The sequence below is a fragment of the Photorhabdus thracensis genome, from assembly GCF_001010285.1.
GTDB lineage: Bacteria > Pseudomonadota > Gammaproteobacteria > Enterobacterales > Enterobacteriaceae > Photorhabdus > Photorhabdus temperata.
The window spans coordinates 2,822,098-2,879,309 of record NZ_CP011104.1; the positions used below are offsets into that span (position 1 = coordinate 2,822,098).

Below are 57,212 nucleotides of genomic sequence, written 5' to 3' on the forward strand. Positions count from 1 at the left end.
AATACTGGCATTAAGCAATTTATTTGCAAGATAATCTAATGTGTTTAGTGATTTATTGGCTTCTCCTTCTGGGATTGACCAGATCCAAACCGGCACCTTTGTTTTTAGTGTTAGCCGTTGTGCGAAAGGTGTAGCATGAAGCTGGTTGACGGTATCGTCAGTAATGATATGCAGAGAAGATGCCTCCATTTCAGCTAAATGTGCTGAAATTTCCTCTGTGCAGTGACTCCCTATCCAGAAAGGATAGGCAGAATCTTCAAAGCGCAATTCAATTTTACTCATAGAATGCGCATCATCTTGAGATGAACAGGATAATATATTGCTTTTGTCATTTGGCTTATGAGTATTAATGGATATTGCAATGCAATTTTTTTCATTATTTATCATTTTATTATTACCTGCGATTAAATTGATAATGGCATTGACTCATCAGATGATTGTGCATTAAGTTTCTTGTTTATTATTTCCACGAAGTTATTAATCTCCACAGATAGAGGCTCGTATTTCGACCAGCTCAAAGTACAGTCAAGAAGTGCTTCCAGACGTACCATAAATTCAATGGCATCACGTGCAGGGATCTCCAACCGTCCTCGCTCGATTAATCCTTCTGCGTCATCTCCCGTTGTTTCACAGGCGATTTTTATAATTAATTGACGAATATAACTTACTGATATTGACATGATTTCTCCCAAAATCTTTCTGCATGGTGAACGGTTTTCCCTGTATGGAAACACGTCTGTGCCAGACGTTGTGCATGAGCAATAATTGCATTAATCGTTTCCTGATCGGTTTGGCTGGCATAATGAGATAGTGCTGCGTATTTATCCGCTAATGTTTGATCAATACCGATAGCTTCTAGTACTCTGAATTTTCGCTCTGTCAGCTGCTTTTCCAAAATATCCAGTGTAAACTCAGCTGCATAGGGTAGATCTTCGTAAAAAGCGAGTTGCCATTGATGATTCTGTAATGAACAAATGGCGTGATGGACAATCTGATGGTCTATATGGTGACCAATGGCAGCTGGCGCAATCACAATATCGGGGTTAGACTCCGCTAAGACTTGATGTAGCTTCTCCAATACAATTGAAGTTCGTATGTCATCAGTAAGTTGTTTCTGATTAAATTGCAATTGGCGCTCATTTCCATCGTCATAGCCGGACAAGCTGGAATCTGATAGACCAAGAGGATATAACTTCATCTTAAAATTTTGACAAAAAGTCTGCTCTTCTTTTACCCGTACTTCACTGATAATGGCGGCTCCCGAATTGCGCAGGGATTTAGGAAGCGCCCACCGACTTTGGGTAAATACAGTCACAACCTCTAATGTAGATACAGCCGCAAGTTGTGAGACGAAGCCTCCTATCGAATAAGCAATATCATCGGGATGTGGAGCAATTAGGGTCAGGCGTTTACCATACCAGTCTTTTATTCTGCTCATATTGCATACCTTTGTAACCAATGGATAGCATCGGCAGCAGGCATAACATCACTGGCACCATCGATCATATTGAATGCAGCTTCCATTTGCCGTTCAATAGAGACATGGATTTGGTGCTGCGTAGAAAAGTGCTGAGCAAGTTCTGAAAATACCTGCTTGAAGCGTATCTCCAATTCCGTTAAAACGACTTCAGTTGCTAGTGAGATAGCCTGATTATCAAACTTATACAGTAACAGGCAGTGTTTAGCGCAAGTCGTATAGAAAGCCTCATCCAATTCTGGCGTTGCACAAATAAATTGTAGTAATGGCCCATCTCCCATCACTTTTATTGGCAATTCTGTCTGTGCAATCAGTATGCGTAATGTGTTTGCCAGCATTGACCCACACGTAGCCAGGCGTTCGTAGCCTCGTTCGTTATGCATATATTTCAATGTGGCTAAAGCCGCAACAATAGGCACTGTGTCAAAGTAGGCGGTATAGGTCATGTGCTTAGCTTTTTGCATCATGTCAGCAGGCCCGACGAGGCAGGATAAACGTTGTCCATTGCATAGACCTTTGGCAAAGGTATAAAAATCAGCCTGTTCGCCAAGAACCTGTGGTAACGCAGAACCCGCCACTGAACGATAACCATTTTTGACTTCATCACTGCAAAATAGAACGCCATATTCACGGGCAAGATAGGCTATTTTTTTAATGTTTCTGGTTTGATATGCACATAATCAGGAGAAATCATCACCATTGCGACTTCGCCATTGTGGTCTTCTAACACCTCAGCCAATAATTCGGGTATGAAGTAGAAATCGATAATGCCGCTTTCATTTGGTTGCAAAAAATGGGAAGACGAAGCCCATAAATCCCCCCAACCGTGGTAACCTGCACTGGCGATGATTTTTTTTCCTGTTATCTTCCTAGCACACTGGACAACGGCACGGCAGGCTTCAGTTCCTGAGCTGAAAAAGGCAACTTGCCCATTGGGTATACCACTGTCAGCAACAATAATCTCTGCAAGAGCCTCAAAAGGTTCTGACCAGCAGGTGGAAGATCCCAATTTATTATTTAAACTATCGATGACTGCTTCTGTGACTGCCGGATGATGGTGTCCCAACGTGATGCTACCTTTGCCATTCATTAGGTCAATATAGTCTCTTCCATCACTAAGTCTGACGGTAGCACCACTTGCGGATAAAGCATGTAAGTTTGGTGCTGGAACGACAACAGTAGAAGCGATTTTTTCAGATTTACTCATAGGCACTCCTCAATATTTCAGTCGATTGCATACTTTCGATAATCAAGTCGTGGTACTGGGTCAAAGTTTGAAATAACAAGGTGAGATCTTCACATAAACGCATCTTACCTATAGGGCTAAATTGACGTACATCCCGGCGGAAACCGTCGAGTAGTAAAAGCAGTGCAACAGGTAAGGAGGTGTATATCACGGGTGAATTATCATTCTCTGCCTTGTTAGCGTTGTACATCAACTGTAGCGTGGCGGGCGGCAGATGATATACCAATAGAAAAACTGCTATCTCCAATTCTGACCAGCTTATGCCTCCCCAATTAGCTTCCTGCTGAAAACGGTAGAGATGCCCGTCATTGCCAATTTGCCAGTGCCAATCACCAAAGGCATGACTAAGGGAAGAACGTATTGGTCTTGTACTTCCCGCAAAAGGAGGAATATTGAGCGAATTGAGCCAGATAGGTAAGTCAGGTAATTTGTGTTCACCCATTTTGTATTGCAAGCGTCCCCATGCATGACGAATAGCTGCTCCTATTGGAATTTGAGGTAGCTGGCCGGAAATAGCCATCAATGATGATTGGCTAGTAGATTGAATAACCGTGTTGCACTGTGTAAGCCAAACCTGCTGATTTTCATGAGGAGTTTCAGCTATAAGATCGCGTAATGGACGTAACCCCGGAAGATGTTGAGATATATGATAACCGTCAAGAAACCACGCCTCAGGGTGGGCAGTATTGGTTTGCTTCATTCGATTGAATTCGGTCAGTCCATAGGTACTTTCTCCTATAAACCTCAAGTGCAATAAGGGTTTTTCATGTCTATCCATAACTAACAAGGGAGTTTTTTTGGGGTTAATCAGCCTTCTTGCATATTTTTCCATTGCTGGCGAATTCCAGGGCAACCAAGCCTCACCCAAGCCATATCTCTTTTCCATTGTTGGGCAATGGATAAATATCTGTGTATCCGCGTCATTTATTACTGTCGAATTTAATAAATCAGACGCGGGTATCGTAGACACCAGCGCAGAAAGAAAATGGCAGTGATCATTTTTTAACAAAAGTTGCCAGAGTGGACGTCGTTCACGTACCATCAGCGGTGATCGCGAAAAGACGGTTGACCATGAAGCGGATTTTGTGATTTTTCTCACTTGCCCAATGCTAGCAAACCAGATGTTTTTTACTTTAAAGGCTAACGATTGCGCAAGTATTTTAACAGTACTGCCGGTATCGGGCTGATCATCAACAATCACGACGTCTGAACGTTCTGATTGCGTGTCAATAAGACGAAATAGAGAATCTAGCTCCGAAGGGTGATATTGGCAATAAGCATCAATATTCCTTAAAGGGCGTAGTGTTATCCATGCAGGGGGCACACCATTAATCTGCGTTAATCCTGCAACCCAACGTGGAGTAAGAAAACTCCCACCACTACGGAGACCGATAACTACGATGGGACGCCCAGAGGCAAATTGGCGGGCGAAACGGATTGCATCATCCACACAAACTTCGGTATCCCCTAAATCATAGCCATAACACTCTGGCAAGGGGAGTGCTAGAATACGTGTCAGTAAGTCCATCCAAGGAGAAAACTGACCTTGCAATACAAGGCTTATTTGTTGGGAATACTTCATTTCTGCCGTGATCTTGTGACCACAAGCTATAGACAAAGCTGCCTGCTGTGCATGTGTAGCAGAAAATTTGGCCTGATGGCGGATTGATAACGGCTGTTGACTCACTTCAGTAAGAAGACTCAGATCACTCCATACCTGTCCCAGAGCACAGGCTGATACATAACCATTACCATTTTGAGCATATTCGGTGGCGAATAACTTCTTCACTAACTCTGAGGGCGTAATCTGTATTCTGGCGACATTGTTAGGATGTTTGGTCATTCTATCCTCATTTTGTGCGTATAGCGCTAATAATCGCAATCGGATCAACTTCAGACAATTTAAAACGACCTTTCTCCTCCACAGCGATATGAGCCAAAGCTTGTTGAATACACATCTCAATTTCTTCTGTTATGCCATAGGGAACAAGGCTGAGTTGTCTGACAAACTGCTGACACTGGCTCTCAGGAAGTACATTCGCATGATAGGCAAGTAAATATTCCTTGCAGCGTTTAAACTGACTTTGCCAGATAGCGATTTCATCTGCGATAGCAGCGGCAGAGTTAGCATTTACTGCAATATCAGGAACATGGTGCAGGACTAAATTACGCAATCCCGTATTTTCTGGTACGGTAATTAACTGTTGTAATGTGATCACCAAATCACGACGATGTAACAGGCTGACAGCGATGCGTTCAGCAGCAATAGAAGACAAGGGTTCCTGTACCATCCGCATAAGGGTCTGTTTTGGCCATTTTGCTGAAAGGAGTAATCCCATTTGTCCGGCGGAGGTATGAAGACACTCCCACTGTTCCTGATCATCTTCTGTTTTTTCCAACTTCTCAATAATACGGTGAAAAGCCTCCCAGGCACGGTCAAAACCAGCAAGGTAGGCGTGGGTAACCTCATCACGAACGAATTCATTCAGGCAAAGTGCAGCGAGCGTTGACGCAAAGGGTAATGAATAGACCGTGATACGTTGGACAGAGAAATCAATCACAGATCGATAATCGACATAAGCCTGGAACAATTCACGCCAGGGAGAATGGCCTAGCATTTCATGAACATGTAAAACTTCATCGTTAGGTACATAGGAGAAGTCATAAGCGGTATCGAACAGTACTCGCAACCAAAGCACCAGCTGTTCCAGATCGCTGTCCTGCCAATGCAAGCCATCAAAACGCTTTACACGCAGGAAAAGTGTCCAGGTGCCGAACTGACAGACCCGATTTGATGATATCTGCCATTGGGAATTCCATTCTGCGATGCGCGACGCTAAAGCATCGAAGACATGTAAACGACCAATATCCTCTTCCGGGGCATTTGGCAGTTCACAAAATTCCACAACCAATTCTTTCTCATTAAAGAGGAAGCCGGCTTTGTGTACGACAAAAGGGAGCGAAATCTCAAAGAGATTATTGGATAACCTTAACAGGCAAGAACGAGCATCCCCAAAACCATCCGCGATACTGATCAATTTGCGCAAGCGGGTAGGTAACTCAGGCCCTGATTTAGCCCGGAAACGAACCAGCATCCATTGATGTAATAAATTATGTAACTGGTGCGCATTTTCTATCGGTAGCTGTTCTGGTGTCAGATTACCTGCAATGGGTATTAAGGACTGCCAACGTAAGAAGTCATCCCCCAAAAGCTCCACAATATCTTCTTTTAATTCAAGAAAAAAAGTGTCCGGCATAGGGGAGTGACGCACATGTTCTATCCATTTCTGAAAAGAATAGAGTGCTGCTTTTTCAGTGATAGAAAGTGTTGATAGTTGGGCAAATGCCATCCAACCACTGAGTAGATCCAGATAATTTTGATACGTTATCACATCGCGTCTATCAACCAAATCCGCTAATACTGCCTTAAGTACCTGATCATAAGTATCCACTAAGTCTATACGGCAAAGTGCTCTCAAAGTGGGTAATTTCGCTTGATGTAGCGCTTTCATCATGCGGTCAGTGGATAGTAGTAAGTCGGCAGCTTCACTTGCTCCGGCCAGTACAGCAGCGGCTTTAAAACGTCTAAGTGGTGCCAGAAAAACAATATAATCAGCAAATGCTTTGGGGGCACAGACCAAATTAGCCAGTGCGGTGGGGGGGAGCTGACAATGATGAATGACTTCAAGCAGTTCGTGAACAGAAAGTGTGGAACCCACTTTATTGGCTAACTTGTGTAAAATGTTTATCCGGTCAATATCTTCATAAATGGGAAGAACTTCTGTATCTGCGAGTACATGAAGCATACATTCCAGTAATAGATGTCCATCCCCATTTGAGGATGTTATTGCCGCATCAACCCATTGTGCCAATGGTAGAACTGGTATTTTCTCAATCCATTCTTCGGCTTTGATGAATAACATAAGCAGGCGCAGGTCATTCAGTTGATTAACCTTCTCTGCCAACACAGGGATCGCCTTGCATAAATGCGGTAATATCGATTGAGGAGCTATTTTGGCTCTGAAAGCACAGAGATAATAGGTCGTTTCTTCCGTCGCTGACCAATGAGAAGGGTAAAGCGCCATCATTTCCTCGCCCGTCTGCGCGAGCAGCCAACCCGTTAAACTTGGGCTGCGGACAGTATCACCATAATGTATCCAAGTGTCCGTTGGGAAAAGGCTACGTTGCCTGAGTTCGATACCCACTTTTTCCTCTAGGATTGGCAATCCCGCCAACGCATTTTGTAAAACGTCAGAAAGATATTGAGAAGTCAGCTCTGTGATAGGTAAGGACTTACTATCGTCAAATATATGCTGCACAGAAGCAGGCAAATTAACCGCTTCAGTGCGTTCTGTTTCCAATTCGATAAGCGGTTTTTGTGTACTGAAGTAGGCCTGCTCTCCCACACTATCAATGACAACCCATGGAACCGCTGGGATATTGGCTAACTGGGTAAGAAAAACCGGTAATTTTTGCTGGCGGAACATGATACCAGCATGTTCACTGGCAACACCGGATTCAACGAAGACAGCAACAAGCGTGGATTGTACTGACGGTGAAAGACGCAGGTAACGCGACCATGCATCGTCTAATGTTGATGTTGAAAGGAAAGCACCCAAAGCGGGCTTGGTGGGATGCAGTAATGCTGCTACAGGAAATACCTGCATACAGCGTGCCAGATCAGTTTTTACTTCAGAGGTTAATTGTTCAACCTGACGTTCTAGTGCATATCCCGGTGCAGGGCGAGCCTGCACTAACCAAATCTTATCCACATGAACCCTGCGTAATTGCTTGCCATACCACAGGGGGGAAGTTAAAGTCGGCCAATGATAGGCAACAGAGTTCGCCCTTGAGCCAGGAGATTGTGCAGACGCAAAACCAAAACCGAAGGCCAATTCTCCCCTGACTCCTTCAGTGCCATTTAACGTCAATCCGGTCACGGATACCAGACCATGATCCGTTTCCAATACCCACTCAGTATCTAGTGCTGCTTCAGAGAAATATTGATGTAATTGTTCGATAATTTTACATAAATTATGGCATGTGTTAGTTATCAGATAAGGAGACTGCAAGGAATTCACAATAGGTGGAATACCTTCCGATGGTGCATCTTCAATCAATTTTTGGACGAAACAACAGATAGGCTGTGGTTGATAATCAGGATCACTTAATCTCTGCTGTTCAATGGATTGAGGTTCAAATCCACTAAAAGCGACCGCAGAAAGCGTATCACTAAAATCAGCTGAGCAATGACAGATGATACTGGCATAACCTCCGGCATTGACGAAAGTATTACCATCTTCTAGACCAGCACTGCGAATAATCCAAGGGGGAGGACCACAAACTTCCTCTACCTGTTTAATCCAGTCAAGGTGTTCAGCGATGTACTGACTGTAGAGGGCAGGGCGCGAGCATACTTTTTTACCCCCCCCCTTGAATGAACCGTAATTATATGATCTCATTCTCCTTATTTTTCTTTTTAATACTGGCCCATGAATCCGAACCAGACCCTGATTGAACATTTAACCGTTGTGAAAGAAACTCGTTCTGACATCAATCGTCAATACGAGCTGATTGATGTTATTTTTCTTGTCATCAGCGCCATTCTCGCTGGCGCTGAAGGTTGGCAAGATATTGAAACTTATGGTCGGGCCAAAATTACGTGGCTGAAAAAATATCGCCCCTTTCTCAGTGGAATACCATGCCGACACACGGTTGCCAGAATTGTGCGCGCTATTGAACTTGATTCGCTGTTGGAGGCTTTGCTCAACTGGATCAATGAACAACGTGAACAGGCAGGGAAACCGGTCATTGCCTTCGATGGAAAAGTTCTGCGACGCGCCTACCGTAATGAAAAGCAAAACGCCGTCCAACTGGTCACGGCATATGATACGGAACAAGGATTAGTCCTGAGCCAGAAAGCCACTGCCACGAAAAACGGGGAAATCAGTATCGTGCGGCAGATGTTGGATATCCTTGACCTGAAAGGCAGCATCGTCACGCTGGATGCTTTGCATTGTCAGCGCCAAACGCTGGAAAAAATCAGCGAAAAGAAAGCCCATGTCGTGGTTCAGGTGAAAAAAAATCAACCCCATCTGTGGGAAGCCGTCCAATCGCAATTTCAGGCGGTGTTTGATGCCGGTAAAGAAAAAATTATCACGGAAGTTAAGCAAGAAGCCCATGGCCGGCGTGAAGAGCGTTATGTGTTTCAGTTAAAGCCCCAATTTACGGCAGAATTAATCGAGAAATGGCCGACCATTCGTAGCATTATCGCCGTAGAACGTCACCGGACACAAAATGGCAAAGGAACGGTGGACACGTCTTATTATGTGAGTTCCCTTTCGCCCAAGCATAAATCACTGGGATATTATATTCGCCAGCATTGGCGGATTGAAAATACCCAGCACTATATTCTTGATGTGGTCTTTAAAGAAGATGATTCACGAATTGTTCTGGAGGGTGCAGTTGAGAATCTGGCCTTATTCCGTCGTATCGTCCTGAATCTGGTCAAACAATGCGATTGCGGGGCACCGAGCCAAAGGAACAAGCTTAAAAAAGCGGGTTGGTGCGATGATTATCGGGCAAGAGTTTTCTTTGGATGAATAGCAGTCAAAGTATGCTCGTGCCCTGCTGTAGAGGGTGCGTAACAACATGTTATCAGCATGTGGGTGACTTTCTACAATGGCAAGCGCTTTATCAGCTGTAAATCCCACTAAAGGGGGAACAAGTGTTAAAAAATCAGGGTGCTGGGAAAGTTGTTGTAATCGTTCAAATTTAGCCGTCATACGTTTATCTTTTTACCCTTAAAGCCATAATCTCAAATGATTTTTCGCGTTAGTAAGTACGATCCGCGATTTTCCACCTATCTCTTCATTCTCTATAATATGCAAGGCACTATTACTGATACGTATACGCCATTGGTGTAGCAAAGAGACATCCAATCCCAGCAACACAAAAATTGCCAGTTCTATAGTGAATGCATGGGAAACGATCACAGTGACTTTTTCCTTGCCGCGCTCTTGGTGTCGTTGACATAAAAAATCAGTCACCCGTGCTCTCTGTGCAGCAACAGTTTCTACTTCGGGTCTTACATTAATTGTGGGCTTATCTAAACGCTCTTGTAGCATTGTATCCCATTCCAACAAACTTAATGCTGGTGTCAGTGAAGGTTCTATGCGTACTTCTTCCAAACGCTCATCAGAAACCAACGGTAAATTATGCCGTGTCGTGAGGAAGTTGGCAGTTTGCATTGCTCGGATCATTGGGCTGCTAAATATTTTGTCTCCAATTAATTCTCTTGGGATATTGTTGGCCAATAATTGTGCTTGTTTCTGACCAAACGCGGTCAACGAAGAATCTGGCATTACTGAACTGATTAATACATGTTCATCTTGTAGATTACATGTTGCTTCTGCATGCCGGATGAATACAAAACGATGGCTCTTTGTTGCAATCATGTTGGTTGGTGATTCACAGTTGCTCAGCGTGGTGCATAACCTTATCCAGAGCACGTTGTACATCAAGCATGTCTGATTTTTCTGCAAGCAAAAAGCGGTGTGGTAATGTAATGTAGCTATGAGCAAATGCTTCTGCTATTGGCAAACTAAAACGCTGCGGTTGAACCGCTGATTGAAAGTCTTGGTTTAATGCGAAACGTCGTCGGCTCGAAGGTTGGTATAAAGAACATTGATTTAGTGATGCATACATTGGCTTACAAGGGAGATGAAGCTCTGCTGATAGGGCTTCTGCTAGTTTTTCCACTGAGGCTTTTGCTAAGACTGATTCAGGTAATCTAATGGCATAGTTATAATAAACACGTTCTGTAGTGCCCTGAGTGGTTTGCTGGGGAGCACAGCCAATCTGCTGCATTAATTCATCCAAATATTCGGCATTGCGGCGTCGGGTCATATTCTCTGCATCAAGCTTTTCTAACTGAGCTAGCAAAATAGCGGCATGAAATTCAGATAGACAATAGTTTGAACCCATTAGTTCGGCTGTTTCTAATAACTCCATATGATCCAATGGAGGTGGCACATTACTGAGTGTGCGTCCATCTGCACGCAGGTGGGCTAATCGTCTAGCAATTTGTTCATCATTAGTCAGTACTGCACCACCTTCGCCACTTGTCAACAGCTTGCTGTGTTGCATACTAAACGTTCCGGCTATTCCAAAAGTACCAACATGCTGACCAGCAAAACGAGCCCCATGTGCCTGAGCGCAATCCTCAATGAGTGGCAAATTATATTTCTCTGCTATATGTAACAGGGCATTTAAGTCAGCAATTGCCGAACCAAGATGCACAACAGTAATAGCACGGCAGCGGGGAGTAATAGATTTTTCAACAGCATTTGCATCTAAGCAACCTGTCAGCGGGTTCACATCAGTGAGCACGGGAATAGCATTAATACTAAGCACGGCTGATGCTGAGGCAACCCAAGATAACCCTGGCACAATGACTTCGTCACCAGCTCCAACACCAATGGCTTCTAACGCCATGACTAGACTAGCGGTTCCGCTGGAAGCCGGAATACAATAATGGGCATTAGTATAATGAGAATACGTTTTTGCAAAACGTTGCTCAAAAGAAGGTGTTCCTCGATAAGGGCCACTTATTGACCAACGTTGACTGTCTAAAACAGAAAGTAAGTTATCTACAGTTTGGGGATTGCTTGTAGGCCAACCTGGCCAGGACATTGTTCGGGTAGAAGAACCGCCATGTATTGCAAGTTGGGAAACCATAAGTAATCTCCTTTTCGAATAAGATGTGGTTAGTTATTTCGTGCTGCAAATAATTAAGGATGCTAATTAACTTCAAACGTGCTGAGGTTAAATGATTTATTCCCAATAAAATAAACTTACTGTTATGTGTGGTTATCCTACATATAAAGTTGCCATAAGCAATATGTTAATTATTCGATTTTTAATATCGTGATTTTTGTCATGAGAGTTTATGATGTTGGTTAACATAAATTATTAGATATATTAAAACCTTTTTACTTAAAATATTATTCTTGCGTTATCGTCTCAGTTAAGAATTAATTCACTGGATGGAATTGAAATAAACCAACAATCGAAAAGAATAAAAAAAGAATATTATTTACAGCAGTTTTCAGTGAAAAAATTTTTATTTACATGGTAGGTTAAAAAAATTTCTCGCTATTTATCACCATTACAATCAGAATAAATTGGTATTTCAAACTATTATGAATTTTAATTTAAGCCTTCCATTGAGCATTGCTGTGCCAGTTAGTAAGAAATTGATCACTTCTCAGATAATCGCTAATATCTTCCCGTTATCTCATGATCCCATCGCCTGCAAGGATCACCTACCGGGTGGCGAAGAAAACTCCCGTAGCCTGAAAGGGAGTGCATACAATGCAGTACATCTGCGCACTTTTGGAAGCAGATATCATCAGACACATAACCCAGTTTCGATGATGAAAGTTTCCCGGTGTTATTTCACCGGCTACCTACATAACAAGGCAGAACATGCTCAGCCTCACACTAATCGATACCGTTTTAACCGGTACAACATTCACTTACATGTTGCATTTATCACGATAAACGTCCCGAAAACGGCGCGGCGTCACTTATGTTTAAGCGCAGCGATTACCAAGTGACGTCGCCGGGCGTCAGCGTCCAGAGCTCATTCGGTCTGCCTTTACGACTGATTTGAACCCTGAATTACTCAGTGAAGCCATTCAAAACAGACTATTAACAGACATTTTGTTTGATTGACGAACGAATTCCAGATCTGGTTTTCAACCCACCGCCTTAAAACAGGCTGATGCGATAAAAAAAGGAGATATGACATACGTCAAGATAATGAGGCGTTCATCCTGAACTGATCAGGCAATGAACGGGGAGCCTTCCATCGCTGTGCTCAGCACGTCGCGAGCTCCTGCAATAACTCAACACAACCTCACTCTGCTACACATTATCTGACGCATCACGGAACGGTGAACCTGAACCGACACGCAGAGACTTGTTTAAAAAATGAATAAAAACAGAGAAAAAGTGACAGGAGAGGCGTGAATGGCGCAGAAATCGGCACGTTCAAAAATTGAGTTGTTCAGGAAAGAATTTATTACCCATGCCCGACAAGCGGGTGGGAGCTTTGCCACGGTTGCTGATCGTGAACGGATTGCCCGGCAGTTTTTTAACTTTCTCAAGGAGAAAGGCATTAAGCTCCGGCAGATGGACAGCCTTAAAGTCAAATATATTGAACGCTATATTGCAGAGCGAAAGGCCAACTCTATCAGCCACCGGACTCTGCAAAATGAAATGTCTGTACTGAGAAGCGTTTTAGCGCAGGCCGGAAAGCATAAGCTGGCTGATCCCGATAATGCCCGCCTGAGCAACCGGGCACTCGGTATTGCTGAAATCGATCGAAAAGGAACAAAAACGGCGCTGACACCGGCTGCATTCAGCGAAATATTTCAGCAGGTCGAGCAAAAAGATCGGCGCGTGGCGGCGGTGATGCAACTGGCGTATGTGCTTGGGTTGCGCACCAAAGAAGCAGTGGAAGCCTATAAGTCGTTAGCCACCTGGAAAAAAGCACTGGAAAATGGGCAGACCTCTGTGCGGGTAATATTTGGCACCAAAGGCGGACGGCCGAGGCAGACGACCATATTGGATCGGGCAGCGCTGCAACATACCATTGCTTATGCCGAGCGAGAGCAGGCAGAGCGGGGTGGAAAACTGATTGATAAACCGACGATCACGCAGGCCATAGACCGTTACCGATATATTGTCAGAAGCTCAGGACTGGCGGGTAAGAATGCCCCGCACAGTATGCGTTACCATTTTGCCCAGCAATCCGGTGAATATTACACCGCGCAGGGATTCAGTGAGCGGGAAGCGCTGGCATTGGCATCAATGGATTTAGGGCACGGTGATGGACGTGGGCGCTATATCCGGCAGGTGTATTACCAGAAAGGTGAGGCGGAATAACACTATTTTCCTGATAAAAGATAATTATCTGGATTAATCGCTACCCTGCCTGACCGTCAGCTATGAGCGAAAAGTGGACCTGTAGGGGCATCGGGTCAGGCGAACCAGACTACGTTCAGGGCTTCGAACGATGCAGGGATGTTTCGGTTTTATACATGCCTGATTTATTATGCTGCCCTTTGAGATGCATACAATTCAGTATTTAAAACATTAAGTCACCTTCTGCATCATTCTCCTGCTCTTTATCGATTAACTCATTGAATGTAATCGTTTTACTTTGGGGTTTCTGGTCGTGAGCAAGTTCCGCCACTCTCAGTTTAAGCGGCATCGGGCTGACTATACCGCTGAATATGCAGGTTCCGGTGGAGAGAGTCGGGATGGACTCCTCTGTCAACCGATCTATATAAGAAACGGATTTTTCAATTGCATAAAGATCGTTCTGGTTAATAAGGCGGTGAATAAAATAGTTGTGTGCCTGAGAAATAATAGTTGAGGAAATATCGTTCGGACGCTGGCTGGAAATAGTAACAAACACGCCAAATTTACGGCCCTCTTTGATAATTTCTTCAAAAGTCTCAAGTCTGTAATCTTTCCAGCTTTCAGTTTCCCGAAATGACGTGTTTGATAGGATATTATGCGCTTCATCAATAACGATATGAAGCGTTGAAGGCAGGGTAGACAACTTCTTCATGTTATAAGCCCATTTGGCAATCAGAAGAGGAAGCGTCTTCTTCATGGTAATGTTAACCATATTGAGGTTAATGACGGTAAAATTACCTCCATTCCAGAAGTCTTTCTGCCCCGTGGTATCAAATATTTTGGCTATATCCCCCCGGTTAGCATTCATTCTGCTTATAACAGGTAAGACGTGTTCCGGATTCGATTTATTTGAAAAAAACTCATAGATAAGCTTCAGCCACATAAAATCCAAGAGGCTCTCTATCATATCTTCTTTAAAATTGAATACACAGGCTTTTCCGTAGATATAAGATCGTTACACATCAACTTCAGAGTTGAAATAATGGCGCTCATTTCTTATTTTCCATTTAGGGCCTCCTGAGTGAAATTCAAGATCGGAAAATAACTCCGGGTCGTCACAGAAAATCGGACTTAACATCGCATTAATCGCATCACTTTTAATTTTGTCACCACTAAACAGGTTCTGTTTTATCTTTTTCTTGAGCATATTTCTCATGTACTCAAGAGCATTATCAGCCCCCATAACTTCGGCTTGGAATTCCAGAACACGTTTTAGGAACGGCTTCTGGGTCTTGTCCGTCGCGTCGGTCAGAACGGAGAGCATGTCATGTTCAAGCAGGACTTCTCTAGGGAGGGGAAGTTTATCGCCATTTGCATGGTGCGTATTCAGGTTGTAAACCGTTTTCTCATCAGTAATACAGTTTTGTGCCGTATATTCTCCGTTAAAGTCTAAGAGAATAAACCTGCATCTTTCTTTGAAGCTGTCGCCCAGCATCTGCTTTATCTGAGCAGTACCAGCTTTATAAAGTGCTGCTAGCGTGTTTGATTTTCCGCTGCCGGTGTTGCCGAAAATCGCGATATGCGAATTAATGAGGCCGTTGACCGGCAGCGCAATCTCTATATCTTCTAGGTCAGTGCGGGTGAAAGTCATCACCGTTTCGTCTGCATTCGCGATCTGATGCACCGTCTGTATCATCTCTTCGGTCACCACAAAGGCCTCGTTACCTATGAGAGGCAGTTCACGTGAACCGCCAACGAAGCTGCCCCTGCGGTCGATATATCCCGTTAGCGTGGCCGTCAGGTAGCGACGATAACGCCAGGCATCGCTGCCGCTGCCGGCAGTATGTTTTTCTTCAATGATTCTCTCCGCTTCCACTTTGCCAATCAGGCTCATGAATCCTTTCTTGATCTCAATGAAGCTACCTACGGAAACGTTTCTCAGCACCTTTCCCTGATAAAATAAGTCGCTAAGATTCTTGTTTTTATCCACGAGAATAATTACCGCTCGCCCAGATATTTCGCAGACTTCACCAACCCGTAGCACCGCTTCCTCATCCGTAAAATGCCCGCTCACCTCGCTCCTCCCAGATAACTTGTGATAATGTTATTCATTGTCGGAAAATCTATATTGCCTCCCGGGCGGTAGATTACCTCTACGTTGGAATAATTCCGGAATTTATCCATAAAGCCGTTAACGCTAGCCTCGTCGAAAGCAAATATTAGTAGTTTAAGAGTGGCATTGCGCAGGGCTTTTTTTGTCAGCGTTTCAAGATGCTCATCGGCAAATGAAAAACCAAAGACGACGAGAAGGGTAGCCTCTTTATCCAGCTCATTTGAATAGACCCGCAGCAAATCATAATAAACGTTTTGCAGAAGCGTTTCTTTGAATTTTTCCTTTCTCGGAAGAATAAGAACGTGAGCGAGAACCCACTCTTTCTTTTCATCATCCGAGTTAAACCCGAGAGGTTTCACCTCAGCGAGGTTGTAGATAATTTTCCCCATGAAATTTTTCCATGAAAGAGAACCATGGAGCTTAATAAGATTAACGGTAGGAAGTTCGACTTTATAGTTATATAGGTTGCCAGTAGCGCTTACAGAATAGTTAAAACTGCCCGCGTCAAATTCCTCATCTCCCCTGAGATTCGTCCGTTTGCTGAATCCATCATTGAAAATGACATTATTATTGCGTGTGGCTGCCTCCTCAATAAATAAATCATAATTAGTCGTGAATACGTTTATCCGCCGTGGAAGCAGACCGGTACGGCGGCGCGTAAGTATTTTTTCTAGCGAAGAGATGAAGGCATCATAGTTCTTTCTGGTGGCATCTACGTTCGAGATAACAAGGGGAGCAAACGGGGTATCGTTATTGCAGTTCAGCATGCATTCATGCGGAAGCCAGACCGCAGATAAAAACTCGGCAGCCATATCAAAATACTCCTCTTCCTTCTCATTATTAATAAGCTGCTGGAGATCGTTTTCGATTGTTCCCAGTACTCTGATAGCGGGTAGCGATGCGCCTGACCCGATGAGAAAGTTGATATTGGCCGACTGAAACACTCGCTCAAAGTAGTCTCTGTCGCCTTCGTTACCGTAATATGCTCGCTTAACTGCCATCTGATACGTCCATGAAATATTAGGATTAAACTGTATCAGATCATTTTAACGGTCGCCGCGCACTTTTACATCAATTCTTTCTGTTCTTGGCCCCTATCAACAGCAAGCTAAACGGAGTTTTAGACTTTACCTGACCTAGCTCAATTTAGTTATGTACCTTGATTTATGTTATGTCCGCTTCATGGCACTGAGCAGCCTGTCAGAGTAAGTTTCGCTCAAATTCGAGCCCATAAAAAAAGCCTGAGGCATTTATCTGGAGAAAGCCGAATAGAGTTTTCTAAGGAGACTATGAATAAGTCACTCACTTTAGTTTTTGATATGCGTGTTTAGTTTATTATTTTATCAGGAATTAAATAAAGTTCCGACACTTTTTTATGCACTACTTATAAGAGAGACAGTCATATATAATAGTGAAACACCGTTAAGTCGGGGTTATCTTCTGCTATCAGAATTTGCCATGGTTAAATATATTTTCTGATTTATCTTTTTTAATTATTAATCTACATAAAGAAATGTCTTTTATAAAGATTACTTTATTAGATAATTCATGATGTAAATTAAAAAAATCATTTAATCGTTGCTCATATTTTCTTGAAAAATGCAATAGCTCTAACGTATTTAAGATAGTTTCTTTAGGTTGTTTTCGCGTAATTTTAGCGATTAAAAAGCGTTTAATTAAACGAATAATACGTAAGTAATAGGGTACATTCACTCTAAAAATAATGGAACATTCAATGAGAAAAGGGTAAAGCCGCTTATCATAAGCCCCCTCAACAATCCATTCATCGGTACTTATAATCATATCAATTTGAGATTTAATAAATTCTTCTGGGTTTTTACTATACCCATCGTAATTGAAGATGCTTGATTTTTCATTCTTATCAGATCAAGATTGCCCCATGAAAATTACTCTGACAGATGCCCAAAAAGAAGCCCTCGAATTGATGCATGATACGACCCGTGATGGACGCGTACGTGACCGCATCAAGGCCGTGCTTTTGGCCTCAGAAGCAACTGTCTTGAACACGATTTTTATGGCGTATTCATGAAAGTACGGTGAGTCGGCATCTGAAGGATTACTTCTCTGAGGAAAAACTCGCCCCTGAAAATGGCGGCTCTGAAAGCCGTTTGTCTGCCGAACAAACAACAACATTAGTTGAGTATCTGACCGCAAATTTGATGCACACCACTGCACAAATCGTGGCTTATGTCCGGGCACGATGGCAGGTGACTTTCACTGTCGCAGGCATGACGAAATGGCTTCACCGCCAGGGTTTCAGCTACAAGAAGCCAGTGGGGGTTCCGCATAAATTTGATGCAGAGAAACAGCAACAGTTTATTGAGACTTACAACGCGCTGAAAGAAGCCTGTGGCCAGAATGAGCCTATTGTGTTTATTGATGCCGTGCATCCTACCCAGTCCACAAAATTAAGTTACGGCTGGATGAAGAGCGGGCGGAAGCACCTCAAAGTGGTTGAAACCACAGGCAGCCGTACCCGACTCAACATCATGGGCGCCCTTAATTTACAACGGATTGAAGACACCCTTATACGGGAATATCCGGCGATTAACGCGAAAAATGTCGTCCTTTTTTTCGGCGCAATCCGGGAAACCTACCCCCTTTCGCAAAAAATCCACATTGTTTTGGATGGTGCGGGTTATCACCGTTCCGAAGTCGTTCAATTTTTTGCAGAAGTGTTAAATATTGAGTTGCACTACCTACCGCCTTCAGACGTCGGCGACGGAGACAGAGGAGGTATTTCAGTTGTCATACCACACAACATCCTTGTTTGTTTTATTTAGCACTGTGCCTGACATACTTTTCAGTACTATCGGGCTGCCTGCCAAAACAACGGACACATAAATGTGACTTATTCAGGCCGTGATTAGAGTCTAATCATATGATTACCCGATACCGGGAAGAATACTGTGCAAAACCAGAAAGGATGACGATAAAAAATTCAACATGAAAAAATGAAAAAATGAAAAAATGAAAATTATCCTCCCAATAATGAAGGTCTAATATAAACCACACATATTATATATTGAAAAGATTTAAATTTAGCCAAACTAACACGCAGTGTCATTTTTTACTTGAAAAGTAACACGGCGTGTCAGTATTATGTCATCATAGACAGCATGGAGAAGTTACGATGGATTATTTGGAGTTTATCGAAACTACCGCTTTCAGTAAGGTTAGAGCAGAACTCATAAAAGATAATGAGTTTCAGGAGCTTCAAACTTACTTGTTGAAGTATCACGAACATGGCGACACGATTAGTCAAACTGGTGGGTGCAAAAAGATTCGCTGGGGTCGCAAAGGGATGGGTAAGCGCGGTGGGGTACGAGTTATTTACTATGTCAGGACGTTAAGTGGTCGATTGTATTTGTTGTTTATTTATCCGAAAAATGTACAAGAAGACCTGACACAAGCTCAGAAAGCACAATTGAAAAATGCTGTTCAATATATGAAATAAAATGCAGCCTTCGGGCGGTTAACTTCTCCAATTTTATATCTAAATTTTCAGAGAATGATCTAACGTATTGAGGATAAATTATGGAAGAAAACATGTTTAAAGAGCTTTTGAGTAGTGTAAATGAGATGGTCGCTATAGAAAACGGTGAATTTCAGCCTAAGCCTGAACATGTTCATCGTCATGCTATCCCTAATGTTAAATTAATCCGCAAAAATTTCGGTATGAAACAATCCGAGTTTGCGGAAATGGTAGGGGTGAGCATTAGACTGGTGCAAAGTTGGGAACAAAACCAGAGAATACCATCAGGGGTCGCATTGAAGATGCTATTTTTAATAGAGAAAAATCCGAATATCGTAGACACGTTAAGATCTATTTGAGCTAGAAAAGCATTGCTAATTGTCTAGAACGTTTAGGTAAAGATTGCTGTTTTTTATGCACGTTCGGAAAGTAACTGCGTTGAGCTGTTACTTTCCGATATAACGTCATACTTGCAACGTCCACAATGTGGACGTGCTGTTTCAGGACAGCAAAATCTATGGTCACCACGTCAGGCTGCCCATGCTGACGCATTGCCTTTTTAAAGAAGCGCAGTGCGGCCTTCTTATCCCGATAAGCCGTCAGCAAAAAATCAATTGTATTACCGCCCGAATCCACTGCCCGGTAAAGGTAACTCCATTGTCCTTTGATTTTGATATTGGTTTCATCCATGCGCCACCGACGCCCAACAGCGGGCTTACTACGCCGGTAGCGTTTAATCATCAACGGAACTAAACGATGAACCCAACGAGAGAGAGGGGAATGATCAATGGCAATCCCACGCTCCGCCATCATTTCTTCCAGATTACGCAGGCTCAGCGCGTAGGCCAGATACCAGCGAACACACTGAGCGATGATATCAACAGGATAGTGCCGGCGTTTGAACGCTTCTCGAATCAGGGACATCGTCAGTTCAACCAATAAAAAAATGCAATATTATCCAAACAGCGCTTAATGCGACAGCACCCACAGAAATACGACTTATTCAAGTCGTGATTAGAGTCTAATCATATGATTACCTGATACCGGGAAGCATGCTGTGCAAAACCAGAGAGGATGACGATAAAAAATTCAACATGCAAAATTGAGTTACCCCAGACATCAAATTCAAATGCAGCGCCTGTAGGCATATGAGTAACCCGATAACCCCATTATTCGTACCGAAAGATGCTACATTGACAGATTCGTAGCTTTAAAGATACAATAATTTATATGAACACGATCAAACATTATCTCACCTCCGATAACCGTGACTTGTATATGGAGTTCCTGAAAGGTATTCGTGACCCTATAGCGAAATCGAAAATCTCGTCACGGGTTAACCGAATGGCTACCGGAAATTTTGGTGATCATAAACCTTGTCGAGAGGGTGTCTGGGAGCTTCGCATAGATCAGGGGCCAGGCTACAGAGTGTATTACAGCTTAGTTGGTCGTGAAGTGGTGTTATTGTTAGTTGGGGGCGATAAACGAGCCCAAGACGCCGATATAGATCAGGCGATTGAATGTCTGAAGGACTATTTGAAGAGGTGATTATGGCTAAAGCACGTTTACATGATGATGCAATGGTGCAGCTTCTCCGTGAAGATCCTGAGTTTGCTCAGCATTATCTGCATCAGGCATTTGTTGACATGGATGAAAAAGGCGGGCAGGAAGCATTTCTTATGGCATTACGTCATGTTGTAGAAGCGCGAGGAGGAATGGCACAGATTGCAGATAAGGCAGGTGTTTCACGCGAGACTCTGTACCGAACGCTGTCGCCTAAAGGCAATCCGACTTTGAAAACTTTGCGTAACGTCGTTGCAGCAACAGGATTTCAATTCTCTCATATCGCATTAATGGCTTAATTCTGCCAGATAATTATAACCGTCAAGCCTGTGATTAACGACGGTTTTCGACCCACATCAGCCTTATATTAGGCCGAACGGGAAAAACTGTTAGTCAATGCCGCGCAAAAGCGCAGTTATGTTTATACAATTAATTTAAACAATAAATTAGCTTCTTAACGTGGTTTCTGAGACGATCCCAAAACAGAAACATATCCCCCTAACCGGGACATAAAAATCCGTGGAGCAATCGCTTAAATGCTCTCCGCATCAGAATTAATGAGCTAGCCGGAGTACGGTTGATAGTTCTGCATTAGCTATAGCAGCATAAACACCAATGTAGTGCCCCACACAATTTCATGCTCTCTAATATAAAATGTTATTTTTCCTGCTTTACCAGCACCATAACACCACAGGCAACCGTCGGAGCATAACGCCACTCATACAGTAAGTTTTGTAATGTAATCCCTGTTCACTCCCAGCGAGGGATCACCACTCTAACCATCCGGTAACGCCATGTCGGGTAACGCGCCAGAACCGAACAGGCCAGCTGTATCTGAGCAGGCCGCATCAAATGGGAACGAAACAGAATATCCCTGTCTGCCCGCAAAAGTGCCCCCTCAAGTTCGCGAACAAATGCCGCATGAAAACACCGGGTTCGGCTCCGTGTCAGACGCCCTATCCTGTCAGTCGGGGAAAGATGAATCCAACATTCCGCACCCAATTCAGGAATAAAAAGACTCGTATGGTGGCCCCAATATTTTCAGCAGGGCATTTTGGTACGGTTGCATTCCCGTCACCATCCTGTGTTCTTGAAATTCAAAGGTATTAATACCTTCGAAAGTTAAAAATACCCAACGAGCGGTGGGCGATTGCGTCTGCTGCTGCTTCATATCCGGGTAGAATGCCTTGCTTTGTTTCAGACCCGTGCGAATTTTATGTTCAGCGCCGCATACACCATTAAACTACACGTCATCACCATCAATAAGGCTTCGATGCGTTCCGGTTTTTTCAGGTACATTGATGAGGTTAAGAACTCGGGACTTTTTAGGAATCGAAAACCTCGCTCAACTTTCTGCTGGGCTTTGTAATTCGCGAGCAACGCGGCCATATCCAGCGCCTTATCGTCCGCTTCATTGGTCGCCAAAATAAACATCCCCACCTTGAGTCTGTCTCTTGATCATATTTCATAGATCAAGAGACTTGGACAGTAAATAACCTTCAAGGATGGTTTGTAACATGAACCATCCTTGCCACAGCCTTTCCCATCCCACTCGGCCATTTCGTTTTGAGTCATACCAACCCGCTAGTTTTCCCAAATTAATATAGGCCCAGTAAACACTTGGCGCTGTCTTAGGGACCTTTTTCTTTTCTTGCTTTACCCACAATAACTTCCACGCTAGCGGGCTTAATAGCGTTTCACAACTCTGTTTTTCCGCCTCTGATCTATTGAGACCCACATAGCGCAACTGATGAACACGCACGGCGATAAACGCCAGGATCACCACCATTTTTTCCAGATTTGCTTTACGTTGCATCCGCAGCGCTTCTACCTGTGTCCCGCCACTTTTCCACGCTTTGTGAAACTCTTCAATGAGCCAGCGTTTTTCATAGTAGTCCAGAATACGGTGGGCATCTTCTTTACCTTTTACCGGCTCCGATGTCAGAATGTGCCAGCTCAGCTCCTTGTCGTTATTCGTTTCCTGACAACTCACATAATACAGCGGTATCGGCTCCCCTCGTTTATTGGCCGGCATTTTGAGCGTGACAGGGGCGTAACGGACGTCGCAGAGAGCTTCACGCGCCTTACGCCCACCTCGTTGTTTAACCTGAACGGTTCTTTTATCTGCGGGCTGCAAAGATTCACTGAACAGATAAAGTTTATCTGAGCTTTGTTCAATGCAACGGCTTTGCATTGAACGCACAATAAAACGCTGCTGATGCGTGATTTTATAGGTCCGATAGTCAATAATGTCTGCCTCGCGATCACAAACTGAAATGACCTTATTCATATCACTGCCAAGACGAGTTTCTGTTGCCTGAGAGGCGCGTTCCCACTTATAACTTTCCTTGTCTTTATACGGCCGGGAAGCCCGTTGCGCTTTCTTGCCATAATGACTCAGCTCTCTCGTCCAGCGCGTTTGTTCAATCAGGCCAATGACCTGTTCTTCTCTGGGGGCAAAAAGCAAAACGGAATGGGCATGCAGGCCGGTGGCACTTTTTCGTGATGAGGTATAGCCCATTTCATCCCGAACCGTCTGATGAGTGAACTCCAGTGAGGTTGTATCTTCCAATGCCAGCAAACAGTCATAGGACTTAGCTTGTTCAGCCGTTGCTGCAAATCCGGCCTCTGCAATGGCCGTTGCGTCAATGGCCCGGTTACGCGTAAATCGATAAGCGGCTTCAATATCCGCAGGTGTTTTGAGTGATTGCACAATAGATTGCCCGATATGGTTGGCTAAAGAGGCGGTGAATTTGATAAGACGCTGGGTTCGTCGGCTATCGCCCAAATTTGCGCGAGAAAAAGTCTCATAAGCCCATTGTTCTGCGTGAGTTTGGAACATTTTACCGTACCTCAATGAAATAGTTATTACTAAGATCAGCAAAATAGAAAAAGATTCAAAAAAATCCCCCGATTTTTTATCAGGGGATTTGTGTATGAAAGACAGATCTTGCGACAGGGAATTTGGAATGATTTTATCGTCTGTAGCGGGTCGGTTTCATTTCCTCTGTCTGTTTTGGCGGTAAAATAATTCACACAGAACAGGGGATCATTCAGTTTTGCCCCAGCGGCCCGGCACGCTCCAGCAAAATCTCCAGTCGCGGATACAACCATTTCACCACCGGCACCTGGTGTTCATAATGGTTCTTACTCCCCTCGGAACAAAGAATAATCCGGCGCTCATTCAGATCAACATCCCCCAGCCGGATATGTGCCGCATCCCGGTATAACGCAACGTATCCAATACTGTCAGCCAGTACCAGGTCGGATATAATGCACAGCGGGCACGATGGTTATCCCCTGTCCGTCGCTCCCGCTCTTCAAATTGCCCCATCGTGAGATACAAGGCTGTCAGTTGTTTTTTGGTCAATGTTTTCTTTTTATTTTTGTTCGTATTGACCTTTACACCATTAAATGGGTTTTCCGTTTGGGGCAGTATTTTTTCTTCTATCGCCAAATTAAACACCGCCTGCATATGCGTAATCTTACTGTTCCAGGTCACACCTTTCAGTCCGCGTTGATGCAACACATATCTGCGCCATGCCAGGACCTGCTGTCGGGTCACTTGAGCAGGCCGATTGTTGACACCTGCAAATACCTTGAATGTATTCACCACCTTGCGATAACTTGACTCCGTATCCGGCCGCAAAATTCTGGCAAAAAAATACTCATCCAGCAGGTCATTCCAGGTCAGTCGGTTTATTTTTCATCTCCGTCTTGTTGGATAAAAACTCCGGCCCAAGAGCCGGAATTTTCTTCTTTTAGGGTAACCGGAATAAATGGTTGATACCATCCAGTTTTTAGGTTGACCCTAACCGCTCTCTCAACAGATTAACTGGTTGTTAGGAATGTGTGATGCTATCGCTCTGACAAGGCTAGGTGTATCCCGATTCATCACAATGGAAGCGCCCTATTCTGGATCACGCTCTTCATGACCAGCGTGGAAGTCAGGCGCTGCACGCCAGGCATAGCCGAGAGCCGATTGTCATAAAGCTTCTGGAAGGCCTCAAGGTCTTTTGCCACCACATTTAGCATGTAGTCAGGATCGCCGAACAGTCGTCTTGCTTCGATAACTTGGGGTATATCGATAACAGCGGCCTCGAACTTAGCCACGCTTGTCTGGTTGCCATCCCTCATCGTCACGAACACCAATGCTGAGAAATTCAACCCAAGGGCAAGCGGGTCAAGTTGAGCTCTATAATCTCGTATCGCACCTGATTGCTCTAGAGCCTTCAAGCGGCGGTGGCAGGGTGACAAGCTCAAACCAATTCTTTCGGCTAATTCTGTCACTGTTAGCCTGCCATCCAATTGGAGCTCTGCAAGAATTTTCTTATCAAAACTGTCAATTGCCATTTTCCTTCCATCTTTACTGTCTTTTTGGGTTTATTTTGGAAGCACATTTTATCAAAACAGGGATATTCTTCCCATTATATTTTAGCGGTGATGAGGGATTAAATGTGTCTCCGAGTGTTCTGGCAACGTTTTGGGCTGTGTCTTTCTTGTTTGTTATCACCCCTGGGATGGACTGGGCGTATGCCATCTCGGCGGGCATTCGCGGCAGAATGGTTATGCCAGCTGTTAGTGGCATGTTGCTTGGTCATTTGGCAGCTACCGGTTTAGTTGCTGCTGGTGTCGGCGCTTTGGTAGCGAATATGCCCCTCGCACTGACCATGCTGACCATCGTAGGCGCCGGTTACCTGCTTTGGCTTGGGGTTGGTCTAATCCGCAATCCTGCGGCACCAGCCACCGAACTTATTGACACACCAGATAACGCCGTGCAGTGGATACTGAAGGGGGTAGGCGTCAGCGGTTTAAACCCCAAAGTATTTTTATTGTTTCTGGCTCTACTGCCACAATTTTCCGACCCGGAGAGTTCATGGCCATTACCTACACAAATGCTGACCCTGGGGAGTATCCATATAGCTAGTTGTGGCGTTGTTTATTTGTTGGTTGGTTACGGTTCTCAGGTAGTTCTTAAGACGAGACCTGCTGCCGCGAAGCTGGTGAGCCGGATCTCCGGTGCAGCGATGACGGGTATTGCCCTCCTGCTTCTGGCCGAAACAGTAATTTAGAAAATATAAGGAGATTAAAATGGATGAACAGATTTCCCCGTAGGAAAAAATCCGATCAGCAACACTGGGAAGGTTCGTATCCAGCATCTTCGGGAAATGAAAGAACAAGGCCACAAATGGGCCATGCTTACCAACTACGATATGTACACTGCGGCCACCTTTGAAGAGGCTGGTATACCAGTGCTATTGGTCGGCGACTCGGCGTCCAATAACATCTTTGGATATGACACCTCATTACCAGTTACCGTCGATGACCTTATTCCCCTTGTGCGTGCCATATCTCGTTCCACCCAACGTGCACTGGTGATTGCAGATTTACCTTTTGGCTCCTTATCAGGGATCACCTGAACAATGTTTTCATACCACAGTGCTGTTCATGAAGGAAGGAGAAGCTCAAGCGGTCAAGCTGGAAGATGGGCTGGAAATGCTTCCACAGGTAGAGAAGTTGGTAAACGCCGGGATACCGGTCATGTCCCATATCGGTTTCACTCCTCAGGCAGAACATCAACTGGGAGGTTACCGGGTACAAGGTAAAGAGGACAAAGGGCAGAAACTAATTTCGCAGCTGATGTAGAAGGCGGGACCTTTCCCGGAGACGAGCATTCTTTCTGACGAATTCTTTAAGATAGCATGCCGTTCAAAAGCAAACCTAAAGCTGACATGTTCAAACTACTTTGCGAGGAACATCCATGACAAACATCAGGCAGCTCACTGCCGAAGGGCTCCGTATAGGCGATCGATTTACGATAACGCGCCGTTTCACCTCCGAGGAAATAGTATCCTTCGCGAGTCTTTCCAGAGACTACAACCCGGTACATTGCGATAGCGATTATGCGAAGCTCAAAGGTCTTCGGGCTCCTATTGCCCATGGCCTCCTCACAGCGAGTCTGATCACTGAAATCGGCGGCCAGATTGGCTGGCTTGCAGTGAGTATGTCGTTCCGATTTAAGCGACCTATCTATGCCGACGAGACCTTGACCTGTGACTGGGTCATTCTCGAAATTGACGAGAAAGGACGTGCCAAGGCGGAGGTTCGTGTCATCAATAGCGATGGCATCACCGTTCTGGAGGCAGAGACAACGGGTGTATTGCCCGATGAAAGCGAACGACAACGCCTAGTTGAGATGCTCGCCGAGGGCGATCCTACCAACGGCGTCACAAACCCTTACGCATAAAACTTCCGCCCTGATTGGCAGATTCAGCGCAAATTCATCATGGGCATGACTTCAACCAGACAAAGAAGGGGTTGCGTGACTAGCCTGCAAGACCACCTTCAGGCCCCAACTACCGGATGTGATGCTTGTAATTAAATAATATAAAATTATAGTTAGTACTTGGAGGCACTATGAATTACTACGCAGAGGATCACTTCTAGGTATCGTTAATTAATCTGGAAGTATTATGAAAAAACAGAAACAACAGTATAAGTACTCTGAGGTGTTCTCAGGCATTCGCCGTGATTGGGCTTATTACCCTCTACTGAAGAGTTGGTTACACAAACGCTTCAGTACCAAGCAGGAAAAGAGCTATTATTATTTACATCTTATTGTGTATAAAGGTTATCCACTTAAGCTGAGAGCTGCGCGTGGAAAGCTACTGGCAGATCCCTGGGATGATTATCCTTCTGATGCTTATGATGTAGCCAGAAGCTGGAAGCACAACTCCAGAAGAAAACACCAGTACTATCGCTGATGATAAGCTAATCAGTGAAACTTAACGGGCCTGGCATACAGGCCTTTTCCTTATAATTTTCAGTTGTCAAAACCGTAGCTGTATAAAACATAAGGTAAGGAAATGCCCAGAATAACGACAGTAAAGTAAAACGTGGAGATAAATGCCAGACCTGCCAGCAGGCTTTTTAACCCTTCCAAGCCAGATAATGTAAACCAATTTATCCAGCGATTGACTGAGGAACGTGAACATCGCTATTTTAGTCCCCTCCCGACTGGCCCCGGATAACCCGAGAGCATGATTACTTAACCGTTCGTGATGAGGATTAGCTAATTTAGATCTTCCAGCTATAGTCAATATTGCCCGAACAGCCGCCATCTTATTTAGATATCCTTCATATGTCCATCTTCTAACTTCACTATTCTATCTGCCACTCCGAAATAAGAGTCATCATGAGTAATAACAATAACGGTTTTGCCACGCGCCTTTAATTCAGGTAATAATTCCGTATAAAACACTCTTTTAAAAACTGGGTCTTGATCTGCTGCCCATTCATCAAAAATATAAATAGGACGATCCTCTAAATAAGCAGATACTAAAGCTAATCTTTTACGCTGACCAGTAGATATATTTATGGTAGAGAATTTTCCATCTACTACTTTTACTTTATGATCCATGCCCAATTTCTGAATGTAGTGAGTGGCTTTATCAGTAATATGTGAATCTAAAGTGAGTAGCTCTTCAAACAAATGAAAATCAGAAAAAACAGCAGAGAAGAACTGCCGAGAGCTTCTGTGATTATCTGACCTACCCGTCATTTTCTCTTATTTCACCGGATAGAATACAAAACAGCGAAGGCAAGGCGTCAGGTATTGACAGCCAGCCAAGTCAATGCCTTAGCCAACCCCTCCCCCTTATGACAAACCACCATAGACTTGCCATAAGGGCAGGGCACGAGCATACTTTGACTGCTATTCATCCAAAGAAAACTCTTGCCCGATAATCATCGCACCAACCCGCTTTTTTAAGCTTGTTCCTTTGGCTCGGTGCCCCGCAATCGCATTGTTTGACCAGATTCAGGACGATACGACGGAATAAGGCCAGATTCTCAACTGCACCCTCCAGAACAATTCGTGAATCATCTTCTTTAAAGACCACATCAAGAATATAGTGCTGGGTATTTTCAATCCGCCAATGCTGGCGAATATAATATCCCAGTGATTTATGCTTGGGCGAAAGGGAACTCACATAATAAGACGTGTCCACCGTTCCTTTGCCATTTTGTGTCCGGTGACGTTCTACGGCGATAATGCTACGAATGGTCGGCCATTTCTCGATTAATTCTGCCGTAAATTGGGGCTTTAACTGAAACACATAACGCTCTTCACGCCGGCCATGGGCTTCTTGCTTAACTTCCGTGATAATTTTTTCTTTACCGGCATCAAACACCGCCTGAAATTGCGATTGGACGGCTTCCCACAGATGGGGTTGATTTTTTTTCACCTGAACCACGACATGGGCTTTCTTTTCGCTGATTTTTTCCAGCGTTTGGCGCTGACAATGCAAAGCATCCAGCGTGACGATGCTGCCTTTCAGGTCAAGGATATCCAACATCTGCCGCACGATACTGATTTCCCCGTTTTTCGTGGCAGTGGCTTTCTGGCTCAGGACTAATCCTTGTTCCGTATCATATGCCGTGACCAGTTGGACGGCGTTTTGCTTTTCATTACGGTAGGCGCGTCGCAGAACTTTTCCATCGAAGGCAATGACCGGTTTCCCTGCCTGTTCACGTTGTTCATTGATCCAGTTGAGCAAAGCCTCCAACAGCGAATCAAGTTCAATAGCGCGCACAATTCTGGCAACCGTGTGTCGGCATGGTATTCCACTGAGAAAGGGGCGATATTTTTTCAGCCACGTAATTTTGGCCCGACCATAAGTTTCAATATCTTGCCAACCTTCAGCGCCAGCGAGAATGGCGCTGATGACAAGAAAAATAACATCAATCAGCTCGTATTGACGATTGATGTCAGAACGAGTTTCTTTCACAACGGTTAAATGTTCAATCAGGGTCTGGTTCGGATTCATGGGCGAGTATTAAAAAGAAAAATAAGGAGAATGAGATCATATAATTACGGTTCATTCAAGGGGGGGGGTAAAAAAGTATGCTCGCGCCCTGGGGCAACATATGGTATGGAGTATGATTGGAGGTCAGCTTCTTATTAAACTCATTTATGCAATTATTGGCATCGTACCTATATACATGTTCAGATATCTATTTAATAAATTTATTTACCAGAAATAAAAGGAGCTAAAATGAGCAATTCCCATTTCACTATTTCAGAATTACCACTTGGTAAAGATACAACTTATCCAGAAAAATATTCACCAGACTTACTTCATGGTGTCCCCAGATCTCTCGGCAGATCATCCTTATCAATTAAGGATACACCTGAGTATGGCGAGGATATCTGGAATCTTTATGAGCTATCCTGGTTAAATAAAAATGGTTTACCACAAGTTGCCACAGGAAGAGTGGCCATTAATGCTCACAGTAAAAATCTGATAGAGTCTAAAAGTTTCAAGCTCTATTTGAACAGCCTGAATCAGACAAATTTTGAAAACTGGGACGATGTGCATAATACCATAGTTAACGATCTCGAAAATTGCGCTTCTGGAAACGTAGCATTAGAACTCTATCCTGTTACTGACATCAGTGTTCAACAGGCTGGAAACTTTGAAGGGGTATGCATTGATAATCAGGATATAAATATCGCGGATTTTAGATTCAGTAATGCTTACCTGAACAATGCAATAGGTGATGAGTATACAGAAGAAACGCTAGTCAGCCATTTGCTGAAATCGAACTGCCTCATTACAAATCAACCTGATTGGGGATCGGTTCAGATTCATTATCAGGGTCGTCGTATCAATAGGGAAGCACTTCTTAGATATTTAGTATCATTCAGACAACACAATGAGTTCCATGAGCAATGTGTGGAACGTATTTTTAATGACCTGAACTATTTCTGTAAACCAGAATATCTTGCAGTTTATGCTCGTTACACTCGCAGAGGAGGCCTGGATATTAATCCTTGGCGTAGCAATACACCTTTCAAACCTTCCCATTTCCGACTAGCAAGGCAATAATTAATATGCTGCAATCCCTTTTACTCTTTTAAGGGATTGCAGATAAATATTAGTGGCAAATCTGGCTCAGTTCAACCTCATTTCAAGATACTGAGTGAGCTAAACTTGGGCCCATTCAATCAAAAAGAACAATCAAATTAACTTATATTGATATATTTTCCTCAATTAATAACTTCATTGATTATTTCATCTCCAATAATGGAAACAGATTCAAGAATATCTGTGTGAGAGCATTCATTCATTAATTTAATAACTAATGGATTCACTACCCATGCCGATATTATCCGGCTTGTTGAGAATGGCTGACGGCTAATTTTTAGACCCACATAATTAGCGGCATTATAAGCACTAGTACTACAGCCGTACTTACTTCTCTCAACAGAAAAGACACTCATAGAAAAGCTTAATTCATGCGGTTTCTCAGAGTTGTGAGCATCAAGGAAAATGCAACTTTCTGGTATCTACGGCTGTAGTACTAATTCAAGCTCTGGTAACACAAATATTGCCTGCTCGATAGTCAATACATGGGAAATAACAATGGCTAATTTTAAACAGTTTAGTAACTACCTGTATCGGCATTACGTGCTTTCATATAACCTGCCAGCATTTTACTGGCTGATTTTTTTCACTCAACACTGTGTATACGCCCTGTTAATCACCTTGTCTTCTCTTCTGACTGAATTTTTCCTTGAATTGAATTTCACCAACTACGAAATTACGCTGTAGTTAAATATCTTATATGAATGGTAGTCCATGATATATAAAACCATCGAATCCATGAACCACATAGCACATTTAAAAATCAATTATTATTTTGTCGGAAAACCTATCTGAAACTGATGGTTTCCTTTTCCATCTACCTTATTATGATAGTTCATCTTTCCATTACAACGTCCATATTCATGATCCCCATATAACTTCCCTAAGTTACTACTATTAGGGCCTACGGTAAAAAAACAGCGGAAACACGGATTAGCCCTTGCTAACACCGTTATTTTTGCCTGATTAATGATTAAATCTTCACAATCAAAACTACCGATAATGATTTTGATCATAAAATACACGCCAGAATCACTAACAATAGAATATTCCAACAAACCACTAGAAAAAAAGAACTAAATCGTCTGATTCATATCATTATTAATGATAAAACATTAAATTAGATAATGAATATCACTACTATCTCCCCTGTTCAAAACATTTAATCAATTGTTTAAATCTGAAAATCACATACAAACACACCAAATCAAACGATTAATTTATAATTATAACATTATGAAATAACAAGATATTTTTATAAAACAGAAAAAAAACACTCTTTTTTTATTTAAGTTGTTGAAAAAGATCATATTTTAGTTAATACTCCTCTTCATCGCATGAGAATAGCCCTAAAGGAAGATGAAAGTTCCAAATTGAAAACAAGTTAATAATATTAAGAAAAAATTGTTGCTATCGTAATCATAATCAAGATGGCAGCTTTTCTAATTGTATTAATATAGCAGTACAATGATTCGCTCAATCAGAGCATTGATGTGAGTCTCTGTATAAGATACATATGCCGAGCTTAACAGTGGTAGTTCGTTTTTCATTAACGCAGTTATTTCACTAGTGGACATCCGCTTAACAAACAATAAAGATAAATTTATCCATGTATATATCTTGCCCACAAGCGCTTTTCACTGCATAATAACAATCACCTTGTAAAAATTTCATGATTAGTATGAAAACTTATCGTATCTTGGTACTTGCGATATTTTAACAAAAATAAGAATCATTATTAATAACGTTAAGAGTTTGCAGTAATAGATGATATTCGGGAGGAAAAATTGCTCCTTGGGCTAAAATTAATATCAAAGATTATTATTAACAAACATGATGATATATTCAGAAAAAATCACAGAAATTACTGACGAACTATTTATCAGTAAAAAACGCTTAGTAGAAAATTAACAGCATATAAAAAATAGAGGTAAAAACTCAATCGAGTTATATAAATAAGATTCCAAAATAGCGCTACATCTTATACTACTCATAATTCTATATATAACAATGGGTTGAAGAAGGCCATGTGTAGCAAAATTATGAAATGTTATTTATCACTATGTAAATTAATTCAATTATATAATCAACCATTAAATTATAACTCTGGTTGGGTATATAGTTTTATTGTACAAAAAAATCACACACATCTTTATTAAGGGAAGGTATTTTTAAATGAGAAAAAATTTTATTTTGGCTTCTTTGACTATGGTCTTGGGGATTTTTACCAGTTTCAATGCGTTATCTGCTGATGGAGTAATTAAATTCAGAGGAGTGATTATTGATAGTACTTGTACCGTTGATACAGGAAAAAATGATTTTAATTTCGGTCACATACTTACATCTATATTAAATGGGAGTACAGGAAAATCATCTGACCTTAAAGAGTTTACAATTAGTTTTAAAGACTGCCCTCATGCGGTCTTAAAAAATTTTAATATTAAATTTGATGCAGGAACAACAAAAACTGATTCATCTGATAATACTACTTATTTCGCAACAACACATAAAAATATCGCAATTGCTATATATCAATCAAATGGCACAAGTATAATAAATCCAGGCACTAGTGTTAATAATATAGCAATATCTGGAGTGAATACAGAATATAAAATTAAGGCTAAATTAGTATCAACAGGGACCCCAGTCGCTGCCGGTAAGTTTGAAAGTCTTGTAAATATTACTACTTCTTATCCATAAGTTAATACATAAATATTTACCTCACATCCTGTGAGTCATTTTTAGTTTAAGGAACAAAAATGTTTCGTATTATTATTTCATTTATTCTTGCCATATTTGTATTTCAGGCACAAGCAGGAATAACTTTAGGTGGAACTCGCCTTATCTATAATGGCTCACAAAAAGAAGCCACTATTTCTATCACAAACTCGGATACAGAAAGACCTTATCTTGTTCAGTCGTGGGTAGATAATATCGATAACAGTCAAAACAAAGTACCGTTTGTTATCACTCCACCACTGTTTAAGGTGTCGAAAGAGAGCGAACATCAGATCCGTGTTTCATATATCGGTAATCATCTACCAGCAGATCGGGAATCGATATTTTTACTGAATGTCAATGCAATTCCAGCAGTGGAAAAAAATGACAACAGCAAAATGATCATCACGATAAAAAATATTATCAAACTGATTTATCGTCCAACCGGGCTATCTGATAATGAAGCTAATAATGCAATCAATCGTTTAGAAATATCACGTAATACCAATGGCATTCAGTTAACCAACCCCACGGCCTATTACGTTAATCTTAATGAGATGAAAATTGATGGGAAATTAATCGATAAACCCGGATTTATCCCGCCCTTTAGCGATAAGGTATTTCCAACCAAAAGTAGTATAAAAAGTGTGACTCTGACTGCTATTAATGACTACGGTGGTACAACAGAAGAGCGCTTGTTTAGTTTCTAATAAAATAATCTGATGAGAGTATTGTGAAAAAGATAATCAGCTTTGCGTTAATTGCTTATTGTTTATCATTACCAGTATATGCAGAGCTGTACTTTGATATCAATGCATTACAATTATCAGATGAAGACCGAGAAAATATTAACCTGGATAGCCTGGCAAAGACAGATTCTCACATTCCAGGCATCTATAAAGTGAATGTTATTGTCAACAAAAAAGATATCGGCATTAAAAATCTCTCCTTTATTGAGTGTGGAGATAAACTTTGCCCTGAGCTATCTGTCAGCTTACTAAAGGAAATCGGGGTAAAAACAGAAAGCTTTCCTGAATTAGCGTCACTTTCTGAACAAGAAATCATTTCTCAACCAGAGAAATATATCAAACAGGCATCAACAGAGCTGGATTTAAGCCAGCTTATTTTGCACCTGAATTTTCCTCAGGCGGCAATGAAATCACAAATCAGGGGCGATATCTCTCCTGATCAATGGAATGATGGTTTACCCATGTTTTTCACCAATTATCATCTGACAGGAATGCAATCCTGGAATAAAAATCAACGTGAACAGAATCAATATCTGAATTTACGCAGTGGTGTTAATTTAGGTCCGTGGCGTGTTCGCCATAGTAGTTATTACAGCCGTAATAACACAACATCTGAATGGAAATCACTTAAAGCCTACGCTGAACGGGATATTCGTCCATTAAGATCCCGTCTGGTATTGGGTGAAACATCAACCGACAGTATGGTATTCGATAGTTTTACTTTTAATGGCGTTAAATTGATGTCTGATAGCCAAATGCTGCCAGATAGCCAGCAAAGGTTTGCCCCTGTTGTTCGCGGTATTGCCATGACTCACGCCAGGATAGAAGTCCATCAGAAAGATAATCTTATTTATCAAACTTTTGTTCCACCGGGCGCCTTTGAAATTACCGATATTTATCCCAGCAACCTTAATGGCGATCTGGAAGTATCCATTTATGAAGAAAATGGCAAAGTCAGGAAATTTACTCAGCCCTTTTCTAATTCACCGTTGATGATCCGTGAAGGTCAAATGAAATACCTGGTTAATCTCGGTAAATTCAGTGGCGGCAAACAAACCAGTAAAAAAAGGTTTATTCAGATAGAGACAATTTACGGGCTATGGGACAGCACCACTATTTATGGTGGCGCCATTATTTCTCCTGACTATTTAGGCAGTGCATTAGGCTTAGGGCATAATCTCGGCTCATTTGGTGCGGTGTCAATAGATGTGACAAATGCAAAAACGCATTTCCCAACCGGAGAAAAGAAAACCGGCCAGTCTTATCAAATACGTTACAACAAAGGTTTTACCGCAACCAATACAACAGTGACATTAGCGGGCTATCGCTATAATACCAATGGTTATTACAGCTTTAGCGATGCCAATAATAACCACCAATTTACTGATAACCACCGAAATAGTGCGCCAAAAAATCGGATTCAAATAACAATGAACCAGAATTTAGGTCAATATGGCAGTTTTTCATTATCTGCCTGGCAACAAGATTACTGGCAAGATAAAACCAGCAAGAATCAGTCATATTCTATGTCTTATAACACCAGTATCCATGATATCTCTTTATCACTGGGTTATAACTACCACCGTAATCGCTCAAAAATTAATAATGACCAGGTTTTTTCACTCAATGTCAGTGTTCCTCTGGACAAATGGCTGCCATCAGGTAATCACAGTGCAACCGTAGATTATAACACCTCTTATAATACAAACGGTGACAGCCAGCATTCAATGACATTATCCGGCTCTTTACTGGAACAACAAAATCTGAGCTATACGATTTCTCAGGATTACAGTTACGAAAAATCAGAGAAAGAAAAAGAATCAGGTAATGCCGCCAGCCTGCATTATAGAGGCTCATATGGTTCAATTAATGCCGGTTACACCACGGATCATGGTAAAAATCAACGTATTAATTATGGATTAGAGGGTGCAATTATTGCACATCCCTATGGCGTTACACTGGCTCAAAATATCAGCGAAAGCGGTGCCAGTGCCTTAATTCGCGCCCCTGGGGCAGTCAACGCAAAAGTTCTTAATAATACTTCTATCAGTACAGACTGGCGGGGATATACCGTTGTTCCTTATATATCGCAATATCGGGAAAACTCGTTATCTCTTGATACAAATACATTCAGTGATGACGTCGATATTGACAACCCGACGGCTAAAGTTATTCCAACGAAAGGCGCATTGGTACTGGCGGATTATTCTATTCGCGTTGGTCATAGAGTATTTTTAACTTTACAGCATAAAGGTAAAAAACTCCCTTTCGGAACGGTAATCACTAGTAAAAATGGCGTCAATGGTATGGTGAATGAAAGAAGTGAAGTCTTCCTTAGCGGTGTGAGTGACACAGCAGAATTAAAAGCTGATTTAGGCGATAAACAAAGCTGTTATATTAATTTCGACAGTAAATTATATCAGAAAAATAATGGTATCATTCTGGCTTCATTGAGTTGTCAGTAACTAAAATAATATTTATCCCGGAACAATATGAAAAATAAATTAGTTACACTGGCAATATTAATATTGACGCTATTCAATATTACAGAATCAATTGCCACATGTACATTAAACAAAAAATTTAAGGCTATTGACTTAAATGTTAATATAAATGAAATTATCAATGCAGACTTTAACACTCTAAGACCTATTACCATCGCTGAGTATGGCCCAATGGAGCTGGCTAACAAAATGGGAATTAAAGCCGATGCAACTATTGCTATCTGTGATAATAATGAAAATATAGTTCATAAAACAAAATCAGGTGAAATAATACCATACAAAGATAGTGGCTGGATAAATACAAGTGTAGATAATTTATATTTTGTCGTATCTTATGATGGAAATGGTAGTTCTCATGATGGTATCAATAAAAAAATAACTTTAAGAGATATCGGGAAAATAAAAATTAAGCTTACTCAAGAAAGAGATATCCGATCAGGCTCCACACTAAAAAAAGGGCTAATATCTTCTTTATCAACAGATGATGGTAAAAAATTAATAAATATCATATATAACAAAGATAATATCATTGGCAGTAAAAGCTGCATGACATCAACACCCTATCAAGAAATAAAGTTAGGAAAGATTCACTCTTCTGCATTTAAAGGAGAAGGTTCTACAGCCGGTGATAATAGTTTTTATATTGCGATTCAATGTAAAGATGAAAATATCCCTGATATTAGTTTCTCAGGCGAAGTCGTGAGCTCAAGCCTAAATAACATTATTAAATTACATCAATACGGCGATGGAAATACAGCTAACGGTATTGGTGTTCAATTGTTACATGAAAATAGACCTGTTTATATGAACACACGTATCCCTATAGCTAAATGGGGAAGTGAAAAAGATCTCTATTATTTACGACTTACTGCCCGCTATTATCAAACCAATAAAACAATAACTGGAGGAAAAGCTAACGCCACAGTACATTTTACAATTGAATATAAATAGCTTTACAATTTTCTCTATTGAGATTAGCATATTAACATTGTGCTAACATATAAAAAGATAAACTTTCCACAGTCGTGTTAACCAAGAATTAAAAGCAGATTTATACGACAAATAAATCTGCCATATTAATTTCATCAGTAAATTATATCAGAAAGATAATAGCATTATTCTGGCTTCATTGAATTATCGGTAATTAAGAATAAATCTCAACTGGAATATATATGAAACGCTACTTAATGATAATCACGATATTTACATTAATATTACTCAGTATTACAGACACATACGCACGCTGCTTATTAAATGCAAGACAAATTAGCTTAGATATTGAACTTAATAGTATTAACATTAATCCCAATATAAATGAGAAAAAAAGCATTCTTGTTGGCGAGTTTAGACCATTGCAACTCGCCCAACTGATGAATATTAATGAAAATACACCACTTCTTAATCCCCATGATTGCTCTCCAACCGGAGAACCGCTTATTTTTATGGGAGATATATATCCATCTAAACCTGGAAATACGCCTCATGGCACAGGTATGATAACCACAGGAATAGATAATCTCTATTTCTATCTTATTGCCTCTGGAGAAGAGGAAAACATGAAATTACCCACAACAAGCGGCAGTAATTACATTTATAAATATAAAGATGGAATGACATTAAAAGATATAGGAAAAATCAGTGTTTATCTTTACCAAGAAGGGACGTTGCCATCGGGTAAAGTACTCAGGCCAAGAAAGATTGCTATATTACAGACACTTGCAGGGACAGAGTTAATAAGAATAAAAACTAAAAATAACTATACGATAAAAACGCAAACTTGCTCGACAACAACCCCAAGGTCAATGGTAAATTTTGGTAGTGTGAACAGTTCCTTATTTAAAGGTATAGGCTCTACTGCGGGTAATGCAGGTTTTAATATAGAAATCAAATGTACAGAAAATGTTAAGCCAAAAATTACTTTTTCAGGAGAAAAAGTAAATTATGCACCAGATAGTGTAATTCAATTAAATAACCCAAATAGGAAAAATACAGCTAAAGGAGTTGGTGTACAAATCTTATATATGGGAACAACACCGGTTTCTCTGGAAAACCCGCTGGTTTTCGGATATGCAACAGCAAACACTACCTATACATTACCTTTCACCGCCCGTTATTACCAAACTGATAATAAAATAACAGGTGGAGAAGCTAACGCTACAGCACATTTTACAATTCAATATGAGTGATATTAAGTATAGACTGTAGCATATTTCATTATCTGGATAATAAACATGGAACAGACAGTTATACACACCGCTCAGGCACCGCTGCCAGAATATGGCAATGGCTTTATCACTCGAATCGAGTATGGAACCGTTATTCAGTATCCTCAGGTACATCTTTGGCAAGCCCGTTTTGATCTGTCACATTATCACGATGAACTGTTCGAACAGTTAGACCTCCCCTTCCCAGCTCAGTTAGCCAAAGCTGTCAATAAGCGGCGGGCTGAATATCTGGCAGCACGTTATTGCGCCAGACAACTTTTAGCACAATTAGGGCAACCGGAGTTTAATCTGATCTCAGGCAATGATCGCGCCCCAATCTGGCCTAAGGATATTTGCGGTTCTGTTTCTCATTCAGCTCATTGTGCAATTGTACTGGCAGCACCGCAAACGAATAACAGATTAATTGGTGTCGATATCGAAACTATTGTCAGCCGTCAAAATATGGATGAACTCACAACAATGATCGTGAATGACAGGGAAATTCAACTCCTGAAACAGGGTCATTTACCCTTTGAACAGGCGTTTACCCTCGCCTTTTCGGTGAAAGAAAGCTTGTATAAAGCCCTTTATCCACAAGTAAAACGGTTCTTTGGCTTTGAAGCGGCTGAAATTACTGCCCTGTCCCTCGAAAATAATGCAATAACATTAGTGTTGCGGGAAACACTCGCCCCTCATTATCTGGCAGGTACAGTATTCCGTGGGCAATTTATTATCTATCCACAGGAAATATTAACGCTGATTATTCAATAGCCCAAAATAATAATTGCTGATACCACCCCTGATCAGCAATTTTACTATTATTCATCATCATAATTTTGAATAAGATTTTTATTTAACTTCCTTATCCTTATTTCCCGGTGAGTTCTTACCAACAGCAATTAATTCCTCCAACAATACTGAAAGCTGAACCATCTTCTCCGGCGAAAAGGCTTTTTCTATGGCCTGATATCCCTGTTCCACCTGCTCTTTCGCCTTTTCATAAAGTTTCTGACCATCCTGCGTCAAAGAGACATAAAGCTTGCGCTGGTCATTCATCGGTTTAAGACGAAAAATCAATCCATCACGTTCCATGCGGGTCAATATCCCGGTCAGACTTGGACGAAGAATACAGGTCTGGCAGGATAAATCATAAAAATCAATTGACCGGCTATCAGATAGCACGCGAATAATACGCCACTGCTGTTCAGTCAAATTATGACTCTTAAGGATTGGGCGGAAAAAACCCATCGCAGTTTCCCGCGCCTGAAGTAATGCAATTGTCAGAGATTCATGCATGGGTAATGGAAGCTCTCATCTTAGTTAATCACTGATTTACTCTCTGTCGAGAGCGTCTATGTCACTATAACCACAGTAAAAAGACTAGCACGTCACTCCATCAACCACAAAGAAAAAATCATAAAAATATTAATAAGTAAACAAAAATAAACCCTGAAAACCAAGTCAGTAAAAAGTTAATACAATAGTAATAATTTTATTTATAAAAATATTAACATATTGATTAATAATGATAAAAAACAAATTTAGCAGAGATATTGTTACTGAGATCACAATTAAAATTAACAAATACATTAACATATTGCAACAAATCGATTTGTGGTTTATTAATATATTAATAAATACATCTTAAAGCTGTCTGTTTAAGCCCAGAGGAGTCGTTAATGAAAGGCACTGTCTTCGCCGTAGCCCTCAACCATCAGAGCCAGGTCGATTTCTGGCATGACTCATTTCAGCAAGCACCTTATAACACCCTGCCTAAGACCCCGGTATGGTTTATCAAACCACGGAATACCGTTATCACCTCCGGTGACGTTATTCCCCATCCTGCAGGGGAAGAAGTTCAGAGTGGCGCAACACTGGCGCTGGTGATAGGTAAAACTGCCCGTAAAGTTGCCGCTGAAAACGCAGCCGAATATATCGCAGGTTATGCATTAGCCAATGAAGTCAGCCTGCCTGAAACGGCGTTCTATCGCCCGGCTATTAAAGCGAAATGTCGTGATGGTTTTTGCCCTATAGGTCAAATGACCCATCCAGAATCAATTGATGCGCTGGACATCATTACTGAAATCAATGGTCAGGAAGTTGATCGCTGGTCAACAACCGATCTAGTGCGTTCAGCAACGGAATTAGTCGCAGCATTAAGTGATTTCGCCACCCTGAAAGAAGGTGATGTGATCTTGCTTGGCACTCCTCATCAACGGGTTTCCATCAAACCAGGTGACAATGTGGTTATTCGGGCAGCAGGTTTCCCATCTCTGGAGAATCGGGTTGCGCAAGCAGGAGAAAAAGCATGAAACACGCAAAAGTTCGTTATCAGGGTCAGGATCTGAATGTGACGGTTGATGATCAGGAAAATGTCTGCCTGCCGGATGGCAGCAGAGTCAGCAGTGGATCCGTTCAATGGCTGCCACCCGCAGATGGAACCCTGTTTGCCCTCGGTCTGAACTATGCCGATCACGCCACTGAGCTTGAATTTAAGCCACCGGAAGAACCACTGGTTTTTATCAAGGCATCCAATACGCTGATCGGCCATCGTCAGGTTTCCGTTCGCCCGGATAATGTGGAATACATGCATTATGAATCCGAGCTGGTGGTTGTCATCGGCAAGACCACCCATAAAGTCGCCAAAGAACAGGCGATGGATTACGTTGCCGGATACACCGTTTGTAACGACTATGCGATCCGTGACTATCTGGAAAACTATTATCGCCCTAACCTCCGGGTAAAAAGCCGCGACACCCTGACCCCCATCGGCCCGTGGATCATTGATAAAGAAGATGTCTCGGATCCGCATAATCTGACATTAAGCACCTGGGTCAATGGTGAACTGCGTCAGCGTGGCACCACCGCCGATCTGATCTTCGATATCCCATTCCTGATCGCCTATCTGAGCGACTTTATGACGCTGCAACCGGGAGACATGATCGCCACCGGGACACCCAAAGGATTGTCTGATGTCGTACCGGGAGATGAAGTTATTGTTGAGGTTGAAGGCGTTGGACGTCTGGTCAACCATATTGTCAGCCAGCAAGAATATGAGGATAGCCTGTCATGACGATGATTAATCATTGGATCAACGGCAAAAACGTCAGCAGTAAAGCGTATTTTGTAACCACCAACCCGGCTAGCGGTGAAGTGCTGGCTGAAGTGGCTTCCGGTGGTCAGGAAGAGATTGATCAAGCGGTAGCCGCGGCAAAAGCAGCTTTCCCCAAATGGGCTGATCTGCCGATGAAAGAACGCGCACGCCTGATGCGTCGTTTGGGTGAGTTAATTGATGAGAATGTGCCTGAAATCGCGGCAATGGAAACCAAAGACACCGGTTTGCCTATTCATCAAACGCAAAATGTCCTGATCCCACGCGCTTCTCACAACTTCAACTTCTTTGCTGAGATTTGTCAGCAAATGAATGGCCGGACCTATCCGGTTGACGACAAGATGCTCAACTATACGCTGGTGCAGCCAGTCGGTGTTTGTGCGCTGATTTCGCCGTGGAATGTGCCATTTATGACCGCGACCTGGAAAGTCGCACCTTGTCTGGCGCTGGGTAACACCGCTGTGCTGAAAATGTCAGAACTCTCCCCATTAACCGCAAACCGTCTGGGAGAACTGACGCTGGAAGCCGGCATCCCTGCCGGTGTTTTAAACGTAGTGCAAGGATACGGCGCCACTGCCGGTGATGCATTAGTGAAACATCACGATGTTCGGGCGGTCTCTTTTACCGGCGGTACCGCAACCGGCCGCCAGATCATGAAAAATGCCGGCCTGAAAAAATACTCCATGGAGCTGGGCGGTAAATCGCCGGTTCTGATCTTCGAAGACGCCGATATTGAACGTGCGCTGGATGCCGCTCTGTTCACCATTTTCTCTATCAATGGTGAACGTTGTACCGCCGGTTCACGCATTTTTATTCAAGCAAGCATCTACCCTGAGTTTGTGCAACGTTTTGCTGAACGTGCGAATCGTCTGCGGGTTGGCGATCCACAAGATCCAGGCACGCAGGTTGGTGCGCTTATCAGCAAACAGCATTGGGAAAAAGTCTCCGGTTACATCCGTCTGGGTATTGAAGAAGGGGCAACGCTGCTGGCCGGTGGCCCAGATAAACCCAATGATTTGCCGGAACACCTGAAAGGCGGCAACTTCCTGCGTCCAACAGTTCTGGCGGATGTCGATAACCGTATGCGCGTTGCACAGGAAGAGATCTTCGGCCCCGTCGCGTGCCTGTTACCATTCAAAGATGAAGCAGAAGGTCTGCGCCTAGCGAATGACGTGGAATATGGTCTGGCTTCTTACATCTGGACTCAGGATGTCAGCAAAGTATTGCGCCTGGCCCGTAATATTGAAGCAGGCATGGTATTCGTCAATACCCAGAATGTCCGCGATCTGCGCCAGCCATTCGGCGGAGTGAAAGCCTCCGGTACCGGTCGTGAAGGCGGTGAATACAGTTTTGAAGTGTTTGCAGAGGTGAAAAACGTCTGTATCTCTATGGGGGATCATCCAATCCCGCGTTGGGGGGTATAACGGTTTTATCAGCGTTAACCACGGCGGACTCCGGTTCGCCGTCCTGATATCAAATGAGGATTTTATGGGTAAGTTAGCGTTAGCGGCCAAAATTACACATGTGCCATCAATGTATCTTTCTGAACTGCCGGGAAAACATCATGGTTGCCGTCAGGGGGCCATTGACGGGCACAAAGAGATCAGCCGTCGTTGCCGTGAAATGGGTGTCGATACGATTATCGTGTTTGATACCCACTGGCTGGTAAACAGTGCCTATCACATCAATTGTGCCGACCATTTCTCCGGTATTTACACCAGTAATGAATTGCCACATTTCATCCGCGATATGAGTTATGAATATGACGGCAACCCTGAATTGGGACAAATGATCGCAGAAGAGGCACGCAATATGGGGGTTCGTGCTCAAGCGCATGAAATCCCAAGTCTGACACTGGAATACGGCACGCTGGTACCAATGCGTTACATGAATAGTGACCGACATTTTAAAGTCATCTCTATCTCCGCGTTCTGTACTGTTCATGCTTTTGAAGACAGTCGTCATCTTGGGGAAGCCATTCTGAAAGCCATTGAGAAATATGACGGCACAGTTGCGGTGCTGGCCAGTGGCTCTCTTTCTCACCGCTTTATTGATGATCAGCGCGCAGAAGAGGGCATGAACAGCTACACCCGCGAATTTGATGAACAGATGGATCGCCGGGTGGTACAGCTTTGGAAAGAGGGCAAATTCAAAGAGTTCTGCAAGATGCTGCCGGAATATGCAGATTACTGCTACGGCGAAGGCAATATGCACGATACCGTGATGCTGCTGGGCCTGCTCGGTTGGGATAAATATGGCGGTAAAGTGGAATTCCTGACCGAACTGTTCCCCAGTTCCGGTACCGGGCAAGTCAACGCGGTATTCCCGTTGCCTGATGACATTACCGATGAGCAAGCCACAGCCTGATTTGGAGTCACCTATGCCACATTTTTATGCTGAATGTACGGAAAATATCCGTGAACAAGCCAATCTGCCAGCGCTGTTTGCTAAAGTGAATCAAGCACTGGCGGATACCGGCATTTTTCCATTAGCAGGAATACGCAGCCGTGCTGTCTGGCTGGATACCTGGCACATGGCTGACGGTGAACATGATTACGCTTTCGTCCATATGACGCTAAAAATCGGCGCCGGACGCAGCCTTGAAAGTCGTCAACAGGTTGGCGAGATGCTGTTCAGCCTGATCAAAGAACATTTTGCCTCACTGATGGCACAGCGTTACCTCGCCCTCTCTTTTTCGATGGAAGAATTGGACCCGGTACTGAACTACAAACAAAACAACGTTCACGCTTTGTTTCGTAAGGAATAGTGATGCCGAAGCCCTTTAATCAACATCCCCCGCGCTGGCTGATCCCGTTATTGGGTGCGCTGGTGGCATTCGGGCCTTTGTCGATTGATATGTACCTGCCAGCCTTGCCGGAAATGGCAAGGCAACTACAGGCGACACAAGGGCAGATGCAATATACTCTGGGCGCATTTTTCGCCGGTTTTTGCATTGGAATGCTGTTATATGGCCCATTGAGCGACCGTTTAGGACGCAGAAAGCTGTTGCTCAGTGGCATGGCGTTATTCGTCATCGCCAGTGTGTTATGTACACAGGTAACGCAAGTTGAACATTTGATTTTACTGCGTGCATTACAGGCATTTGGCAGCGGCGCGGCGGTTGTTATGGCCCGAGCCATCGCCCGTGATATCTATCGCCCTGCGGAATTACCCCGAGTGCTGTCACTGATGACGCTGGTGACAATGATAGCGCCACTTATCGCCCCCTTACTCGGTGGCTTACTGTTAACCTATTTCAACTGGCAGGCCATATTTATTTTGCTGACGCTGGTCGGTTGTATCAGTGGGTTACTATTATTATTTTTGTTGCCGGAAACGCTGCCTGCCAATAATGACGGCGGAAAACTTATCACCGCGTTTAAAAACTACGGCAAATTGCTGGCTGACCGTGAAGCAATGGCAACCATCGGTACATTGTCATTCACCTGCGCCGCCATGTTCGCTTTTATCAGTGGTTCGCCTTTCGTCTATATCAATTACTTTCAGGTTCCGGCGAACTACTACGGATTACTGTTCGGCTGTAATGCACTGGGCATGATAGTGATGGTGCTGATCAATGTTCGGTTACTGAAATTTTATAACCTTTCCGGTCTGTTATTTATCCAAACCAGCGCTCAATTACTGTTTGGTATTTTGCTGGTTATTTTTTATCAGCAAAATCTGACTGTTATCGTTATTTTGGTCATGCTAGTAATCTCGCTGGTTAATGCCATTGGTACTAACGGCCTCTCCCTATTGCTTCAACATCGTGGTCAACTTGCCGGCAGCGCCAGCGCACTCGCTATCTCTTCGCAATTCGCGATGGCGGCGCTCGCCAGCGTTGCCGTCTCTTTACTACAAGATGAAACCCCTTTTGCTATGGCCCTTGTGATGGCCGTTTGCGCCGGGTTGAGTTGGTTATGCCAGCTACTGGCACCTTCTCATCAACAGACGCAACTCATCCAAGTGTTTTCAGGAGAAAAAAACAATGACAAATAATGTGAATACCGAACTATTGCGCCAGCAGGCTTATATCAACGGGCAATGGATCGATGCCGATAACAAAGTCACATTCAAGGTGACTAACCCGGCAAATGGCCAGGTTATTGCACACGTCAGTAATATGGGCGCGGCGGAAACAGAACGGGCAATTGCCGCCTCTCAACAAGCCCTGCCGGCCTGGAGAGCAATGACCGCCAAACAACGCAGCCAGCTTCTGCAACGCTGGTTTCGGTTAATGATGGAGAATCAACAAGCTCTGGCTGAATTGTTGAGTCTGGAGCAAGGGAAACCGCAGGCGGAAGCGATGGGAGAGATCGCTTATGGCGCCAGTTTCATTGAGTGGTTTGCCGAAGAAGGTAAACGTACCTATGGTGAAACGATCCCAAGCCCGCAGCCCGGTCGCCGGATCATCACGATCAAACAACCTATCGGCGTTGTCGCTGCTATTACGCCGTGGAACTTCCCTAATGCCATGATTGCCCGCAAAGTTGGCCCGGCATTGGCCGCTGGCTGTACTGTGGTACTGAAACCTGCCGCAGAAACACCACTTTCAGCTCTGGCTTTAGCCGCGTTGGCTGAACAAGCGGGCATCCCCGCTGGCGTACTGAATGTTGTCACAGGAAAAGATGCTAAGGCTATCGGCGGTGTTATGACCCAAAGCCCGATTGTGCGCAAACTCTCGTTTACCGGTTCAACCGGTGTCGGCAAATTACTGATGGCCCAAAGCGCCGATACCGTGAAAAAGCTGTCACTGGAACTGGGCGGCAATGCGCCATTTATCGTTTTCGATGACGCGGATATTGATGCCGCTGTGCAGGGCGCACTTACCGCTAAATTCCGCAACAGCGGTCAAACATGCGTTTGCGCTAACCGTATCCTGGTTCAGGAAACCATTTATGACACCTTTGCAGAACGTTTGGCACAAGCAGTCAATACGTTGCAGGTTGGCCCAGCCAGCGACGTCAAATCACAGCAAGGCCCGCTGATCAATCAAGCAGCTGTCGATAAAGTGCAAGAACACCTCAGTGATGCCGTTTCTCATGGTGCACGCATACTGGCTGGCGGTAAATCACACGCTCTGGGCGGTTTATTCTTCGAACCTACCGTGCTGGTTGACGTCACTGAATCCATGCTTATCTCCCGTGAGGAAACATTCGGGCCTATCGCACCCCTCTTCAAATTCCGTGATGAAGCAGAAGCCATTCATCTGGCAAATGATACTGAATTCGGCTTGGCGGCTTATTTTTATTCCCGTGATATCGGCCGGATCTACCGTGTGGCTGAAGCGCTGGAAAGCGGCATGGTCGGCATCAATGAAGGTTTAATTTCTAATGAAGTCGCTCCATTTGGCGGCATTAAACAATCAGGGCTGGGGCGCGAAGGTTCGCGTTACGGCATCGAAGATTATCTGGAAGTGAAATATCTCTGCTTTGGTGGCATAGAGGACACAGGAGCTTAACCGCATGTTACAGAAAGAAGTCGTATCACAGGTTGCACACCGTCTGCATCAGGCAGAGAAAAGTCGTGAGCAAATACGCCAGATCTCGTTGGATCACCCTGAAATCACCATTGACGACGCTTATGCCATTCAGCGTGAATGGGTGAATTTGAAAATTGCGGAAGGTCGCGTACTCAAAGGCCACAAAATTGGCCTGACCTCCAAAGCCATGCAAGCTAGTTCACAAATCAGCGAACCAGACTATGGCGCTCTGCTGGATGATATGTTTTTCCCTGATGGCAGCGATATTCCATGCGACCGCTTTATTGTGCCCCGTATTGAAGTCGAACTGGCATTCATCCTGGCAAAACCGCTGCGTGGCCCGAATTGCACCCTGTTTGATGTTTACAATGCGACAGATTATGTCATTCCGGCGCTGGAATTGATCGACGCCCGCTGCCACAACATCGATCCGGAAACCCAACGCCCGCGCAAAGTATTCGATACGATTTCTGACAATGCCGCCAACGGCGGTGTGATTATAGGCGGCCGTCCCATTAAGCCAGACCAGTTTGATCTGCGCTGGATCTGCGCCCTGCTCTATCGCAATGGCGTGATTGAAGAATCCGGCGTCGCAGCAGCGGTACTTAATCATCCAGCTAACGGTGTTGCATGGTTAGCAAACAAACTGGCACCACATGACGTTCAACTTGAAGCAGGGCAAATCATCCTTGGCGGATCTTTTACCCGCCCGGTTCCGGCACGTAAAGGGGATACTTTCCATGTGGATTACGGCCCACTCGGTTCCATCAGTTGCCGTTTCGTTTAAGGGGGAAAAATATGGATCGATTAACCAACAAATTTAAACAGGCATTAAAAGCAGGCCGCCCACAAATCGGCTTATGGCTGGGGCTTTGCAGTTCCTACAGTGCAGAATTAGTGGCCGGAGCCGGTTTCGACTGGCTATTGATCGATGGCGAACATGCGCCGAACAACGTTCAGACTATTCTGAACCAATTGCAAGCAATCGCACCTTATCCAAGCCATCCCGTTGTACGCCCGCCCTGGAATGATCTGGTGATCATCAAACAGTTGCTGGATGTGGGCGCCCAAACCTTACTCATACCCATGATACAAAACGCCGAACAGGCTTACGAAGCGGTTCGTGCCACCCGTTATCCACCGGAGGGTATTCGTGGCGTGGGCAGCGCTCTGGCAAGAGCTTCCCACTGGAACCGGATTCCTGATTACTTGCATCACGCCAACGATGAAATATGCGTTCTGGTTCAGGTAGAAACCCGTGAAGCACTGCGTAACTTGCCGGAGATTCTTAAAGTAGACGGTGTGGATGGCGTTTTTATCGGCCCGGCGGATCTCAGTTCCAATATGGGTTTTACCAATAATCCACATCACCCCGAAGTGAAGGCAGCGATTGAGCAGGCTATCGCTCAAATCAAAGCGGCAGGTAAAGCACCGGGTATTCTGATGTCAGCACCTGATGTTGCTGAACATTACCTGAAACTCGGCGCGTTGTTTGTCGCTGTTGGTATTGACACAACGTTACTGGCTCGGGCGGCAGAAGCGCTGGCGGCACGGTTTGGCGCCGGTAAAGACCTTCCGGCAGCACCTGTATCCAGTGTTTATTAATCTCAGCAATCATAGTATTAACAACCGATTTACCCGATAAGCTTTTTATTTCCTAAACAACGTAATACACATAAAACAGTAAATTAAGGAAAATGACAATGAGCGTTTCATCCACTGCCGCGCAACAGCCGGATCTCCCGGCGGGTCAACATAAACAGCTAACGGCACAACAGCAATCCGTCATTAACAAGCTATTCCGTCGCCTGATTATTTTCCTGTTTATCTTATTTGTATTCTCGTTTCTGGATCGAATTAATATCGGGTTTGCCGGCCTGACCATGGGCAAAGATCTTGGACTGAACGCGACGATGTTCGGTCTGGCAGCAACCCTGTTCTATGTCACTTATGTCATCTTCGGTATTCCCAGTAATATCATGCTCAGTATTGTCGGGGCGCGACGCTGGATAGCCACAATCATGGTGCTCTGGGGGATCTCCTCCACGGCCACCATGTTCGCCACCGGACCAACCAGTCTGTACATCTTGCGTATGCTGGTCGGTATCGCTGAAGCGGGTTTCGTGCCGGGTATCCTGTTCTATCTGACTTACTGGTTCCCGGCTTACTATCGCGCCCGTGCCAATGCGCTGTTTATGGTGGCAATGCCGGTGACCATGGCGTTTGGCTCTCTGGCTTCCGGCTATATTCTGGCAATGGATGGCCTCCTGAACCTTCACGGTTGGCAATGGCTATTCCTGCTAGAAGGTTTTCCTTCGGTATTACTGGGAATTATTGTTTGGTTCTATCTTGATGATTCACCAAAGCGAGCCAAATGGCTGACCGATGAAGATAAAAAATGCTTACAAGAGATGATGGATAACGACCAACCTGCTCCGGCTCAACCGGCAGGCTCATCAACTCATCAGGCCATACAAAAACGCAGTATATGGTATGAAATTTTCACGCCGATCATGCTGATGTATACCCTGTCCTATTTCTGTCTGACCAACACACTGAGCGCGATTAATATCTGGACGCCACAGATTGTGCAAAGCTTCAATCAGGGCAGCAGTAACATCACAATCGGTATTCTGACCGCCATTCCTCAGTTTTGTACCATTATCGGGATGGTTTACTGGAGCCGTCGTTCAGACCGGTTACAAGAACGTAAAATGCATACTGCTCTGCCCTATTTGTTCGCTGCCGTGGGCTGGATATTGACCTCACTGACCAACCACAGTCTCATTCAGTTGATTGGGATTATTATGGCTTCAACCGGTTCATTTACCGCAATGGCGGTCTTCTGGACAACACCGGATCAAGCTATCAGCTTACGCGCAAGAGCGATCGGCATTGCAGTTATTAGCGCTACAGGTAACATAGGTTCAGCCCTCAGCCCATTCTTAATCGGCTGGCTGAAAGATCAGACAGGGAGCTTTAATACGGGTCTCTATTTTGTTGCCGGATTACTGGTCATTGGCGCAGCCATTATTTGTGCGATCCCAATGAAACATTTCAGACCGAGAGCAACAACGTAATTTTCAATAATAAAGGAAAAACCCCTATGACCGGGCCTATCATTGCCAATATTGATATCAGCAAAGATTATGATGAGACCCAAGGCACAGATGATGTGCATTACCAAACTTTTGGCCGAATGGCTGCATTTTTCGGTCGTGATATGCAAGCTCATCGTCATGACGGTTTCTTCCAGCTTCATTTTTTGATCACCGGCCATATTGAATTGCAGTTGGATGATCAACACTATTCTGTACAGGCACCGCTGTTTATCCTGACGCCGCCCTCCGTTCCTCATGCTTTCTTTACTCAGGATGACAGTGATGGATATGTACTTACCGTGCGGCAGGAATTAATATTGCCGCTATTAGAATCCCTCTATCCTGCCAACAAAGATATTCTGGATATTCCGGCTATTTGCTTATCTGTCGCAGATAAACCGGAAGAGCTGGAAGCTTTTAACCATTACTGGGCGTTAATAGCCCGCGAATCATCCAATAACTTTATCGGGCGGACGCAATCACTGACATTTTTAGCGCAAGCGCTATTTACCCTGCTATTGCGCAATATTCCCCTTGATGACCACCCCGTTAATGGGATGCGGGGAGAAATTAGATTATTTCAGCGATTTAACCAATTAATAGACAACTATTATCGTAATCATCTTTCCGTACCGGAATATGCCTATAAGCTAGGAATTACCGAATCGCGGTTAAAAGACATGTGCCGTCGGTTTGCCAATCGCCCACCTAAACGATTAATTTTCGACCGTCAATTACGTGAAGCCAAACGGTTATTACTATTCAGTAATTGCGCGGTATTTGAAGTTGCTTATCAGCTTGGATTCAAAGATCCCGCCTATTTTGCCCGCTTTTTTAATCGATTAGTTGGCTGTTCTCCCAGCCTTTGGCGGGAAAAAAATACTCGCGAAACATAAACACCAATACTATTTATAGCAAGATAGGCACTTTTTATTCTAACCATAAGGAAAATATGAAACTTGAAAATTTTAATATCAGCCGGAAACTTTTACTTTAAACTACAAATGAGGTGATGATTACTACACTATCTATTTTTCAAATCTTTATATTTTCTACTATCAGCTCACCCCAGATTTAATCATTTTTGTTACAAAACCTCTTCCCAGAATTAAAATTATGAATATACTGGAGTTATACGACTTACTGGAACTATTAAGGATAAGTTAATGGCGACCGGAGTGCCGATATAGATAAATTTATTCAAGAAAAGGAAATGACATATGAAAAATCCTTACTATGCGGCAGATGAATGCGGATCCTTGAGTTCTGATGCAACGTTCTTTATGTGCTATAAATGGCACGCCGAAAGTTCACATTATGTAACTAGTCAAAGTTATTTATGGGCACATAAATCGGCTTATTCACAATACAAAGAAACTTAATAATAAAGTACGCCCACTAAGGAAAAACCGCTATTTTACTATTGGTGGAAATAGAGAAAAGACAATGCATTTAATAATGAGAATTTCAGAATGAGCAGATTAGCTATAGCCTTAGCTTTAAATATCAGTTATGCCATTTTTTGCGCGTTATTTATATTTTTGATGTCCTATTTAGAAGAAGAACACTACGTAGTTGGTAAGGATTTAAATAACAAGTGTGCGACTTATAGAGCACTTGTAAATGATAACCGCGATCTATTTGCACCAACATGCTTACTGATTATATCGCCATTAATTTATGCAACTGCAAGGAAAAGATTCAAATCACGTTCCCTTAATGTCATTACATTTACGTTACTGGGATATTGGATATGGCGGTTTTTTATCAGATTAATGGTATGTATTTAGAATAATTTAAAATGTTCAGGTGGCAACTGCCGAATGCTACCTGAATGTCAACTCATCATACGTCATTGCCACCAATACGATCCCCGGATACCCCATCAATCACTCTTAAAAATGTTCACGTTTTTTTATTCCCTTTTGTACTTCGATTTTTTCACAACTATAGAAATTGAAAATCCGAGTATTTTCTGATGTTCAAATCTCATAGAAATCACATAATTTAAAATGTCCTTGTATACATATCTTTGTAGAGAAAGATCAATATACAATCACAACTAACTATTTGATATATAAAATAAATAACCTTACTATACTAATAGTATCAATCATATTTTGTGCCAGATTTCTTTCTTACATTCTCCTGACAAATGTAAATTATCTTAAATTTATAAATTTTTGGTTGATTTTTCCACGCACCCTACAGAAGAATTAAACAAACAGTATAAGGGGCGATCAACATGGCAAATATGATTTATTTAACACTGAAAGGTAAAAAACAGGGTTTAATCTCCGCGGGTTGCGGCTCCTTAAACTCCATAGGCAATAATTACCAGCATGGTCATGAAAATGAAATTTTCGTTTACACTCTTCAACATTTAATGACCAGAGAGCAACATGCTTCTCATCATCCGGTCATGATAATAAAGCCTATCGATAAATCTTCGCCTTTACTGGCGCAGTGTTTTTCTGAAAATGAAGAACTGGAATGTTTATTTGAATTGTACCGAACATCGCCAACCGGAGGGTTAGAAAAATACTATTCTATCAGGCTAGGCTATGCTTTTATATCCAGCATAAAATCCAATTATCCGCACTCCAAAGACAATAATTCAGGCACACCACAAGAAGTTATCTGTTTTACTTACAAGAATATCACCTGGAACAATCTTGCTTGTTCAACAGGTTCTTATAGCTTCTGGGATGACAGGATCTATTAACCATGAATAACGTCAATTATTTGACTGATGATGCTGTTGATTCAGAATCTGAAAATGGGTTACGCATTGTTTTTTCGCCGGTTCAGTTGGCAGCGGTTCTGTCGGATAATACCGTTACTGAAGAAGAAACCTGGAGTAACCGAATATTAGGGGGTGCGGGTTTAGCCGCTGGGGTGGTTGAACTTATTGGTGCCGGCGGTCTTTGTCTGGTACCCGACCCGACCACACTCACTAAAGCGGCCTGTGTTATTGTCGGGGCACACAGTCTTGATGTAATGAATGCTTCTGCCAGTCAAATGATAACCGGCAGAGAAACAATGACGGAAACTTATCGCGCGGCGGCAGATTTAGCAAAAGAATTTGGTGCTGATGACTATACCGCGTCTGAAATAGGTCTTACCGTTGATATCGCTGTACCGTTATCATTTGCTTCAATAGTGGGAGCTGTTAGAGTTGCCTCTGTTCGGGTAGGCAGGATTAAATTAATTGAGCATGAGTCAGAGACTGGATTAAAACCGGGTGGTCATACTTTGGCTAAACATGTTGGGTTATCGGAGCAGGAGTTGAGGGAAAGGCTACCAAGCATATCTAGAGCAAGTACTTTTTATAATCAAGATGTAGCAGAGAAAGTGATTTCAAAAGCCATAAAAGATAATCAAATACGCATAACTACTTTAGTGAAAAATCTTCCTAAAGAGAAAAATTTCACTATAGATTATATTTCAAATACATCTATTGGTTTTGGAATTACTAAGGGATCTCAAAATGTAGAAAAATTATATAAAGTTAGAGTTGTTTTTTCGATCTCGGAATACAATGGTCAACCGTATTATATATTAACAGCATACCCAAAATTCAATTAAAGCTTATGGAAATTAAAATGGACAGACAATACCCACTTCTAGATAATTTGATGTACGCCTATTTTAACCAAGACTACGACATAATATCTGGCCCTGAGCTTGATGATGTTATAAATGACTTTTTTAGTCACACAAGCAATAATATGAAAAAAGAAGTAATAAAGGAAGTTCATTCTTTTATATGTAACTCCAAAGATATAGAAAAAAAATTTAACTTTATATATTCTGATGCTGACGTTCTCCCGGAAGTGTGGGGTATGACAGCACTTGAATTTTTAGAGCATGTGTCAAAAAAAGCACAAGATTTTTTAAACGAGCATACTGAACAAGATGAATAACAAAAGTATTCTTAATGAAATCATAAACAAGTAGATTGAATTCAATGGAGAAAAAAATGGAACTCAATCGTTTAATGTTTGCTTATTTCAATCAAGATTACGATATAATATCTGGCCCAGAACTTGATGACGTCATAAATGACTATCTTGATACTGCAAGTGAAGCGATGAAAAGAGAGTTAATGGGGGAGATAGAGTCTTTTATCCAGAATTCAGAAGATATAGAGAAAGACTTTCAAGTACTCTATTATAGTTCTAGTTTCTGCCCTAAACTATGGAATACCACAGCACTTGAGTTTTTAAAATACGTATTGAAAAAGACACAAGATTGTTTAGACAAATATTAAGTGTTCTTGAATGTAACAATAGAAAAGGAAATTTAATTTAATGAACGAACAGTATCCTTTTCTAGATATTTTGATGTATGCTTATTTTAATCAAGACTATGCGATAATATCTGGGCCAGAGATTAATGATGTTATAGATGACTTTCTTAATGTTGCAACTCGAGGAATGATAAAAGGGTTAATAGAAGAAATCGATTCTATTATTAACACATCCGAAAATGTAGAGAACAGATTTGATTTTCTCTATCATGATGCTGATGTTCTCCCAGAAATATGGAGTATGACAGCACTTGAATTTCTAAATTATGTATCGAAAAGAGCGCAGGAGTTTTTAAATGAACACCCTGAAAAAGATAAATAATTAAATTATTACGAATCCAGATAAAAATTACTTTATATATCAACAGCATACTGTAATTAGTTGAAATTTACAGGAAAAATAATGAACGGACAATATCCATTTCTAGACATCTTAGTAGGTGCTTATTTTTGCCAAGATTATGACTTACTGTATGGAGAAACTATGGACGAAGTCATAGATTGCTTTCTTAATGTTGCAACTCAGGAAATGATAAAAAGATTAATAGAAGAGATTAACTCTTTTATTAATACTTCAGAAGATATAGAGAAAGATTTTGACGCTCTCTATTATAGTGATTTTGACCCAGACTTTTGGGATACTGCTACAGCGCTTGGTTTTTTAAACTATGTATCCAAAAGAGCACAAGATTATTTAAACGAGCATACTGAGCAAGATGAATAATAAAAGTATTCTTAATGCAACAATAAACAAAGAGGTTAAATATAATGGAAATGAGAGAAAAATTGCAGTACATAGATAAGCTGAAAAATGCTATTGATAAGAATGATTTTGAATCATTTCACAAAATATTCAATGAGTTGCAAGGAAACTTTCTTAATCTTGCACCACTAATATTATTAGACAATATTAATCATCTTATCCGTGACGCTAAAAATATAAAAGGATGTTTTAGTAACCATCATTATGATGCAGCTGATCTAAAGTTATGGGAAATCATTTCCGCCATATTAGAACATCTGAATCAGTCATCAAAAATAATGCAAAGTTATATAAATAAACACCTTGAAAAGGATAAATAAATCAACCTTGAATCCATAAAATTTTCAAATAAAAAACGCTTTTGAAGGCAATAAATAATTATCTATTATACTTCAAAAGCGTTATTCAATAGTAATGAATCCAATTACTTATATTTGTAAATACGTGCACTATACTTACAGGAAAACACTCTATTTCATCAGTTGTCAGAACTTATACCACTCTGGTGTCGTTAGCTTAACTCCCTGATAATCTTGCCATATTATATTAATACGGCTGAGGCAATTCTGAATTTCTTTTTCTCCAAATGATTGTGCCCAAAGTAAACTAAAGAAAGTGTCGCAGGCAGTATGAAAAGCGATTCTTTTTAAAAACTCCTGGCTTGGCTTGCCTACAAAATAGCCATCTATTTGCCCATGAACAAACGCTGTGCTGTGTAATCGGCTAAATACCATCATCCGGCTGAATTCTTTGGCCGGATCGCCAAAACGATAGCGATTGAAATCAATTATCCACAGTTTTTGTTTATCATCGATAACCATATTTCCGACATGATAATCCCCATGCAGGAACACTGGATTTATATTATCAAGCAGAGAGAAATTATCTTTTATGAAATCAATAAAGTCTGCTTCATGGGGGATCTTGAGCTCACATTGGTCATATCTGGCCAGTTTTTCCTGATAAATGTTTTCTGCTTCTTGGCGGGGAGAAATGGTTTGAGATGGTGCTGCTAATTGATGAATTTTTTGTAAATGCTTTCCAGCTTGTAAACCTGCTTCATATTGCAATTATTCATTATGTTGTTCCAGCCAATTAATAGCATCTTGTCCCTCGATCCAATTTAGTAAAGAATAAACACTTTGGCCGTTGTTGCAAATGCCAAAATTAATTGGTTCAGACATAGGAATATTATAGCTAAGTAGTTGTTGCATCCAGAAAAATTCTTGCTGTTTTTTATCTTTCTGGCTGATATCAGCCAAACGTAATAACAGATGTTTACCTTGTTTATCAATAATATGGTATTTCTGATCTTTAGACCAGCCACGATTTTCAGGCTCTATTGCTTGCCAGTTTTCGGCTAATGGGATATCAAATATCATAATCTGCATTCCACTGTTGTTGATGAAAGTATAAAATTAAGAGAAGGCATAAAGATGCCGCTCTGAAAAATAATCCAAAGCGGCAGATAGCTTAAGGGCTGCTGTTATTTTTCCGCTTCACCACCCAGC

General features: G+C 42.5%; 61 protein-coding genes and 6 pseudogenes (2 of these 67 only partly in view). 40 read left to right on the top strand and 27 right to left on the bottom strand.

Going from position 1 to position 57,212, the window contains the following annotated elements:
- The 7 genes in view from VY86_RS12300 to VY86_RS12325 are tightly spaced (at most 17 nt apart) and all read right to left on the bottom strand, a layout consistent with a single transcriptional unit that may run on beyond the window.
- Positions 1-387 carry the beginning of a 2-deoxy-scyllo-inosose synthase gene (locus tag VY86_RS12300; RefSeq protein WP_046975150.1) on the bottom strand. The gene continues 846 nt to the left of window position 1, outside the view, so 387 of the gene's 1,233 nt are visible here — the first part of the coding sequence; it begins with the start codon at positions 385-387; its stop codon lies off the left edge, out of view.
- Positions 388-404: 17 nt separating this feature from the next.
- On the bottom strand, positions 405-680 hold the full coding sequence (locus VY86_RS12305; RefSeq protein WP_046975151.1) for a DUF6137 domain-containing protein: 276 nt from the start codon (positions 678-680) through the stop codon (positions 405-407).
- Positions 665-1,438 carry a PIG-L deacetylase family protein gene (locus VY86_RS12310; RefSeq protein ID WP_046975152.1) on the bottom strand — a complete coding sequence of 258 codons (774 nt, stop codon included), beginning with the start codon at positions 1,436-1,438 and terminating at the stop codon, positions 665-667. Before VY86_RS12310 ends, VY86_RS12305 begins: the two co-directional genes overlap by 16 nt.
- On the bottom strand, positions 1,435-2,133 hold the full coding sequence (locus VY86_RS22590) for an aminotransferase class III-fold pyridoxal phosphate-dependent enzyme (protein ID WP_082111229.1): 699 nt from the start codon (positions 2,131-2,133) through the stop codon (positions 1,435-1,437). The genes VY86_RS12310 and VY86_RS22590 overlap by 4 nt, the downstream gene beginning before the upstream one ends.
- A complete protein-coding gene (locus VY86_RS22595; protein WP_052760831.1) occupies positions 2,121-2,684 on the bottom strand; it encodes an aminotransferase class III-fold pyridoxal phosphate-dependent enzyme in 564 nt (187 codons plus the stop codon). The genes VY86_RS22590 and VY86_RS22595 overlap by 13 nt, the downstream gene beginning before the upstream one ends.
- Positions 2,677-4,566 carry a hypothetical protein gene (locus tag VY86_RS12320; RefSeq protein WP_046975153.1) on the bottom strand — a complete coding sequence of 630 codons (1,890 nt, stop codon included), beginning with the start codon at positions 4,564-4,566 and terminating at the stop codon, positions 2,677-2,679. Before VY86_RS12320 ends, VY86_RS22595 begins: the two co-directional genes overlap by 8 nt.
- 7 nt (positions 4,567-4,573) lie before the next feature.
- Positions 4,574-8,185 (bottom strand): hypothetical protein, encoded by a 3,612-nt coding sequence (locus tag VY86_RS12325; protein WP_046975154.1) that lies wholly within the window; start codon positions 8,183-8,185, stop codon positions 4,574-4,576.
- 30 nt (positions 8,186-8,215) lie between these two features.
- Here VY86_RS12325 and VY86_RS12330 point away from each other — a divergent pair, with 30 nt between their 5' ends.
- Positions 8,216-9,325: an ISAs1 family transposase gene (locus VY86_RS12330; RefSeq protein ID WP_046973751.1), complete on the top strand. Its 1,110-nt coding sequence runs from the start codon at positions 8,216-8,218 to the stop codon at positions 9,323-9,325.
- A 201-nt stretch (positions 9,326-9,526) separates the two neighbouring features.
- On the opposite strand, the gene VY86_RS12335 is transcribed toward VY86_RS12330, so the two are convergent.
- Positions 9,527-10,180: a histidine phosphatase family protein gene (locus VY86_RS12335; RefSeq protein ID WP_046975155.1), complete on the bottom strand. Its 654-nt coding sequence runs from the start codon at positions 10,178-10,180 to the stop codon at positions 9,527-9,529.
- Between the two features lie 13 nt (positions 10,181-10,193).
- The gene (locus VY86_RS12340; RefSeq protein ID WP_046975156.1) at positions 10,194-11,462 is read right to left on the bottom strand and encodes a DegT/DnrJ/EryC1/StrS aminotransferase family protein; all 1,269 of its coding nucleotides are present in this window, start codon (positions 11,460-11,462) and stop codon (positions 10,194-10,196) included.
- A gap of 464 nt (positions 11,463-11,926) precedes the next feature.
- Between VY86_RS12340 and VY86_RS24775 the strand changes: the two genes are divergently transcribed.
- Together VY86_RS24775 and VY86_RS12345 are read left to right on the top strand one after the other, a co-directional pair.
- Positions 11,927-12,343, top strand: coding sequence for a hypothetical protein (locus VY86_RS24775; protein WP_162200373.1), 417 nt, complete (start codon positions 11,927-11,929; stop codon positions 12,341-12,343).
- A gap of 415 nt (positions 12,344-12,758) precedes the next feature.
- Positions 12,759-13,676, top strand: a complete 918-nt coding sequence (locus tag VY86_RS12345) for an integrase domain-containing protein (protein ID WP_046975157.1) — start codon at positions 12,759-12,761, stop codon at positions 13,674-13,676.
- A 202-nt stretch (positions 13,677-13,878) separates the two neighbouring features.
- Here VY86_RS12345 and VY86_RS25880 read toward each other — a convergent pair whose 3' ends face one another.
- From VY86_RS25880 to VY86_RS12360, 4 genes are all read right to left on the bottom strand, one after another.
- Positions 13,879-14,523, bottom strand: coding sequence for an ATP-binding protein (locus VY86_RS25880; RefSeq protein WP_238591463.1), 645 nt, complete (start codon positions 14,521-14,523; stop codon positions 13,879-13,881).
- 147 nt (positions 14,524-14,670) lie between these two features.
- Complete coding sequence (locus tag VY86_RS25885; RefSeq protein WP_238591464.1) at positions 14,671-15,729, bottom strand: helicase HerA domain-containing protein; 1,059 nt, start codon at positions 15,727-15,729, stop codon at positions 14,671-14,673.
- Positions 15,726-16,769, bottom strand: a complete 1,044-nt coding sequence (locus tag VY86_RS12355) for an SIR2 family protein (RefSeq protein ID WP_046975158.1) — start codon at positions 16,767-16,769, stop codon at positions 15,726-15,728. The genes VY86_RS25885 and VY86_RS12355 overlap by 4 nt, the downstream gene beginning before the upstream one ends.
- A 445-nt stretch (positions 16,770-17,214) precedes the next feature.
- Positions 17,215-17,571, bottom strand: a complete 357-nt coding sequence (locus VY86_RS12360; RefSeq protein ID WP_238591465.1) for a hypothetical protein — start codon at positions 17,569-17,571, stop codon at positions 17,215-17,217.
- A 97-nt stretch (positions 17,572-17,668) separates the two neighbouring features.
- Here VY86_RS12360 and VY86_RS12365 point away from each other — a divergent pair.
- The 3 genes and pseudogenes from VY86_RS12365 to nadS form a co-directional block, all read left to right on the top strand.
- Positions 17,669-18,497: pseudogene (locus VY86_RS12365) on the top strand (IS630 family transposase); the annotation flags it as partial.
- Positions 18,498-18,922: 425 nt separating this feature from the next.
- Positions 18,923-19,246 carry a type II toxin-antitoxin system RelE/ParE family toxin gene (locus VY86_RS12370; RefSeq protein WP_046975159.1) on the top strand — a complete coding sequence of 108 codons (324 nt, stop codon included), beginning with the start codon at positions 18,923-18,925 and terminating at the stop codon, positions 19,244-19,246.
- Positions 19,247-19,326: 80 nt separating this feature from the next.
- Positions 19,327-19,623 carry a NadS family protein gene (gene nadS, locus VY86_RS12375; protein ID WP_046975160.1) on the top strand — a complete coding sequence of 99 codons (297 nt, stop codon included), beginning with the start codon at positions 19,327-19,329 and terminating at the stop codon, positions 19,621-19,623.
- A 154-nt stretch (positions 19,624-19,777) separates the two neighbouring features.
- Here the strand turns inward: nadS and VY86_RS12380 are convergent.
- Positions 19,778-20,188: pseudogene (locus tag VY86_RS12380) on the bottom strand (IS6 family transposase); the annotation flags it as partial.
- A gap of 306 nt (positions 20,189-20,494) precedes the next feature.
- On the opposite strand from VY86_RS12380, the gene VY86_RS12385 reads away from it, so the two are divergent.
- Together VY86_RS12385 and VY86_RS12390 are read left to right on the top strand one after the other, a co-directional pair.
- Positions 20,495-20,812, top strand: a complete 318-nt coding sequence (locus tag VY86_RS12385) for a type II toxin-antitoxin system RelE/ParE family toxin (RefSeq protein ID WP_046975161.1) — start codon at positions 20,495-20,497, stop codon at positions 20,810-20,812.
- A gap of 2 nt (positions 20,813-20,814) precedes the next feature.
- Positions 20,815-21,126 (top strand): addiction module antidote protein, encoded by a 312-nt coding sequence (locus VY86_RS12390; RefSeq protein ID WP_193386984.1) that lies wholly within the window; start codon positions 20,815-20,817, stop codon positions 21,124-21,126.
- A gap of 451 nt (positions 21,127-21,577) precedes the next feature.
- Here the strand turns inward: VY86_RS12390 and VY86_RS24780 are convergent, their stop codons facing one another.
- From VY86_RS24780 to VY86_RS12415, 5 genes and pseudogenes are all read right to left on the bottom strand, one after another.
- Positions 21,578-21,715 carry a hypothetical protein gene (locus VY86_RS24780; protein ID WP_158019952.1) on the bottom strand — a complete coding sequence of 46 codons (138 nt, stop codon included), beginning with the start codon at positions 21,713-21,715 and terminating at the stop codon, positions 21,578-21,580.
- A gap of 115 nt (positions 21,716-21,830) precedes the next feature.
- Positions 21,831-22,276, bottom strand: a pseudogene (locus VY86_RS24785) (IS1634 family transposase); the annotation flags it as partial.
- A 16-nt stretch (positions 22,277-22,292) separates the two neighbouring features.
- The gene (locus VY86_RS12405; protein WP_046975165.1) at positions 22,293-23,669 is read right to left on the bottom strand and encodes an IS4 family transposase; all 1,377 of its coding nucleotides are present in this window, start codon (positions 23,667-23,669) and stop codon (positions 22,293-22,295) included.
- Between the two features lie 342 nt (positions 23,670-24,011).
- On the bottom strand, positions 24,012-24,440 hold the full coding sequence (locus VY86_RS25890) for a hypothetical protein (protein WP_238591466.1): 429 nt from the start codon (positions 24,438-24,440) through the stop codon (positions 24,012-24,014).
- A 281-nt stretch (positions 24,441-24,721) separates the two neighbouring features.
- Positions 24,722-25,174 (bottom strand): Lrp/AsnC family transcriptional regulator, encoded by a 453-nt coding sequence (locus VY86_RS12415; protein WP_046976854.1) that lies wholly within the window; start codon positions 25,172-25,174, stop codon positions 24,722-24,724.
- A gap of 110 nt (positions 25,175-25,284) precedes the next feature.
- On the opposite strand from VY86_RS12415, the gene VY86_RS12420 reads away from it, so the two are divergent.
- The 5 genes from VY86_RS12420 to VY86_RS12435 all read left to right on the top strand — a co-directional run bounded on the left by VY86_RS12420 (position 25,285) and on the right by VY86_RS12435 (position 27,591).
- Positions 25,285-25,899, top strand: a complete 615-nt coding sequence (locus VY86_RS12420; protein ID WP_046975166.1) for a LysE family translocator — start codon at positions 25,285-25,287, stop codon at positions 25,897-25,899.
- Between the two features lie 96 nt (positions 25,900-25,995).
- Entirely contained in the window at positions 25,996-26,247 is a 252-nt protein-coding gene (locus VY86_RS26210; protein WP_202967581.1) for a 3-methyl-2-oxobutanoate hydroxymethyltransferase, read from the top strand.
- Between the two features lie 28 nt (positions 26,248-26,275).
- Complete coding sequence (locus tag VY86_RS26215) at positions 26,276-26,473, top strand: 3-methyl-2-oxobutanoate hydroxymethyltransferase (RefSeq protein WP_267481949.1); 198 nt, start codon at positions 26,276-26,278, stop codon at positions 26,471-26,473.
- A gap of 115 nt (positions 26,474-26,588) precedes the next feature.
- Entirely contained in the window at positions 26,589-27,074 is a 486-nt protein-coding gene (locus VY86_RS12430) for a MaoC family dehydratase (protein ID WP_046975167.1), read from the top strand.
- Between the two features lie 226 nt (positions 27,075-27,300).
- Positions 27,301-27,591: a hypothetical protein gene (locus tag VY86_RS12435; RefSeq protein WP_046975168.1), complete on the top strand. Its 291-nt coding sequence runs from the start codon at positions 27,301-27,303 to the stop codon at positions 27,589-27,591.
- Positions 27,592-27,740: 149 nt separating this feature from the next.
- Here VY86_RS12435 and VY86_RS25165 read toward each other — a convergent pair.
- The 4 genes and pseudogenes from VY86_RS25165 to VY86_RS12450 all read right to left on the bottom strand — a co-directional run.
- A pseudogene (locus tag VY86_RS25165) lies at positions 27,741-27,821 on the bottom strand (hypothetical protein); the annotation flags it as partial.
- Positions 27,820-27,954 (bottom strand): annotated as a pseudogene (locus tag VY86_RS25900) (integrase domain-containing protein); the annotation flags it as partial. The pseudogenes VY86_RS25165 and VY86_RS25900, both read right to left, overlap by 2 nt.
- Entirely contained in the window at positions 27,954-28,388 is a 435-nt protein-coding gene (locus VY86_RS12445) for an ATP-binding cassette domain-containing protein (RefSeq protein WP_046975170.1), read from the bottom strand. The gene VY86_RS12445 and the pseudogene VY86_RS25900, both read right to left, overlap by 1 nt.
- Positions 28,389-28,545: 157 nt before the next feature.
- Complete coding sequence (locus VY86_RS12450; RefSeq protein WP_046973751.1) at positions 28,546-29,655, bottom strand: ISAs1 family transposase; 1,110 nt, start codon at positions 29,653-29,655, stop codon at positions 28,546-28,548.
- A gap of 228 nt (positions 29,656-29,883) precedes the next feature.
- Here VY86_RS12450 and queF point away from each other — a divergent pair, with 228 nt between their 5' ends.
- On the top strand, positions 29,884-30,717 hold the full coding sequence (gene queF, locus VY86_RS12455; protein WP_046975171.1) for an NADPH-dependent 7-cyano-7-deazaguanine reductase QueF: 834 nt from the start codon (positions 29,884-29,886) through the stop codon (positions 30,715-30,717).
- 537 nt (positions 30,718-31,254) lie between these two features.
- Complete coding sequence (locus tag VY86_RS12460; RefSeq protein ID WP_046975172.1) at positions 31,255-31,443, top strand: hypothetical protein; 189 nt, start codon at positions 31,255-31,257, stop codon at positions 31,441-31,443.
- An 83-nt stretch (positions 31,444-31,526) separates the two neighbouring features.
- On the opposite strand, the gene VY86_RS12465 is transcribed toward VY86_RS12460, so the two are convergent.
- The gene (locus VY86_RS12465) at positions 31,527-31,772 is read right to left on the bottom strand and encodes a hypothetical protein (protein WP_046975173.1); all 246 of its coding nucleotides are present in this window, start codon (positions 31,770-31,772) and stop codon (positions 31,527-31,529) included.
- A 1,159-nt stretch (positions 31,773-32,931) separates the two neighbouring features.
- Between VY86_RS12465 and VY86_RS12470 the strand changes: the two genes are divergently transcribed.
- From VY86_RS12470 to VY86_RS12495, 6 genes are all read left to right on the top strand, one after another.
- On the top strand, positions 32,932-33,456 hold the full coding sequence (locus tag VY86_RS12470; protein ID WP_046975174.1) for a fimbrial protein: 525 nt from the start codon (positions 32,932-32,934) through the stop codon (positions 33,454-33,456).
- A 59-nt stretch (positions 33,457-33,515) separates the two neighbouring features.
- A complete protein-coding gene (locus VY86_RS12475; RefSeq protein WP_046975175.1) occupies positions 33,516-34,184 on the top strand; it encodes a fimbrial biogenesis chaperone in 669 nt (222 codons plus the stop codon).
- A 23-nt stretch (positions 34,185-34,207) separates the two neighbouring features.
- On the top strand, positions 34,208-36,688 hold the full coding sequence (locus VY86_RS12480; protein WP_046975176.1) for a fimbria/pilus outer membrane usher protein: 2,481 nt from the start codon (positions 34,208-34,210) through the stop codon (positions 36,686-36,688).
- A 27-nt stretch (positions 36,689-36,715) separates the two neighbouring features.
- Positions 36,716-37,678: a fimbrial protein gene (locus VY86_RS12485; protein WP_046975177.1), complete on the top strand. Its 963-nt coding sequence runs from the start codon at positions 36,716-36,718 to the stop codon at positions 37,676-37,678.
- A 221-nt stretch (positions 37,679-37,899) separates the two neighbouring features.
- The gene (locus tag VY86_RS12490; RefSeq protein WP_046975178.1) at positions 37,900-38,913 is read left to right on the top strand and encodes a fimbrial protein; all 1,014 of its coding nucleotides are present in this window, start codon (positions 37,900-37,902) and stop codon (positions 38,911-38,913) included.
- Positions 38,914-38,958: 45 nt separating this feature from the next.
- Positions 38,959-39,702 (top strand): 4'-phosphopantetheinyl transferase family protein, encoded by a 744-nt coding sequence (locus VY86_RS12495; protein WP_052760832.1) that lies wholly within the window; start codon positions 38,959-38,961, stop codon positions 39,700-39,702.
- A 78-nt stretch (positions 39,703-39,780) separates the two neighbouring features.
- Here the strand turns inward: VY86_RS12495 and hpaR are convergent, their stop codons facing one another.
- Complete coding sequence (gene hpaR, locus VY86_RS12500; RefSeq protein WP_046975179.1) at positions 39,781-40,227, bottom strand: homoprotocatechuate degradation operon regulator HpaR; 447 nt, start codon at positions 40,225-40,227, stop codon at positions 39,781-39,783.
- A 383-nt stretch (positions 40,228-40,610) separates the two neighbouring features.
- Here hpaR and VY86_RS12505 point away from each other — a divergent pair, with 383 nt between their 5' ends.
- The 19 genes from VY86_RS12505 (at position 40,611) to VY86_RS12590 (ending at position 56,021) form a co-directional block, all read left to right on the top strand.
- A complete protein-coding gene (locus tag VY86_RS12505; RefSeq protein WP_046975180.1) occupies positions 40,611-41,243 on the top strand; it encodes a fumarylacetoacetate hydrolase family protein in 633 nt (210 codons plus the stop codon).
- On the top strand, positions 41,240-42,004 hold the full coding sequence (locus VY86_RS12510; protein WP_046975181.1) for a fumarylacetoacetate hydrolase family protein: 765 nt from the start codon (positions 41,240-41,242) through the stop codon (positions 42,002-42,004). The genes VY86_RS12505 and VY86_RS12510 overlap by 4 nt, the downstream gene beginning before the upstream one ends.
- The gene (gene hpaE / locus VY86_RS12515) at positions 42,001-43,467 is read left to right on the top strand and encodes a 5-carboxymethyl-2-hydroxymuconate semialdehyde dehydrogenase (protein ID WP_046975182.1); all 1,467 of its coding nucleotides are present in this window, start codon (positions 42,001-42,003) and stop codon (positions 43,465-43,467) included. The genes VY86_RS12510 and hpaE overlap by 4 nt, the downstream gene beginning before the upstream one ends.
- 64 nt (positions 43,468-43,531) lie before the next feature.
- Positions 43,532-44,410, top strand: a complete 879-nt coding sequence (hpaD, locus tag VY86_RS12520; protein ID WP_046975183.1) for a 3,4-dihydroxyphenylacetate 2,3-dioxygenase — start codon at positions 43,532-43,534, stop codon at positions 44,408-44,410.
- A gap of 13 nt (positions 44,411-44,423) precedes the next feature.
- Entirely contained in the window at positions 44,424-44,810 is a 387-nt protein-coding gene (locus tag VY86_RS12525; protein ID WP_021324262.1) for a 5-carboxymethyl-2-hydroxymuconate Delta-isomerase, read from the top strand.
- 2 nt (positions 44,811-44,812) lie between these two features.
- On the top strand, positions 44,813-46,042 hold the full coding sequence (locus VY86_RS12530) for a Bcr/CflA family multidrug efflux MFS transporter (RefSeq protein ID WP_082111231.1): 1,230 nt from the start codon (positions 44,813-44,815) through the stop codon (positions 46,040-46,042).
- Positions 46,032-47,504 (top strand): NAD-dependent succinate-semialdehyde dehydrogenase, encoded by a 1,473-nt coding sequence (locus VY86_RS12535; RefSeq protein ID WP_046975184.1) that lies wholly within the window; start codon positions 46,032-46,034, stop codon positions 47,502-47,504. The genes VY86_RS12530 and VY86_RS12535 overlap by 11 nt, the downstream gene beginning before the upstream one ends.
- 4 nt (positions 47,505-47,508) lie before the next feature.
- Positions 47,509-48,312: a 2-oxo-hept-4-ene-1,7-dioate hydratase gene (gene hpaH / locus VY86_RS12540; protein WP_046975185.1), complete on the top strand. Its 804-nt coding sequence runs from the start codon at positions 47,509-47,511 to the stop codon at positions 48,310-48,312.
- Positions 48,313-48,323: 11 nt separating this feature from the next.
- Entirely contained in the window at positions 48,324-49,130 is an 807-nt protein-coding gene (gene hpaI, locus VY86_RS12545) for a 4-hydroxy-2-oxoheptanedioate aldolase (RefSeq protein WP_046975186.1), read from the top strand.
- A 98-nt stretch (positions 49,131-49,228) separates the two neighbouring features.
- Positions 49,229-50,605 (top strand): 4-hydroxyphenylacetate permease, encoded by a 1,377-nt coding sequence (gene hpaX, locus VY86_RS12550; protein ID WP_046975187.1) that lies wholly within the window; start codon positions 49,229-49,231, stop codon positions 50,603-50,605.
- A 26-nt stretch (positions 50,606-50,631) separates the two neighbouring features.
- The gene (gene hpaA / locus VY86_RS12555; protein ID WP_046975188.1) at positions 50,632-51,522 is read left to right on the top strand and encodes a 4-hydroxyphenylacetate catabolism regulatory protein HpaA; all 891 of its coding nucleotides are present in this window, start codon (positions 50,632-50,634) and stop codon (positions 51,520-51,522) included.
- Positions 51,523-52,170: 648 nt separating this feature from the next.
- Entirely contained in the window at positions 52,171-52,416 is a 246-nt protein-coding gene (locus tag VY86_RS23475; RefSeq protein ID WP_228940249.1) for a YjeO family protein, read from the top strand.
- A gap of 455 nt (positions 52,417-52,871) precedes the next feature.
- Positions 52,872-53,351 (top strand): Hcp family type VI secretion system effector, encoded by a 480-nt coding sequence (locus VY86_RS12560; protein ID WP_021324256.1) that lies wholly within the window; start codon positions 52,872-52,874, stop codon positions 53,349-53,351.
- 2 nt (positions 53,352-53,353) lie between these two features.
- Positions 53,354-54,214, top strand: coding sequence for an RNase A-like domain-containing protein (locus VY86_RS12565; RefSeq protein ID WP_046975189.1), 861 nt, complete (start codon positions 53,354-53,356; stop codon positions 54,212-54,214).
- Between the two features lie 17 nt (positions 54,215-54,231).
- Positions 54,232-54,552, top strand: coding sequence for a contact-dependent growth inhibition system immunity protein (locus VY86_RS12570; protein ID WP_046975190.1), 321 nt, complete (start codon positions 54,232-54,234; stop codon positions 54,550-54,552).
- A 56-nt stretch (positions 54,553-54,608) separates the two neighbouring features.
- The gene (locus tag VY86_RS12575) at positions 54,609-54,899 is read left to right on the top strand and encodes a contact-dependent growth inhibition system immunity protein (protein ID WP_021324254.1); all 291 of its coding nucleotides are present in this window, start codon (positions 54,609-54,611) and stop codon (positions 54,897-54,899) included.
- Between the two features lie 40 nt (positions 54,900-54,939).
- Positions 54,940-55,260, top strand: a complete 321-nt coding sequence (locus tag VY86_RS12580; RefSeq protein WP_046975191.1) for a contact-dependent growth inhibition system immunity protein — start codon at positions 54,940-54,942, stop codon at positions 55,258-55,260.
- 81 nt (positions 55,261-55,341) lie between these two features.
- Entirely contained in the window at positions 55,342-55,662 is a 321-nt protein-coding gene (locus VY86_RS12585; RefSeq protein ID WP_046975192.1) for a contact-dependent growth inhibition system immunity protein, read from the top strand.
- Between the two features lie 44 nt (positions 55,663-55,706).
- A complete protein-coding gene (locus VY86_RS12590) occupies positions 55,707-56,021 on the top strand; it encodes an F-box protein (RefSeq protein WP_046975193.1) in 315 nt (104 codons plus the stop codon).
- 165 nt (positions 56,022-56,186) lie between these two features.
- Here VY86_RS12590 and VY86_RS26685 read toward each other — a convergent pair.
- Both VY86_RS26685 and rdgC read right to left on the bottom strand, forming a co-directional pair.
- Positions 56,187-57,092 (bottom strand): annotated as a pseudogene (locus VY86_RS26685) (aminoglycoside phosphotransferase family protein).
- 95 nt (positions 57,093-57,187) lie between these two features.
- On the bottom strand, positions 57,188-57,212 hold the end of the coding sequence (gene rdgC / locus VY86_RS12600) for a recombination-associated protein RdgC (RefSeq protein ID WP_046975194.1). The gene runs 887 nt beyond the window's last position; 25 of the gene's 912 nt are visible here — the last part of the coding sequence; its start codon lies beyond the right edge, outside the window; it ends in the stop codon at positions 57,188-57,190.

What these genes read in the sequence shown, in the direction of transcription:
- VY86_RS12565 (WP_046975189.1), top strand. Translation starts at nt 53,354, where the DNA reads ATGAATAACGTCAATTATTTGACTGATGATGCTGTTGATTCAGAATCT.
- hpaR (WP_046975179.1), bottom strand. Translation starts at nt 40,227, where the DNA reads ATGCATGAATCTCTGACAATTGCATTACTTCAGGCGCGGGAAACTGCG.
- VY86_RS12385 (WP_046975161.1), top strand. Translation starts at nt 20,495, where the DNA reads ATGAACACGATCAAACATTATCTCACCTCCGATAACCGTGACTTGTAT.
- VY86_RS25880 (WP_238591463.1), bottom strand. Translation starts at nt 14,523, where the DNA reads ATGAATGCTAACCGGGGGGATATAGCCAAAATATTTGATACCACGGGG.
- VY86_RS12450 (WP_046973751.1), bottom strand. Translation starts at nt 29,655, where the DNA reads ATGAATCCGAACCAGACCCTGATTGAACATTTAACCGTTGTGAAAGAA.
- VY86_RS12435 (WP_046975168.1), top strand. Translation starts at nt 27,301, where the DNA reads ATGAAAAAACAGAAACAACAGTATAAGTACTCTGAGGTGTTCTCAGGC.
- VY86_RS12340 (WP_046975156.1), bottom strand. Translation starts at nt 11,462, where the DNA reads ATGGTTTCCCAACTTGCAATACATGGCGGTTCTTCTACCCGAACAATG.
- VY86_RS12390 (WP_193386984.1), top strand. Translation starts at nt 20,815, where the DNA reads ATGGCTAAAGCACGTTTACATGATGATGCAATGGTGCAGCTTCTCCGT.
- hpaE (WP_046975182.1), top strand. Translation starts at nt 42,001, where the DNA reads ATGACGATGATTAATCATTGGATCAACGGCAAAAACGTCAGCAGTAAA.
- VY86_RS12310 (WP_046975152.1), bottom strand. Translation starts at nt 1,438, where the DNA reads ATGAGCAGAATAAAAGACTGGTATGGTAAACGCCTGACCCTAATTGCT.
- VY86_RS12590 (WP_046975193.1), top strand. Translation starts at nt 55,707, where the DNA reads ATGGAAATGAGAGAAAAATTGCAGTACATAGATAAGCTGAAAAATGCT.
- hpaD (WP_046975183.1), top strand. Translation starts at nt 43,532, where the DNA reads ATGGGTAAGTTAGCGTTAGCGGCCAAAATTACACATGTGCCATCAATG.
- VY86_RS26215 (WP_267481949.1), top strand. Translation starts at nt 26,276, where the DNA reads ATGAAGGAAGGAGAAGCTCAAGCGGTCAAGCTGGAAGATGGGCTGGAA.
- VY86_RS12495 (WP_052760832.1), top strand. Translation starts at nt 38,959, where the DNA reads ATGGAACAGACAGTTATACACACCGCTCAGGCACCGCTGCCAGAATAT.
- VY86_RS12355 (WP_046975158.1), bottom strand. Translation starts at nt 16,769, where the DNA reads ATGGCAGTTAAGCGAGCATATTACGGTAACGAAGGCGACAGAGACTAC.
- VY86_RS12470 (WP_046975174.1), top strand. Translation starts at nt 32,932, where the DNA reads ATGAGAAAAAATTTTATTTTGGCTTCTTTGACTATGGTCTTGGGGATT.
- VY86_RS26210 (WP_202967581.1), top strand. Translation starts at nt 25,996, where the DNA reads ATGAAAGAACAAGGCCACAAATGGGCCATGCTTACCAACTACGATATG.
- VY86_RS12305 (WP_046975151.1), bottom strand. Translation starts at nt 680, where the DNA reads ATGTCAATATCAGTAAGTTATATTCGTCAATTAATTATAAAAATCGCC.
- VY86_RS12535 (WP_046975184.1), top strand. Translation starts at nt 46,032, where the DNA reads ATGACAAATAATGTGAATACCGAACTATTGCGCCAGCAGGCTTATATC.
- VY86_RS12585 (WP_046975192.1), top strand. Translation starts at nt 55,342, where the DNA reads ATGAACGGACAATATCCATTTCTAGACATCTTAGTAGGTGCTTATTTT.
- VY86_RS12335 (WP_046975155.1), bottom strand. Translation starts at nt 10,180, where the DNA reads ATGATTGCAACAAAGAGCCATCGTTTTGTATTCATCCGGCATGCAGAA.
- hpaA (WP_046975188.1), top strand. Translation starts at nt 50,632, where the DNA reads ATGACCGGGCCTATCATTGCCAATATTGATATCAGCAAAGATTATGAT.
- VY86_RS12575 (WP_021324254.1), top strand. Translation starts at nt 54,609, where the DNA reads ATGGAACTCAATCGTTTAATGTTTGCTTATTTCAATCAAGATTACGAT.
- VY86_RS12560 (WP_021324256.1), top strand. Translation starts at nt 52,872, where the DNA reads ATGGCAAATATGATTTATTTAACACTGAAAGGTAAAAAACAGGGTTTA.
- VY86_RS12325 (WP_046975154.1), bottom strand. Translation starts at nt 8,185, where the DNA reads ATGAGATCATATAATTACGGTTCATTCAAGGGGGGGGGTAAAAAAGTA.
- VY86_RS12330 (WP_046973751.1), top strand. Translation starts at nt 8,216, where the DNA reads ATGAATCCGAACCAGACCCTGATTGAACATTTAACCGTTGTGAAAGAA.
- VY86_RS12490 (WP_046975178.1), top strand. Translation starts at nt 37,900, where the DNA reads ATGAAACGCTACTTAATGATAATCACGATATTTACATTAATATTACTC.
- VY86_RS12510 (WP_046975181.1), top strand. Translation starts at nt 41,240, where the DNA reads ATGAAACACGCAAAAGTTCGTTATCAGGGTCAGGATCTGAATGTGACG.
- VY86_RS12430 (WP_046975167.1), top strand. Translation starts at nt 26,589, where the DNA reads ATGACAAACATCAGGCAGCTCACTGCCGAAGGGCTCCGTATAGGCGAT.
- VY86_RS12570 (WP_046975190.1), top strand. Translation starts at nt 54,232, where the DNA reads ATGGACAGACAATACCCACTTCTAGATAATTTGATGTACGCCTATTTT.
- VY86_RS12485 (WP_046975177.1), top strand. Translation starts at nt 36,716, where the DNA reads ATGAAAAATAAATTAGTTACACTGGCAATATTAATATTGACGCTATTC.
- VY86_RS12525 (WP_021324262.1), top strand. Translation starts at nt 44,424, where the DNA reads ATGCCACATTTTTATGCTGAATGTACGGAAAATATCCGTGAACAAGCC.
- VY86_RS12345 (WP_046975157.1), top strand. Translation starts at nt 12,759, where the DNA reads ATGGCGCAGAAATCGGCACGTTCAAAAATTGAGTTGTTCAGGAAAGAA.
- VY86_RS12460 (WP_046975172.1), top strand. Translation starts at nt 31,255, where the DNA reads ATGGCTAATTTTAAACAGTTTAGTAACTACCTGTATCGGCATTACGTG.
- VY86_RS12445 (WP_046975170.1), bottom strand. Translation starts at nt 28,388, where the DNA reads ATGACGGGTAGGTCAGATAATCACAGAAGCTCTCGGCAGTTCTTCTCT.
- VY86_RS12360 (WP_238591465.1), bottom strand. Translation starts at nt 17,571, where the DNA reads ATGATTATAAGTACCGATGAATGGATTGTTGAGGGGGCTTATGATAAG.
- queF (WP_046975171.1), top strand. Translation starts at nt 29,884, where the DNA reads ATGAGCAATTCCCATTTCACTATTTCAGAATTACCACTTGGTAAAGAT.
- VY86_RS12505 (WP_046975180.1), top strand. Translation starts at nt 40,611, where the DNA reads ATGAAAGGCACTGTCTTCGCCGTAGCCCTCAACCATCAGAGCCAGGTC.
- VY86_RS12475 (WP_046975175.1), top strand. Translation starts at nt 33,516, where the DNA reads ATGTTTCGTATTATTATTTCATTTATTCTTGCCATATTTGTATTTCAG.
- VY86_RS12370 (WP_046975159.1), top strand. Translation starts at nt 18,923, where the DNA reads ATGGATTATTTGGAGTTTATCGAAACTACCGCTTTCAGTAAGGTTAGA.
- VY86_RS12580 (WP_046975191.1), top strand. Translation starts at nt 54,940, where the DNA reads ATGAACGAACAGTATCCTTTTCTAGATATTTTGATGTATGCTTATTTT.
- hpaX (WP_046975187.1), top strand. Translation starts at nt 49,229, where the DNA reads ATGAGCGTTTCATCCACTGCCGCGCAACAGCCGGATCTCCCGGCGGGT.
- VY86_RS12320 (WP_046975153.1), bottom strand. Translation starts at nt 4,566, where the DNA reads ATGACCAAACATCCTAACAATGTCGCCAGAATACAGATTACGCCCTCA.
- hpaH (WP_046975185.1), top strand. Translation starts at nt 47,509, where the DNA reads ATGTTACAGAAAGAAGTCGTATCACAGGTTGCACACCGTCTGCATCAG.
- hpaI (WP_046975186.1), top strand. Translation starts at nt 48,324, where the DNA reads ATGGATCGATTAACCAACAAATTTAAACAGGCATTAAAAGCAGGCCGC.
- VY86_RS12465 (WP_046975173.1), bottom strand. Translation starts at nt 31,772, where the DNA reads ATGATCAAAATCATTATCGGTAGTTTTGATTGTGAAGATTTAATCATT.
- VY86_RS24775 (WP_162200373.1), top strand. Translation starts at nt 11,927, where the DNA reads ATGAATTTTAATTTAAGCCTTCCATTGAGCATTGCTGTGCCAGTTAGT.
- VY86_RS23475 (WP_228940249.1), top strand. Translation starts at nt 52,171, where the DNA reads ATGTCCTATTTAGAAGAAGAACACTACGTAGTTGGTAAGGATTTAAAT.
- nadS (WP_046975160.1), top strand. Translation starts at nt 19,327, where the DNA reads ATGGAAGAAAACATGTTTAAAGAGCTTTTGAGTAGTGTAAATGAGATG.
- VY86_RS12530 (WP_082111231.1), top strand. Translation starts at nt 44,813, where the DNA reads ATGCCGAAGCCCTTTAATCAACATCCCCCGCGCTGGCTGATCCCGTTA.
- VY86_RS22595 (WP_052760831.1), bottom strand. Translation starts at nt 2,684, where the DNA reads ATGAGTAAATCTGAAAAAATCGCTTCTACTGTTGTCGTTCCAGCACCA.
- VY86_RS12405 (WP_046975165.1), bottom strand. Translation starts at nt 23,669, where the DNA reads ATGTTCCAAACTCACGCAGAACAATGGGCTTATGAGACTTTTTCTCGC.